The sequence below is a fragment of the Sphingomonas sp. 1F27F7B genome (assembly GCF_005503355.1).
Lineage (GTDB): Bacteria > Pseudomonadota > Alphaproteobacteria > Sphingomonadales > Sphingomonadaceae > Sphingomonas.
In genome coordinates, this window is record NZ_SCMK01000014.1 from 1 (window position 1) to 55,595 (window position 55,595).

Here is a 55,595-nt window from a genome sequence, read left to right on the forward strand (position 1 = left end):
GCGCGAGCCGCGCCATTTGCTCGTCCGTCAGCCAGTACAGGTTGCTCACAGTCAGTCTCCTTGCGGAGCCTGAATCAGATCGCACCTCTCACATCAATGGGTCCTGACCCTAGGCGCTCGCCGGTGAGACGATGCAGTGCGTCGCGAATGGGGGTGATGCTCGAAGCGATCTGCTCGCCGATCCGTGCGGGCTCGATCGGGCTACCGGGCGGCAGTTCGTCTTCGGCCAGCATACGCTTGAGCTCGTGGTAGACCCGCTCGAAGGTGGCGCCGGGCGAAGTCGACAGTCACCACCTTGCTGTCTCCCGTCGGCTTGGCGCCATCGTCGCCCAGGCGAAGCTGGTCGAGATAGTCTGACCAATGCTGCATCATGCGCACGCGCTCCTCCCAATACTGGCCGCGCGCATAGGCGCGTCGCACGCCGTTGTTCTCCATGTGGGCGAGCTGCCGTTCGATCGCGTCGGGGTTCCATAGTCCCATCTCGTTGAGCAGCGTCGCCGCCATCGCCCGGAAGCCATGCGCGGTCATCTCGCTGCCGCTGTAACCCATCCGCCGGAGCGCGAAGGTGACGGTGTTCTCTGACATGGGGCGCTTCCAGGTATGAGAGGCCGGGAAGACATAGGGGCTGTGCCCGGTCAGCGGCCGAATCTCGTCGAGCAGGTCGAGCACCTGCCGCGACAGCGGCACCTGATGCGGCCAGCGCATCTTCATCTTCTCTGCCGGGATCGACCACACCGCGCGCTCTAGGTCGAATTCGCTCCATTCGGCCCGGCGCAACTCCCCGGGGCGCACGAAGACGTGCGGCGTCATCCGCAGCGCGAGCCTGGTGGTCGCGTATCCAGGGCAATCGTCGATGTCGCGAAGGAGCTTACCCACTTCCTTCGGCCGCGTGATCGCGGCGAAGTGCTTGGTCTTGGGAACGATGATCGCGCCGCGCAGGTCGCGGGCGACATCAACCTTCGCTCGCCCCGTGGCGATGCCGTAGCGAAACACACGGCTGATGACGCTGCGCATCCGTCGCGCGCTCTCATAGCGGCCGGTAGCCTCGATCTTGCGCAGCACAGCCAGCACTTCCTGCACCTCGATCTCGTGGAGCGGGAGATGGCCGAGAAACGGATAGACCTTCTCCAGCAGCCAGCGCACCTTGCTGAGCGTCACCTCGGCCCGCTCCTCGCGGGTGATCTTGACGAACCACTCCTCGGCGACGCCCTTGAAGGTGATGTTCTCGTCGATCTGAGCGCGGAGCTTCCTACGCTGCTTCTCGACAAAGGGATCGACGCCCTCGGCCACCATCTTTCGCGCGGAATCGCGCTTGTCGCGCGCCTCGGCGAGACTGACTTCCGGCCAGACGCCGAGGGCGAGCGCCCGTTGCTTGCCAAGGAATCGGTAGCTCAGGCGCCAGTATTTGGCGCCGTTGGGCATCACCAGGAGGTAGAGGGATCGACCGTCGCCGAGCTTGTAGGCCTTGGCCCGGGGCTGGGCGTTCCTGATCGCGAGTGCGGTAAGAGCCATGTTGGTATCTCCGTCCGAAAACGGGTGGATCCCGGGCCGAAATAGACCAACAAAAGCGTTGGTATCTCGGCGGACCCGCCCAAATCTCGTCGGAAAGATATTTGGAAAAAGGCTTTTAACCCAGCCACTTACGCGACGCTGATGGACGTCAATGGACCGGGAAAATGGTGCCCAGAAGAGGACTCGAACCTCCACGCCCTTGCGAGCGCCAGCACCTGAAGCTGGTGCGTCTACCAATTCCGCCATCTGGGCACGGGGTAGGCGAGCGCCTCTACGGGCGAGCCCCCCGGCTGTCAACCGCCCCGAATGCCATTTTGATCGCCAGGATCGATTTTTCGTCCAGTTGCACCGCCGGCCGCCCATCGCCGCGATCCACAGCCCCCTCCAGCCGGGCGAAACCCCGGGCGCGAAAGGGAAAATATCTCCACGCCATGCGCTCGAAGCACGCAGACGATGCCCGGGGCACTCCCCGCCAGCACCTGCCCGTTCGCAAGATCCGCCGATTTTCCGGAGAAGGATGGTGCCGCCTACAGGACTCGAACCTGTGACCCCCGCATTACGAATGCGATGCTCTACCAGCTGAGCTAAGGCGGCCAACCAAGGGGCGCGGAGCCCCGAAGGAGCGGCGCGCTTACCAGCATGTTTCCTAGCTGACAAGCGTTGCGAAAGCCTTGCCGCGCACAAGCGAGGAAAAGCGCCGCCTTTACGCGTCGTTTACCACACAGCGTGCACAAGCCATTCTACGAATACAAAGGGGCGTACCCGCCCGAGTGGAGCATTTGGCATGGACATGGCGCGCGGCATCAACCACCCGCTCGACTCGAACCCGCAGGGCGAGGCGGACGAGGCCGTAAACGATCGCGAACTGGTGATCGGCACCGATGAGCGCCGCATGCACGTGCGCGCCTATAACCACTGGGTCTCGCTGCTCCGCGGCCGCGCCTATCCGTCGATCGAGGATCTCGATCCGGACAACATCATGGATTTCGGCGCGCACAGCGTGCTGCTCGATTTCTCCAAGGGCGTCGACGATCCCGCGATTCGCTTCCTCGGCCGCGCGCTGCGCGAGGAAACCGGGCTCGACACTTCGATCACCCATGTCGCCCAGGTGCCCAGCCGCTCGCTGCTGTCGCGCCTGACCGATCACTATCTCCAGATCATCGCGAATCGGGCGCCGATCGGCTTCGAGGCCGAGTTCGTCGGCACGCGCGGCCACAACACGCTCTATCGCGGCATCCTGATGCCCTTCTCGTCCGGCGCCGATTCGGAAGAGGACACGATCGATTTCATCTACGGCGTGATCAACTGGAAGGAACTGGTCGACGCCGAGACTCAGGCCAAGCTCGAAGCCGAGGTGGAGGAATCGCGCCGCACCGCGCCGCGCAGCCTCGCCGCCGCGCCGGTCTGGGCCGATGGTCCGAGCGCCGGCTTCGACGCGCCGGCCGCCCCGGCCGAGCCCGCCGCGGAAGCCCCGGCCGTCGAATCGCCCCTCGCCGTCGATGCCAGCCTTGCCGACAAGCTGCTCCGCGCCCGCGAATCGGCCGCCGCCGCCCGCGCCTCGGACACGCGCAGCCGCTCGGCGCTCTATCGCGCGCTTGCCCGCGCCTATGATTTCGCCCTCGCCGCCGATGACGACGCGCCTGGCTATGCCGCGCTGCTCGCCGATGCCGGGCTCACCGTGCAGGCCCGCGCGCCGATGACACCCGCCGTCAAGCTCGTCTTCGGCGCCGATTACGACAAGACCCGCATCACCGAATTCGCCGCCGTGCTCAGCCATGCCCGGCGCGTCGCGGTGCCGCAGGGCGGGCTCGACGCGTTCCTCGATGCGGCCGAGGGCGGCATCAAGGGCGTGGTGAAGGCCGAGCGTGCCCATCGCCGCCCGGCGCCCAGGCCGGATCTGTTCGCCCAGATCGCCGCCGAGCTGCGCAGCCGCCCGCCGCTCGCCCATGTCGACATCGCGCTCGACATCCCCGCGGACAACGAGTTCGTGGTGCTGCTCGCCCGCGCCGGCAAGCAGGGCCTCGACATCGTCGCCAGGGTCGAGGACAGCCCGCTCACCGAACGCGCCGTCCGCAAGGCCGCGGCCTGAACCCTCTCGCCGCGGCGGGATATCGGCATCCAATAGTCCGAGCTTTGCGACGCGCGAAGGCGCACTTTCGCGCGCCTTGCGACCTTTCTCGGCAAATGCGTAATTTTCTTGCGTGAGAGTCTTGAGCCGGTCACCGCGGAAGCGTAGGCGGTACTGCCATGAAAAGCATGATGACGTCGCTGACGCAGGCGTTCGAGGCGCGGTTGCTCGAAGGGGCGCTGCCGGGAGAGTTGGAAGATTTCGGAGAGGCCGAGCGGGCCGAGGCGGCGAATTTCGTCGCGGAAGCCGCTGCCGTCCGCCCCCCCGATACCGCGAAGGTCGCGCTGGAGACCTTCCAGGGCGAGGAGAGCCGCCGGATGCGGCTCGCCGTCGTCAATGACGACATGCCCTTCCTCGTCGATTCGATCTCGGGCGCGATCGCGACCTACAACATTGCCGTTTTCCGCATCATCCACCCCGTCATCGCCGTGAAGCGGGACAAGGCCGGCAAGCTCGAATCGATCGGCGCCGGCAAGCGCGAATCGATGATCTACATCGAAATGGAGCGCGCCGACGCGCGCACCCGGCGCAGCCTGGTCGCCGAGCTTGAGCGCACTCTCGCCCAGGTCCGCGACGCCGTGAACGACTGGCGCGCGCTGCAGAGCGCGGTCGGCTCGGACGCCGCCACCGTGGGCTCGCGCGAAGGCGCCAAGCTGCTCCGCTGGTTCCAGGAAGGCGCGATGACGCTGCTGGGCCACGAGACCTGGCGCACCGACGGCAGCGTCTCCGACAAGCTCGGCCTCACCCGCTACGAGCTCGACACCCCGATCCTCGCCGAAGCCTCGCGCAAGGCAGCGGTCGACTATTTCCGCAAGGGCGGCGAGGCGCCGCTGCTGCTGAAGTCCAACTCGATCTCGCCGGTCCATCGCCGCGTGCCGCTCGACATCGTGGCGGTGCCGATCTTCACCGGCAGCGAAGTGACCGGCCTGTCGATTCACGCGGGCCTGTGGACCAGCGCCGCGCTGTTCGCCAATCCGGACGAAGTGCCGGTGCTCCGCGCGCGGCTGGAGGGGCTGGAGCGCAAGTTCGGCTTCGATCCCAAAGGCCATACCGGCAAGGCGATGCAGCATGCGCTCACGGCGCTGCCGCACGACCTGACCACTGCCTTCGATGCCGATTCGCTCGAGCATCTCGTGCTCACCACGATGTCCGTCGCCGATCGGCCGCGCTCCAAGCTGGTGCTGGTGAAGAGCCTTCTCGGCCGGCATCTGTTCGCATTCGTCTGGCTGCCGCGCGACGAAGTCACCACCACGCGCCGCGAGGCAGTGGGCGAGCTGCTCGCCGAAGCGGCCAACGCCAAGATCATCAACTGGTCGATCGCGCTCGAGGACGGCGAAGTCGCGCTGCTGCGCTACACGCTCGATCTGCGCGCGGGCGGCACGATGCCGGATGCCGAGGCGCTCGACAACCAGCTCGAGCGGATGATGCGCGGCTGGGTGCCGGCGGTGGAAGCGGCGCTGATGGAGGATACCGGGCCGACGGGCGCTACCCGCCTGGCGCTGCGCTATGCCCATGCCTTTCCGCCGGCCTATCGCACCACCTCGACGCCCGAGGAAGCGGCCCGCGACATCCTGCACCTGGCCCGGCTCGACAATCCGGGCGATCGCTCGGTGCGGATCACGCCGATCGACGGCAAGGCCGGCGAATATCGGGTGAAGCTCTATGCCCAGGGCGGCGCGCTGGCGCTGTCCGACGCGGTGCCCGCCTTCGAGAATTTCGGCTTCCGCGTGATCGAGGAAGTGCCGACCGCGCTGACCGGCGGCGCCTTCGTCCATGATTTCGCCGTCTCGGCCACGGGGCTGAAGGGCGATGCCGCGGTTATCGAGGAAGCGCTCGCCGCCGTGCTCGAGGGCAATGCCGAGAATGACAGCTTCAACCGGCTGATCGTCGAGAGCGGCATGAAGCCGGCATCGGTGGTGCTGTTCCGCGCCTGGTTCCGCTATCTCCGCCAGACCGGCATGAACTATGGCATGGCCACGGTTGTCGACGCGCTGCGCCGCGCGCCGGGCGTCGCCAATGCGCTGATCGAGCGCTTCGATGCCGCGCACAACCCGGCCCGCACCGGCGACGATGCCGCGATCGACGCTGCCGCCGCCGCGATCGAGGCCGGCCTGGCCCAGGTCCAGGCGATCGACGACGACCGCATCCTGCGCACCATCCGCGGCGTCGTGCTCGCGACGCTGCGCACCAACGCCTATGCGCCCGCCGCCAGGGAGGCGCTGGCGTTCAAGCTCGATTCGGCCAAGGTGCCGGGCTTGCCCCAACCGCTCCCCTGGCGCGAGATCTGGGTCTACAGCCCGCGCGTCGAGGGCATCCATCTGCGCGCCGGCCCGGTCGCGCGCGGCGGCCTGCGCTGGTCCGACCGGCGCGACGATTTCCGCACCGAGATCCTGGGCCTGATGAAGGCGCAGCGCGTGAAGAACGCCGTGATCGTGCCGACGGGCGCCAAGGGCGGCTTCTATCCCAAGCAGCTCCCCTCCCCCGCCACCGATCGCGACGCCTGGTTCGCCGAAGGCACCGAGAGCTACCGCATCTTCATCCGCACGCTGCTGTCGATCACCGACAACATCGTGTCGGGCGCGGTCGTCCATCCGGAGGGCGTGCGCATCCTGGACGGCGAGGACCCCTATTTCGTCGTCGCCGCCGACAAGGGCACCGCGACTTTCTCCGACGTCGCCAACGCGATCGCGACCGAGCGCAACTTCTGGCTGGGCGACGCCTTCGCGTCCGGCGGTTCGCACGGCTATGACCACAAGGCGATGGGCATCACCGCCAAGGGCGCCTGGGTCTCGGTCCGCCGCCACTTCCTGGAAATGGGCACCGACATCCAGTCCGAGCCGGTCACCGTGGCGGGCTGCGGCGACATGTCGGGCGACGTGTTCGGCAACGGCATGCTGCTGTCGAAGGCGATCAAGCTGGTCGCCGCGTTCGACCATCGCCACATCTTCCTCGATCCCGATCCCGATCCCGCCAGGAGCTGGGACGAGCGCGCCCGCATGTTCGCGCTGCCGCGCTCCAGCTGGGCGGACTATAATCCGGCACTGATCTCCAAGGGCGGCGGCGTGTTCCCGCGCACCGAGAAGTCGATCCCGCTCAGCCCGGAAATCCAGGCGCTGCTCGGCCTCGACGTGAAGGAGATCGACCCGGTCTCGCTGATCTCGGCGATCCTCAGGGCCCAGGTCGGGCTGCTCTGGTTCGGCGGCATCGGCACCTACATCAAGGCCGCGTCCGAAAGTAACGGCGAAGTCGGCGACCCGGCGAACGACCGGCTGCGCGTCAATGCCGAGCAGCTGCGCTGCAAGGCAGTGGGCGAAGGCGCGAACCTGGGCGTCACCCAGGCGGCGCGCATCGCCTTCGCGTCGCTGGGCGGCCGCATCAACACCGACTTCATCGACAATTCGGCCGGCGTCGACTGCTCGGACAATGAGGTCAACATCAAGATCGCGCTCAACCGCGAGATGATCGAAGGGCGCCTCGCCTTCGAAGACCGCAACACGCTGCTCGCCGCGATGACCGACGACGTTGCGCATCTGGTGCTCGAGGACAACCGACTCCAGACGCTCGCGCTCTCCTTCATGGAGAATGACGGCTATGTCGCGCTGCCCAGCTATGTCCGGGTGATCGAGATCCTCGAAGGCTCGGGCCGGCTCGACCGCGCGGTCGAAGGCCTTGGCAGCAACGAGGAACTGCTCCGCCGCGCGCAGGACAAGAATGGCCTCACCCGGCCGGAACTCGCCGTGCTGCTCGCCTCGACCAAGCTCGCGCTGCAGGATGCGATCGAACATACCGGGCTCGGCCAGGATCCGGCGCTGGAAGGCGATCTGCACCATGCGTTCCCCAAGGCGATGCAGGCGAAGTTCGGCAAGGCGATCGACGAGCATCGCCTGCGCGGCGAGATCGTCGCCACCAAGCTGGCCAACCGCGTGATCAACCGGCTGGGCGTGCTCCACCCCTTCGAGCTCGCCGAGGAGGAAGGGTCGGCGATGGCCGATATCGCCGCGATGTTCGTCGTCGCCGAGCGGCTCTTCTGCCTGCCCGCGCTGTGGGAAGCGGTGGAAACCGCCGCGATCTCCGAAGGCGCGCGCATCGCGCTGCTCGACGAGATGGCGGTGGCGGTGCGCGGCCAGGTCGCCGACCTGCTGCGCGTCTCGCCGCCGGGCGCCAGCCCCGCCGAAGTGATCGAGCGCCTCAAGCCCGGCATCGACGCGCTCGACAAGGCCGCCAAGGGCCTGCTGCTCGACGAGGTCAAGGCCCAGTCGAACCGCATCTCCACTCGCCTCGAGGCCGCCGGCGCGCCGAGCGAGCTGGTCGCCAGGGTGGTCAAGCTGTTCGAGCTGGACGGCGCCGTCGGCCTCGCCGATCTCGGCGTTCGCCTGGGCATCGAAGTGACGCCGCTCACGCGCGCCTTCACTTCGCTCGGCCAGGCGCTCGGGCTCGACTGGGCCCAGTCGACCGCCGCGCGCATCACCACCGGCGATGTGTGGGAGCGCCTGCTGATCGCCGGCCTCGCCCGCGACTTCCAGCAGATCCGCCTAGACTTCCTGAGCCGTGGCCAGGCCGCGGACCCCCAGGGTGCGGTGGATGCGTGGCTTGGCGTCAATGCCGCCCGGGTCGAGCAGTTCACGGCCCTGGTTCGCCGCGCTCGCCAGGCTGCGGTGCCCAATGCCGCGATGCTCGCGCAGATCGCCGGCCAGGCGCGCGTGCTTCTCGCCCGCTAAAGGAAAGCCCGGCCGGTCCGCCCTGGACCGGCCGGGCTCCCATGCCCCCGGGGTCAAGCCGTCATCAGGCTTCGGAGTCGGCCCGTGCCGCCGGTGGCGTACTCCGCAGGATGAGGTACATGCCGCCCAGGCAGGCCGAAACCCCGACTACGCACACCACCGCCAGACCGATATAAAGTGCCGACATCCAGTCCTCCCAAGTCTTATCCGGAAGGAAGCTGCGTAATTTCCTGGAAGTCGGCAAGAAACATTCGTCGCTGCACTGCGGCGCATCTTTGCTGCGCATGCGAGAGAATGGATGAGGATCGGCGAGGAAAGGACGCAAATCGTCATGCTGAACTTGTCTGACGACTATTCCACCCCTCTCATCCCCCTGCCATCCCACTCTCGTCATCCCCGCGCAGGCGGGGGTCCAGAGTCAGGGGCGATACAGCAGAGAGACACTGGGTCCCCGCCTGCGCGGGGATGACTAGGTGGATACTTGTTTCGAAGGGATAGGTGTGCGTGACGCCGGATTGGCGCATTCGGCAGCGATCCCCGTCCCGTTGCATAACCGGAACCAACCGCCCGACATCCCGCATCAGGTTTGCAATTGCGAATCGTTCGCGTTACGGACCGGCATCGAATCGCCCTGGAATCACGCACCCGAAATGCACGCCCCCACTGCCCAGGCACAGGCCAAAGCGAAGCGCAGCCGCAAGAGCTTCTGGCTCAAGCAGCTGCACACCTGGCATTGGATGAGCTCGGCGATCAGCCTGATCGGGCTGCTGCTCTTCGCGATCACCGGCTTCACGCTCAACCATGCGGCGGATATCGAAGCCGCACCGAAATCGATCGATCGCGCCGCGCAACTGCCCCCGGCCTTGCTCGCCAGGGTGAAAGCCGACGACCGGCCCGACAGCAAGAAGCCGATCCCCGCCGACGTGGCCAAATGGGTGCAGGACCAGGTGAAGATCGACGCGAGCGGAACTGCCGAATGGTCGGCCGGCGAGATCTATCTTGCCAAGCCGCGGCCCGGCGGCGACGCCTGGATCTCGATCGATCGCGACACCGGCGCAGTGACCAGCGAAATCAGCTCGCGCGGCTGGATCGCCTATCTCAACGACCTCCACAAGGGCCGCAACGCCGGCACCGCGTGGAAATGGTTCATCGACATCTTCGTGCTCGCCTGCATCGTCTTCACGCTCACCGGCCTGGTGCTGCTGTGGATGCATTCCAGGCATCGGCGGAGCACCTGGCCGCTCGTCGCCGCCGGCCTCGTCATTCCCGCGCTCGTCGCGATTTTCCTGATCCACTAGGGAGCCATGTCCATGCACTATCGCATCACCGGCCTCACGCTCGCCGCGATCGGCGGGGCCGGCCTTCCCGCCGCCGCCGGCGCGCAGACGCTCGACCTGTCGATCGCCATTCCGCAGTTGAAGGTCGCCGAATATCACCGTCCCTATGTGGCGATCTGGCTGGAGAAGGAGGGCGCCGCCCCGCGCACGCTCCAAGTCTGGTATGATTTCGACGGCAACAGCAAGGAAGGCGCCGGCACCAAATGGCTGCGCGACATGCGCCAATGGTGGCGAGTGGCCGGGCGCGGCATGACCTTCCCGGCCGACGGCGTCACCGGCGCCACCCGCCCGGCGGGCAGCCACAAGGTCACGCTCGTCGCCGGGCGCGGCGGCATGCCGGCGCTCACGCCGGGCAATTACAAGCTGATGGTCGAAGCCGCACGCGAAGTCGGCGGCCGTGAAGTCGTCACCGTGCCCTTCACCTGGAACGGCACCGCCGCGCGCGGCGCCGCCAGGGGCACGAGCGAGCTCGGCGCCGTCACCGTTTCGATCAAGCGCTGATTTCAGGGGGAATGGAGCCATGAACTTCCGCAAGCCGCTTCTCGCCGCCGCCGCGATCGCCGCGATCGCTGCCCCGGCCGCCATCGCCCACCGCATGTGGATGGTGCCGTCGTCGACCACCGTCTCGGGCACCGACAATTGGGTGACGGTCGACGCCGCCGTGTCGAACGACCTGTTCTTCTTCGATCATCAGCCGCTGCGCGCGGTGCCCATCGTCACCCAGCCCGACGGCACCGAGGGCAAGGTCGAGAACCACAATCTCGGCAAGTTCCGCGCGACCTTCGACCTGCACCTGACGCAGCAGGGCACCTACAAGGTCGCGGTGGTCAATGAGGGCGTGTTCGGCAGCTACATGCTGAACGGAGAACGCAAGACGCTGCCGCGCGGCACCACCGCCGCGACGCTCGCCGCCGCGATCCCGGCCGGCGCCACCGACGTGCAGACCGCGGAAAATCTCAGCCGCAACGAGATCTTCATCACCCAGGGCGCGCCGACCGCCACGGTGTTCAAGGCCAGCGGCAAGGGCATCGAACTGGCGCCCATCACCCATCCGAACGATCTCGTCACCAATGAGCCGGCGAACTTCCAGTTCCTGAAGAACGGCAAGCCCGGCGCCGGCCTCACCGTCACCGTCATTCCGGGCGGCATCCGCTATCGCAACGATCTGAAGGAACAGGTCCTCAAGACCGATGCCGTGGGCAAGGTCTCGATCAAATGGGGCGATCCCGGCATGTACTGGGTGATGGTCAACGAAGGCGGCGAGCGGCCCGAAGGTCCGGCTGCCGGCGCCCAGCGCCCCGCGGGTGCGGCTCCGAGCGGCCCCGCCGGCCCGCCGCGCGCCCGCGTGAGCTACGTCACCACGCTCGAAGTGCTGGCGCCATAGTTTCCGGGCCGTCTTCGCCGGGATGACGATCAGACGATGACCGTCAGAATAGCCATCCCCCCGGCCCTCTCGCCCGCGGCGTTCCATCGCCGCCGGGCGGGCACCCCTGTCGTTTCCTGCACAGGCGAGACGATGGGCACCAGCTGGTCGGCCCGCATCGTCGCCGCGCCGGAAGGCATTGCGGTCGCGATCCAGGCGGAACTCGACCGCGTCGTCGCCGAGATGAGCCATTGGGCGCCGGACTCCACCCTTTCCCGCTTCAATCGCAGCGAGCCCGGCCGCTGGCAGCCGCTGCCCCCCGGCTTCGCTTGCGTCCTCGCCGCTGCGCTCGCGGTGGCGCAGAAGAGCGGCGGCGCCTTCGACCCGGCAATGGGGGCGCTGGTCGACCTGTGGGGCTTCGGCCCGCCCGGCCCGCGCACGGGCCTGCCCAGCGACGCGGAGATCGCCGAGGCCCGGGCCATTTCCGGCCGCGCCCGGATCGAGCAGGGCGAGCGCCGCGCCCGCCGCACTACCCCCGCCACGCTCGACTTCTCCGGCATCGCCAAGGGGCACGGCGTCGACCGCGTCGCCGAGATGCTGCGCAGCATGGCGCTGCCCGATTTCCTGGTCGAGATCGGCGGCGAGTTGCGCGGCGAGGGTATCAGGCCCGACGGCCAGCCCTGGTGGGTCGATCTGGAGCCCGTGCCGGGCAGCGGCTTCGCTCCGCTCCGCGCCGCGCTCCACGGCCTGTCGGTCGCCACCTCGGGCGACTATCGCCGCAGCTTCGCCCATGGCGGCCGCAACTATGCCCACACGCTCGACCCGCGCACCGGCCGGCCGCTGGACAATGGCGTCGCCTCGGTAAGCGTCTTTCACGCTTCCTGCATGCTGGCGGATGCCTGGGCGACCGCGCTCGCCGTGCTGGGTCCGGCGGGCATGGCGCTGGCCGAAAGCGAAGGGCTCGCGGCGCATATGGTGGTGCGCGAAGGCGCCGGCTTCAGCGAGCACGTCTCCCCGGCGCTACACGCGATGCTGAGCTAGCTCGCCACAATATGAATTTAACCTATTTGGTTCATATCTTCGCACATACGAACCAATACCGACAATCCTGCCGCCCTGTTGGTTGCCAAGACAGACCGCCGCTGCGGTTCAACGAAGGTCGGGAGGGGAAAACGTGGACCCATCAAGCTTCCGGAACTCCCGGCTCAGGCATCCGCCCAGCGGCGCAGGAGATTGTGATAGACGCCGGTCAGCTCGATCACCGAGCGATCATCATTGCCCAGCGTCGCCACCAGCCGCTGCACGGCCTGGTCCATCTCGAACAGGATGCGTCGCGCGCCGTCGTCGCGGACCATCGACTGGAGCCAGAAGAAGCTCGCCACCCGCGTGCCGCGAGTCACCGGCTCGACGCGGTGCAGACTCGACGAGGGATAGAGGATCGCATGCCCCGCCGGCAGCTTGACCGCCTGCTCGCCGAACTGCCCCTCGATCACCAGCGCGCCGCCGTCATATTTGCCGGGATCCTCCAGGAAGACTGTCATCGAGAGATCGGAGCGGATGCGGAAATCGGTGCCGCGCTGGATGCGCACGGCATTGTCGACATGGGTGCCGAAGTGCTGCCCGCCGCCATAGCGGTTGAACAGCGGGGGGAAGACCTTGAGCGGCAGCGCCGCCGCCACGAACAGGGGCGAGCGGCCCAGCGCGTCAAGAAGGATCGCGCCCGCGCGGCGATGCGCCTCGCCGCCTTCGGGCAGCTGCTCGTTCCGCTTGGCCAGCGCCGATTGCGCGCCGGAGGTGACATTGCCGTCCACCCATTCCGCCGGGTTGATCACATCGCGGATCTCGGCCACCTCCTCCGGCGAAAGCAGTTCGGGAATGGCGATCAGCACAGCAGCTCCTCCAGTTCGGGCCAGCGCGAGGCCCTCAGCCAGCCTCGCGCCTTCTGCACAAAGGCCGGCGTGGCGGTCTCGCGGCACCGGGCGAGCCAGGTCCGCGCCGCGTCCACGCCCCCCGCATCCAGCAGCATCCGGGCATGATTGAACGCACCCCGGAAATCGCCGCCCTCGGCCGCCTGGGCGTAGAAGCCGGCGGCCCTGGCCATGTCGCGTTCCACTACCCAACCATCCTCGTGGAAGCTGCCGACATAATTCATCGCCTTGGCATTGCCCATCGCCGCGGCTTTTTCGAACCAGCCGAGCGCGGCGGCCTTGTCCTCGGCCAGCCCCTCGCCCAGCGCCAGCGCGGTCGCGTAATTATACATGCCCCAGTCCAGCCCGCGCGCGGCGGCGATGCGGAAGCACTCGGCCGCCCGCACCTTGTCGATCGGCGTGCCCCAGCCGAGGTCATAGCAGCGCCCGACCATGTTCAGCGCCATCAGATGGCCCTGCGCCGCCGCCTTGTTGAACCAGGCGAAGCCCTCGCCCGGCTTGCCGGCATCGAGCAGCATCTGGCCCAGCACGGCCTGCGCCTCGGCCACGCCCTGCTCGGCGCCCGCCCGAACGAGCGCCGCCCGCGCCTCCGGCGAACCGGAGAGGCGGGCGGCTATTTCTTCCGCGGAAAGGCTGTCCAGCGCTTCGCTCAGAACTTCACTCCCAGCGTGGCAAAGGCCGAGCGACCCGGCGCGATCGACGCATAATGCGCCGTATAGGCCTGGGGGAAATAGACCTTGTCGGTCAGGTTCTGCACGTTGACGCTCACATCGAAATGCTCGTTGATCGTATAGCCGATGCGCGCGTCGAAGCGCCAATATTCGGGAACCGTGACGATGCGGACCTTGGTCGCCGGGGTAAAGGTGGTCACGCCGGCCGCATTCTGGGTGTAGCTGCGATTGTCGGAATAGCCGCCGAACACCCGGCTCATGTAGAAGGCGCCACCGCCGATGCTGAGGCCCTTGATCGGCGTGGCGTTCGCCCACAGCGTGAAGCTGTCCCGGGCGGTCTGGGGCGCCTGGCGGCCGGTGTTGACCGAGGGCACGAGCAGGGTCTTGGGCTGCTGGACGGTGACGCCGCCGACCACGACCGCCGCGGCGGTGAGCACGGTATAGCCGCCATCGACGATCTTGGGATCGAGATGGGTGTAGCCGCCGAACACGTTCAGCCACTTGGTCAGGTTGCCGTTGAAGCTGAACTCGATGCCGCGGATACGGCGCTTGCCGATGAACTGCACCGTGTTGTCCGCGCCGGTCACGCGGGCATTGTCGGTGTCGGTCTGGAAGGCGGCGAGAGTGAGCGAAAGCTGGTTGTCGAACAGCCCGGCCTTGGCGCCGACTTCGTAGCTCTTGCTCTTCTCGACCTTGAGGCTGTCGAGCAGCGCCAGGTTGGCGGCGGTGTTGGTGGTCGGCAGCGCGTTCGGCTCCTGCCCTTCGCCGAGCAGGCTGTTCGGCGGCGTCGCAGCAGTCGCGTAGCTCGCATAGAGGCTGGTGTTCGCCGTCGGCTTGAAGACCAGGCCCGCCTGCCAGTTGAAGAGCGTGTCGGTGCGCTCCAGCGGGGTCGTCTGGGTGGCGCCGGCTGCCAGTGCCGGGGTGATCTTCGACGTGAAGCGATCGATGCGGGCGCCCAGGTTGAGGATGAGCGACGGGACGAGCGTGATCGAATCGAAGGCATAGGCCGAGAGGGTGTGCGCGTCGTTCTGCGTCTCCGCGCTCGGCGCGCCCTTCACGATCGGCGTGGTCGCCGTGGTGGCGTCGCCGGTATAGTTCACCCAGGCGTCGTTCGGGTTCGGGTTGAACAGGCTGGCGCAATAGAAACGGCCGATCGCGGCCGGCGTGCAGCGCGGGCTGATGGTCGAGCCGGTGGCGAGCACATAGGTGCCGCGGCGCGCCTTCTCCCAGCTCGCCTCGAAGCCTGCCGCGAAGCTGTGCTTGATCGCGCCGGTCTCGAACGTGCCGAACAGATCGGTCTGGTTGGTCAGCGACTCGGCATAGCCATAGCGGGTGTTCGCCCGCCGCCAGACCAGGCCGCCCGCCGTCGCCGCCGCAGCGGCGTTGGTGCCATAGACATTGCCCTGCTGATCGTCGGGCTGGGTGTAGATGTAGTTCTGCTCGTTGTAATTGTAGCGCGAGGTGTTGCGCAGCGTCACCGTGCCGAAATCATGCTCGACGCGCATCGTCGCCTGGTGCGTGTAGGCGTCGCGGAAGTCGCGGCTCTTGAGACCGTAGAAGGTGCTGCGGTCGACCTTGCCGGTCACGCCGGCGATCGTCCGCACGTTGCCGATTGCCGGCTCCGAATAGATCTCGCCGGTGCCCGGCGCATTCGCCAGCGTGTAGAGATAGGGGATGCCGCTGTCCGGCAGCTCATGGCTCTCGAGATAATAATAGGAAGCGGTCAGCCGCGTCGGCGTGCCGAGGCCGATGGTCACCGACGGCGCGACACCCCAGCGGCGCTGCCAGATCGCGTCGCGGCCGGCGACGTCCTGGTCGTGCCACATCGCCGCGACGCGCACGCCGATATTGCCGCCCAGATACTGATTCACGTCGAGCGCGGCATGCTTGTAGTCCGCCGTGCCGACGCTGGCGGTCGCGCGGATGAAGCTGGTCTGTTGCGGCACCTTGGTGATGATGTTGATCGAGCCGCCGGCGCTGCCGCGGCCGCCCAGCGTCGAATCCGAACCGCGGATCACCTGGACCTGTTCGATCGCGAAAGTGTCGCGCGCCTGTGCGGCAGTGTCGCGCACGCCGTCGACAAAGGTCGAGCCCTGGCTGTCGAAGCCGCGGATGAAGGGACGATCGCCGATCGGGTTGCCGCCTTCCGCGGCGCCGAAGGTAATGCCCGGCACGGTGCGCAGCGCATCGGCCAGCGTGGTCGAGCCGGTCTGCTCGATCACGTCCTTCGGCAGGATCACCACCGAACGCGGCGTGTTCTGGACGGAGGCGGTCGCCTTCGGCCCCTGCAGCTCGGCACGGCCGCCGGTGACGACGATCTGCTCGCGATCCTCCGCGCTGCGATCCTGGCCGTCCTTGTCCGCATCGGCGGGCGTCGACACGTCATTGTCGGCGGCATGCGCGGTCGGAGCGGTGGCGATGAAGCCGACACAGGCAAGCGCAAGGAACGATGCGCCCGAACGCGCGGTGGAAACACGACTCACGAATTGATCCCCCTGAACAGGTTATTTCGGGGCGAGCTATTGCGAGGCGTTCTCAGAGTCAATGCTAATGCGAGCTGTTCGCAGCTTTGTCGCAATATTGTTGCAAATCAGCTGGGCGGCTGGGCCAGCAGCCAGGTGCGGATCGCGCTGGCGAGGTTGGGCGGCTCCTCGCCGCCGATCCGGGCATGGTCGATCGCCGCGACCAGTGCATTGAGCGGCAAGGCTCGTTCGGCCGCGGCCCGTTCCAGCGCGTCCCAGAACAGCGGCTCGAGGCTGATCGAGGTCTGGTGCCCCGCAATGGTGACCGAGCGCTTGACCGGCCCCTGAAAGCCGCCCGGGGGCGGGTCGACGTTCATTCCGTGTCGAACAGCGCCGCCAGCTGCTCGACCATCGTGCCGGCCAGCTGCTCGGCGTCCATGATCGTCACTGCGCGGCTATAATAGCGGGTCACGTCATGGCCGATGCCGATCGCGACCAGCTCGACCGGCGAGCGCGCTTCGATCCAGCCGATCACCTGGCGCAGATGGCGCTCCAGATAGGAGCCCGAATTCACCGAGAGCGTCGAATCGTCGACCGGCGCACCGTCGGAGATCACCATCAGGATCTTGCGATCCTCGCTGCGGCCGATCAGCCGCTGGTGCGCCCAGAGCAGCGCCTCGCCGTCGATATTCTCCTTGAGCAGCCCCTCGCGCATCATCAGCCCGAGCGACTTCTTCGCGCGGCGCCAGGGTTCGTCGGCCTGCTTGTAGACGATGTGGCGCACGTCGTTGAGGCGGCCGGGCTGGGCCGGGCGGCCATCGGTCAGCCACTTCTCGCGGCTCTGCCCGCCCTTCCAGGCGCGCGTGGTGAAGCCGAGGATCTCGGTCTTCACGCCGACACGCTCCAGCGTGCGCGCCAGGATGTCGGCGCTGATCGCCGCGATCGAGATCGGCCGTCCGCGCATCGAGCCCGAATTGTCGATCAGCAGCGTCACCACCGTGTCCTTGAACTCGGTGTCCTTCTCGCTCTTGTAGGAGAGCGACTGCATCGGGTTGATCACCACGCGCGCCAGCCGCGCCGCGTCGAGCAGCCCCTCTTCCTGGTCGAAGTCCCAGCTGCGGTTCTGCTGCGCCATCAGCCGGCGCTGGAGCCGGTTGGCGAGCTTGGTCACTGCGCCCTGGAGATGGACCAGCTGCTGGTCGAGATAGGAGCGGAGACGATCCAGCTCCTCGATGTCGCACAGCTCGGCGGCGGCGACCACTTCGTCGAACTGGGTGGTGTAGGCGCGATATTCGAACTGGGGCGGCAAGTCGCTCCACGGACGATTGGGACGAACCGGCAGCATGCCCTCATCGCCTTCGTCGCCGGGATCGCCGTCGCCATCCTCCATCGCGTCGGACTGTTGCTGCTCGCCTTCCTCGCCCTGGTCGGAATCCCGCTGCTCGCCGCGCGCCTCGGCCTGGCCCTCGCTCTGGCTCGATTCGCTCTCGCCATCCTCGTCGCCGGGCTGCTCCTCTTCCTCGGTGCCCTCGTCCTCGCCGCCGCCCTCGTCCGCCTCGTCGGGGATCAGGTCGCCCTCGGTGAGCTCGAGATCCTGGAGCAGCTTCGAGGTGAGCGAGGCGAAGGCGCGCTGATCGTCGATCGCCAGCGCCAGCGCATCGAGATCGGCGCCGGCGCGCTCCTCGATCCAATCGCGGATCAGCGCCATGCCGAGCGCCGCCGTGCCGGGCGATTCGCGCCCGGTCAGCCGCTCGCGGACCACCAGCCCGAGCGCCGTGGAGAGCGGCACTTCCTCGCGGTTGCGCGCGCGGGTGATCGGATCCGCGCGCAGCTTGAGATCCAGCGCATGCTCGAGATTGGCGGCGATGCCGGCATAGCCGCGCGAGCCCAGCGCCTCGACCCGCGCCGTCTCGACCGCGTCGAACACCGCACGGGCCACCGGCTCCTTCGGCGCCCCCTTCACGTGCAGCGCATTGTCATGGTGGCGCAGCCGCAGCGCGAAGCTGTCGGCGAAGCCGCGCGCCTCGGCCACTTCCTCGGCGGGCAGGCTGCGCGACGGCGTCGGCACCTTGAGCTGGCGCCCGTCCTGGCGCGGCGCTTCGCCGGTGAAGCTCAGCTCGACCTCGTGCTCGCCCGAAAGCGCGCGCGCGGCACCGCCAAGGACATTGCGGAACCGGTCGAGGGGAGAGTCGGCAGCCATGTCAGTCCAGCATCACAGGCTTGTCGGAGGTCGCTGCCGCCATCGCGCGCGCCGAGACGACAAGGACCACGTCGCGAGGTGCGACGGCCAGCCGGACTTCCCGGGCCTTGCCGCCCGCCATCACGCGAATGGTCGCCGTCTTCCCCACCGTCATCTCCTTGTCGAAGCACAGGCCGACCGTATCATCGCGCTTGACCGCCGGGGTGAGGCGGAGGCGCTGCCCATCCAGGCTGACCTCGGCATCGGGCATCGAAGTGTAGCAATCGGCGACCTCGACCCCGATCGTGCGGCCCGCGCCCGCGCCCGCATCCTGCGGCAGCAGCGCCGGCAGGATCAGGGCGACGGGCGCGAGCGCCGCCACGGTCACGCCTTGCCCACCACGCTCTCGGGCAGGTCCTTGCCGAACACGCGCTGATAATATTCGGCCACCTGTGCGCGCTCCGCCTCGTCGCACTTGTTCAGGAACGACAGGCGGAAGGCGAAGCCGACATCCTTGAAGATCTCGGCATTCTGCGCCCAGGTGATCACGGTGCGCGGGCTCATCACGGTCGAGATGTCGCCGTTGACGAAGCCCCTGCGAGTCAGGTCCGCCACGCGGACCATGTTCTCGACCAGCTCCTTGCCGCCCGGCTTGTCGAAATCGCCCGACTTGGCCAGCACGATCTGCGCCTCGACCGCGGCGGGCAGATAGTTGAGCGTCACCACGATGTTCCAGCGGTCCATCTGGCCCTGGTTGATCTGCTGGGTCCCGTGATAGAGGCCGCTGGTGTCGCCCAGACCCACCGTGTTCGCGGTTGCAAACAGGCGGAAATAGGGGTTGGGGCGGATCACGCGGTTCTGATCGAGCAGCGTCAGCTTGCCCTCGGTCTCGAGCACGCGCTGGATCACGAACATCACGTCCGGGCGGCCGGCGTCATATTCGTCGAAGACGAGCGCGGTCGGGGTCTGCAGCGCCCAGGGGAGCAGACCCTCGCGGAACTCGGTAACCTGCTGGCCGTCCTTGAGCACGATCGCATCGCGGCCGATCAGGTCGATGCGGCTGATATGCGCGTCGAGGTTGATGCGGATGCACGGCCAGTTGAGGCGCGCCGCCACCTGCTCGATATGGGTCGACTTGCCGGTGCCGTGATAGCCCTGGACCATCACGCGGCGATTGTGCGCGAAGCCCGCCAGGATCGCGAGCGTCGTATCCGGATCGAAGACATAGGCGGGATCGAGATCGGGCACGCGCTCGTCCGCTTCGCTGAAGGCGGGCACTTCGAGGTCGCTGTCGATCCCGAACAGGTCGCGCGCCTTCACCATCTTGTCGGGCGCGTCGAGGATCGTGATGCTCCGGCTGTCGGGCTGGGTGTTGGGGATATCCGCCATGTCTTCGGTCCTTCCGTCGCCAGAGCGACTAGAAGCTCCCGTGCCGCACTGCAACGGGCATCACGCAAAACGCGCGCACGTCCGCTTCCGCCGCAAGCCCTTTCCTCGAATCGGCTTTCATGGGATCATGACGCCATAGTAACGGGCGCGCGCATCCACCGATTCTTAGCTCTCTGGGGAAGACGATGAACGGGAAGCTGTTGTTCCTGGCGCTGCTCGCGCCGCTCGCCGGTTGCGATTGGGGCCAGCAGCCTCCCCCACCCCCGCGGCGCCCGCTGCCGCCGGTGGTGCGCCCGGTCGATCGCGGACCCAGCTGGCTCGATCCCGTCCCCTATTGCGAGGGCGCGCTGCGGCGCGGCGAATGGCTGGTCTGCGACAACAAGAACCTCAACTGGCTGCACCGCACGCTGGCAGGCCAATGGGCGGAGGAACGTCAGGGCGCCGACCGCCAGCGGCTCTGGGTCCAGCGCCAGCAGTTCCAGGCGTTGATCAGCGAGCGCGACGCCTGCCAGACGGTGGAATGCGTGGCGACTGCCTATCGCCGCTATCTCCGCGACGGCCGGCGCTGGACGCCGGGGCCGGAAGCCCGCCCCGTGCCGCAGCGGCCGCGCCCGGCGCATTATCGCCCGCGTGAAAAGCGCTGGAACTGGCGCGACAACGGCCCGAGCTGCGCCTCGAAGATCGGCTGGCAGAAGGCGGCGCTGCTGGCGCGCCAATGCTCCGTGGTCAATCCGGACGGCCAGTGCGGTCCGCAGCGCGGCTGCGAGACGCTCAAGTCGATGATCCTGGACGGCTGCTGGGATGCGGGCGATCGCAAGCCGGGGTTCTGCAACCGCGTCTAGGCCCAGGTGCGGCGCCCGGAAGTTCAGGAAGCCTAGGCTACGGGACCCGGCTTTCCCCGCCCATGCGGGTGCCGGCGGCGGACGGGATCGGCACAAGAGAGGGAGCCGGGTTGCATCCGCCAGCTTGAAGCAGGCGGAATCCTACGTTGCAATCGCGCCGGGCGCAGGCGGCCCCGGGGAGCTCCCTTCCAGGGAAGGGGCGGCGGCTTAGGTCGAGGAGTCATATTCCTTCAATCGTCATCCCTGCCTGCGCGGGCGTGACGAAAGGAAATCGGCTACCCGGCTACCTTCCCAAGCTAGTCGTTCTCGAACTTCGGGAGCCGGAACAGGTCGACGAAGCGCTGGCCCAGCATGAGATCGCCCGTAACAGCCACCCGACCCTCGCGGATCGACTCGGCAAGCGGGAGCGGGCCGTAGAAAGTGGCCGCGAGCAGCGTCGGCACGCCTTCGAAGATCACATCGGCGCCGGCGGGATCGCGGCGCTCGATCGCCAGCCCGCCATCGTCGATCGTCGCGCGGAACGGCTCGCCCCCCACCCGGAAGCCCAGGTCGATCGCGAAGCCGCGCGCCGGCTCGCGCGCCATCATCGTCTTCAGCGAAAGCATGAAGGCGCCGTTGCTGAGCGGCAGGGTGACGTCATGGGCGGGCGAGCCTGCCGCCCAGCGGCTGAGCGCGAAGATCGGCTCCTCGAGCGCCGCCCCCCAGCGCGTGAGTTCATAGACCCGGGCATTGGCCGGCGAAGGCAACTGCCGGCGGCGCAGGATGCCTGCCTTCTCCAGCCCTTCCAGCCTCTGGGTGAGGATATTGGCGCTCAACCCTTCCAGCGCACCGCGAATCTCGCCGAAGCGCCGCGCGCCCAGCAGCAGCTCGCGAACAATCAGCAGCGACCAACGTTCTCCGATCAGGTCCATCGCGAGCGCCGTGCCGCACGCGTCCTGATACCAACGGCGAGCCTTTGCGAAATCCGAGTTAGTTATTTTTTGTGACTCCATAGTTGCTTTTAATAACCTAGTCGGGCATCAGGATCAAGAAAGCGATTCGCCGGCCACCCGAAGTGGAGGTTTATTCCGATGACACTGGTTCCCGCCGCAGAGCTGGCCGCGCGTGAGACGACGCGCTGGCCCAACGAGACTCAAGACTATCGCCGGGCGCGCACCGCGCTGCTGGCCGCGGAGATCGAGCTGCGCCGCTACATCGAGTCGGTCGCCGAGCAGCGCCGCGCGCTGCCGCACGGCCCGGAAGTGACCGGCGACTATGTGTTCGAGGGCGAGGACGGCCCGGTCCGCTTCGCCGATCTGTTCGGCACGCACGATACGCTGGTCGTCTACACCTATATGTTCGGCCCGCAGCGCGAGCGGCCCTGCCCGATGTGCACCTCGCTGCTCTCGGCCTGGGACGGCGAGGCGCCCGATCTGCTCCAGCGCGCCGGCCTGGCGGTGATCGCCCGCTCGCCGATCGCGAAGCTGGCCGCCTTCAAGCAGGAGCGCGGCTGGCAGCACCTGCCGCTCTATTCGGACACGCGGCAGGATTTCAGCCGCGACTATGGCGCGATCGCCCCCGACGGCTCGGACATCCCGCAATTCATGGTCTTCACTCGGCGGGACGGCACGATCCGCCTGTTCTGGGGCGGCGAGATGGGTGCGGAAAGCGCCGATCCCGGCCAGGACCCGCGCGGCGCGCCCGACCTGATGCCGCTCTGGACGATCCTCGATTCCACGCCCGAGGGCCGGGGGGCCGGCTGGTACCCCTCCCTCACCTACTGAACCAAATCCCCAGGAGAGAAAACATGCCTCAGATGATCTTCGTCAACCTGCCCGTGGCCGATGTCGCCAAGTCGACTGCCTTTTACGAAGCGATCGGCTGCACCAAGGATGCGCGCTTCAGCAACGAGCAGGCATCGGCGATGCAGCTCAGCGACACGATCGTGTTCATGATCCTGTCGCAGGATTTCTTCAGAACCTTCACGCCGAAGCCGATCGCCGACGCGCGTGCCGTGACCGAGGCGCTGATCTGCATCTCGCGCGACAGCCGCGAGGCAGTGGACGCGATCGTCGAGGCGGCGGCCAGGGCGGGCGGCAAGGCGGACATCCGCGAGAAGCAGGACATGGGCTTCATGTACGGCCGCAGCTTCGAGGATCCGGACGGCCATATCTTCGAGCCGATGTTCATGGACCTCGAAGCCGCGATGGCCGCCTTCCCCGACGGCCCCGCCCATGAGCCGGCCTGAGCGGATGCGAGCGCAGGGAGACGCGGCATGAAGCGTGACCAGATCATCGGATGGGTGCTGAGCGGCCTCGTCCTCCTGTTCCTGGCGATGGATGCCGGCGGCAAGCTGATCGCCCCGGCGGCGATGATCGCCTACAGCCCGCCGCTCGGCATTCCCGCCGATGTGGGACTCTATCGCGAGCTCGGGCTGATCCTGGCGATCTGCACGCTGCTCTATGCGGTGCCGCGCACCGCGGTGCTCGGCGCGATCCTGCTCACCGGCTATCTCGGCGGCGCGGTCGCGATGCACTTCCGAGTGGGCAGCCCGCTGCTCAGCCACACGCTGTTCGGCGTCTATCTGGGCGTGATCGCCTGGGGCGGACTGTGGTTCCGCGATCCGCGCGTGCGTGCCCTGATCCCGATCGCCGGCTGAGAATTCCCAAGAGTCCAGAGGAGAGGACCGATGGCAGACAAGATCACGACCGTGCTGTGGTTCGACCATGTGGCCGAGGAAGCCGCCAACTTCTACGTCTCGCTGCTGCCCGACAGCCATGTCGGCAGGATCTTCCGGGCGCCGGGCGACAATCCGAGCGGCAAGGAAGGCGCGGCCCTGGTCGTCGAGTTCACTCTGGCCGGGCGCAGCTATGCCGGCCTGAACGGCGGCCCCAATTTCAAGCCGAACGAGAGCGTCTCGTTCCAGATTCTCACCGAGGATCAGGAAGCAACCGATCGGCTGTGGAACGCCATTGTCGGCAATGGCGGCCAGGAGAGCATGTGCGGCTGGTGCAAGGACAAATGGGGCTTCAACTGGCAGATCACCCCGCGCCGGCTGATCGAGCTCAACTTCAGCGACGATCCCGCCAGTTCCAGGCGTGCCTTCGAAGCGATGATGACGATGAAGAAGATCGACATCGCCGCGATCGAAGCCGCGGCCAGGGGTTGAGGAGGCAGCCATGGCCATCGAGATCACCGGCTTCAACTGGGTGCCGGATTTCGCCCGCGGCTATGTCCGCGACCTGAGGCCGCGCTGGGCGTGCGAGGAGATCGGCCTGCCCTATGACATGCGGCTGATCAGTCCGGTCCCGCCCAAGCCGGCCGCCTATTTCGATGAACAGCCCTGGGGCCAGGTGCCGGTGCTGCACGACGGCGCGGTGCGCCTGTTCGAGAGCGGGGCGATCCTGCTCCATCTGGCGGAGAAGGACACGCGGCTGCTGTCGCGCGATCCGCAGCAGCAGGCGACGACGCTCGCCTGGCTGTTCGCCGCGCTCAACAGCGTCGAGCCCGGGCTGTTCGAACTGGGCAACGTCACCCTGTTCTCGAAGGACGAGGAATGGGCGAAGCTGCGCCGGCCGAGCCTGATGGAGGATATCGGCAAGCGGCTCGATCGCCTCGCTGATGCGTTGGGCGAGCGGGAATGGCTGGCCGGCGATTTCAGCGTCGCCGACGTCGCGATGGTGACGGTGCTGCGCAACGCCGACGGCAGCCCGCTGATCACCGAGCGCCCCGTGCTGGCCGCCTATGTCGAACGCGGCATGGCGCGGCCCGCCTTCCAGCGCGCGATCGCCGCGCAGCTGGCCGATTTCCAGCCCGCGCCGGTCGCGGCCTGACACTGTCGAGAGGAGAACCAAAATGGCTTATATGGACGGTTACGTGCTCGCGATCCCCGAGGGGAACAAGGAAGCCTATCGCAAGATGGCGGAGAAGGTCGCGCCGATCTTCCGGGAATTCGGCGCCACCCGCGTGCTGGAAGGCTGGGGCAACGACGTGCCGCATGGCAAGCTCACCGACTTCTACATGGCGACCAAGGCCGAGGAAGGCGAGACCATCGTCTTCTCCTGGGTGATGTGGCCCGACAAGGCGACGCGCGATGCCGGCTGGGCGAAGCTGATGCAGGACGAGCGGATGCAGCCCGACGGCGAGTCGCCCTTTGACGGCAAGCGCATGTTCTGGGGCGGCTTCGAGCCGATCCTCGACACGGGAGAAGCGAAATGAACGCGCATGGAAGCTTCATCTGGTACGAGCTGCTGACCAGGGACGCAGCCAAGGCCAAGGCTTTCTACGACTCGGTGTGCGGCTGGAACATCGATGCCCAGCCCGCCCCGGGCGGCATGGACTATCGCATGATCAACGCCGACGACGGCCAGGCCGGCGGCGTGATGCAGCTCAATGCCGATATGATCGCGGGCGGCGCCCAGCCGGTCTGGCTCGGCTATCTCGGCGTGGACGATGTCGACGCCTCGGTCGCCGCGGTGGTCGCGGCGGGCGGACAGGTCCACCTTCCGGCCTTCGACATCCCGGACGTCGGCCGGCTGGCGATGGTCAGCGATCCGCAGGGCGTGCCCTTCTACGTGATGCGCGGCGCCTCGCCCGAAAGCAGCACCGCCTATCAGCGCATGGGCTTCGGCCATGTCAGCTGGAACGAGCTGCGCACCACCGACGATGCCGCAGCGCTCGATTTCTACGGCAAGCTGTTCAACATCGAGAAGGTCGGCACCATGCCGATGGGCGAGATGGGCGACTACAGCTTCATCGCCAATGGCGACAGCAAGGGCGAAGCCGTGGGTGCGATCATGCGCGGCGAGCCGGGCAGCCGGCCGGGCTGGGGCTTCTACTTCCGCGTGCCGGACATCACCGAGGCGCAGGCCAAGGCGGAAGCCGGAGGCGGCAAGCTCGTCTGGGGACCGCACGAGGTGCCCGGCGGCGAATGGGTGATCAACATCACCGATCCCGAGGGCGTCAGCGTCGGCCTCGTCTCGCCGAACAAGAGCTGAGCTCCGCCGTGACGATCACCATCACCGCCTTCGATCGCTCCCCCGACGGCGGCAAGGGGCTGGCCCGCGACACCCGCGTCCGCTGGGCGCTCGAGGAAGTGGGCCAGCCCTATGACGTGCGATTGGTCACCTTCGCCGCGATGAAGGCGCCGGCGCATCTCGCGCTGCACCCCTTCGGCCAGATCCCTACCTATGAGGAGGGCGGCCTCGCCCTGTTCGAGACCGGGGCGATCGTCCTCCACCTCGCCGAGCGCCATCCGGGCCTGCTGCCCGACGACGCCGATGCGCGGGCGCGGGCAATCGCCTGGATGTTCGCCGCGGTGAACACGGTGGAACCGGTGATCCTCGACCTGGTCACCGCCCGGATCGTCGAGGGCGACAGGCCCTGGGCGGCCGAGCGCCTGCCGCTGGTCGTCGAGCGCATCCATGGCCGGCTGCGCCAGCTCGCCGACCGGCTCGGCGATGCGGAATGGCTCGACGGCGCGTTCAGCGCGGGCGACCTGATGATGATCTCGGTGCTGCTCCGGACCCGGCCGTCGGGCATTCTCGACCGGCATCCGGGCCTGGCCGCCTATGTGGCGCGCGGCGAGGCGCGCCCCGCCTATCGGCGCGCCTTTGCCGACCAGCTCGCAGTGAACACCCGCCCGGCCGACTAAGCAAAGGCCGGCGAGCCCTTGAGCGTCTGGTACGCCTCGATCACCCGCTGGAGCCGGCCTTCATGGCTGCGATCGCCGCCGTTGCGATCGGGATGGAACTTGCGGACCAGCTCCGAATAGCGCTTGCGCAGCGCGGTGCGGTCGGCATCGATCCCGAGGTCGAGGACCTTGAGCGCCTCGCGGTCCTTGCCCGAGAGCGGCTTTCCGTCCTTGCGCTCGCCCCGGTCCTTCATCCGGTCGCGGAACCGCGCGCCGATCGCATCGAGCGGATCGGCGAAATCGGCCCAGCGCGGTGGCCGGTCGGCCCCGGCGGTGCCCGAAAAGGCGCGGGTCTCGCGTTCCCAGCCGGCATAGGGGCGCTGGGCATCGTGAATCTCGTCGGGCGTCATGCCCTGGAAGAAATTATAGCCCGAGTTGAACGCGCGGACATGATCCAGGCACAGCCAGCGATATTCGCCCGGGCCGTCATAACCGCCCCGCGCATGCCCCATCGGCGCACGGAACTCGCCCGGCTGGGTGCAGCCGGGCTCGGCGCACAGCCGTCCCTGCGCTTCCACGCGACCATGGAAACGGGCATTCGGCCTGTCCTTCCTGTGCTGGCCCTCGGCCACGCTACCTCCCTCGAGCAAACCGCCTATATAGGCGCGATGACCGACACTGCCACCGGCGGACTCGCCGACATCATCGCCGCCCGTCTCACCGTCGCGCTCGCCCCGGCGCATCTCGAGGTGATCAACGACAGCCACCACCATGCCGGCCATCTCGGCGATGACGGCACCGGCGAATCGCACTGGACCGTAGTGATCGAGAGCGGGGCCTTTCAGGGCCTGTCGCGCGTTCAACGCCAGCGCCTGATCAACAATGCGCTCGCCGACCTGCTCGTCTCGCGCATCCATGCGCTGGCGATCAAGGCTCGCGCCCCGGGAGAATGAACATGCCGTACAAGCTCTGGTACTGGGCGGAAATCCAGGGCCGGGGCGAGTTCGTCCGGCTGCCGATGGAAGCCGCCGGAATCGCCTATGCCGATGTCGCCCGTGAGCTGGGCAGCGCGGCGCTGATTGCCGACATGAAGGCGCGGGCGCATCGCCCGCCCTTCGCCCCGCCCTATCTCGACACGGGCGACCGCGTGATCGCCCAGGTCGCCAACATCCTGCTCTGGCTGGGCGACCGTCATGGCCTGGCGCCCGAAGATACCGCGACCCGCCATTGGCTCCACGAGATCCAGCTTACCGTCACGGACTTCGTGGCCGAAGTGCACCAGGTGCATCACCCCGTCGGCACCGGCCGCTATTACGAGGACCAGAAGCCGGAAGCCGCGCGCTTCGCCCAGGAATTCCGGGCGGAGCGCATGCCCAAGTTCCTCGGCTGGTTCGAACGGTCGGTGGAGGGCGGATGGCTGGCAGGCAATCGCTGGTCCTATGGCGACACCTCGATCTTCCAGCTGATCGAGGGGCTGCGCTACATGTTCCCCCGGCGGATGGCGGCGATCGAGGGCGACTATCCCAGGCTCGTCGCGATCCGCGACCGCGTCGCCGCGCTGCCGGGGATCAGGGCCTATCTCGACGGCCCGCGCCGCATCGCATTCAACACCCGGGGCATCTTCCGCCACTATCCCGAGCTCGACGCCGCCTGAGCGCACCGCGTCGCGGCCCGAAAGGCTGGGTTTCCAAACTGTGGCTGTCCGCCCGAGGCGCCACAGGCTATGCATCCGGTGACGAGAGGACATCATGACCGACGAACTCTTCACGCAGATCATCGCCCCCACCACCCATGATCTGGGCGGCTTCAAGGTCCACCGCACGCTGCCTTCCAGGCCGCGGACTATGGTGGGGCCCTTCATCTTCTTCGACCAGATGGGTCCGGCCCGGCTGGACGCCGGCACCGGCATCGACGTGCGCCCGCATCCGCACATCAACCTCGCCACCGTGACCTATCTCTATGCCGGCGCGATCGACCATCGCGACTCGCTCGGCACCTTCGCGACGATCGAGCCCGGCGCGGTGAACCTGATGACCGCCGGCCACGGCATCGTCCATTCCGAGCGCTCGCCCAGCGCCGAGCGCGCCAGGGGCCCCGAGCTCTCGGGCATCCAGACCTGGCTCGCGCTGCCCGAGGCGAACGAGGAAATGGCCCCCGCCTTCGAGCATGTCGGCGCGGCCGACCTGCCGATCGTCGAGGAACCGGGCGCCCGCTGCCGCGTGATCATGGGCGAGCTGTGGGGGGCCAGGGCACCGACCACCACCTATGCCCAGACCATCTATGCCGATATCGAGCTTGCCGAAGGCGGCGCGGTGCCGATCGACCCCGCCGCGACCGAGCGGGCGGTGTATCTCGCCTATGGCGACGCCAGCATCGACGGGATCGAGATGGAAGTCTCCACCCTCTACATCCTGCGCCCGGGCATCACTGCGATCCTGCGCTCGGCCGGCGGCGGCCGCATCGCCCTGTGCGGCGGCGAGGACTTCGCCACGCCTCGCCATGTCTGGTGGAACTTCGTCTCCTCCAGCCGCGACCGGATCAACCAGGCCAAGGAAGACTGGAAGGCAGGCAATTTCCCCAAGGTGCCGGGCGACGACAAGGAATTCATCCCGATCCCCGAAGTGCCCAAGACGGTGAGCTATCCCTAGCACGCGGCTCAGCATCTGCCGGCGCAAGCGGCGCTACCCGACCATGCCGGAAGCGCTGGAGGCGATCCGCGCATCCGGGCTGGCGCTGCGCCCCTATCGCTGCGACCGTTGCTTCCACTATCACCTGACCAGCCGCACCAAGGGCAAGCGGGCGGTTCGAATTCCTGCCTGATACCCCGCCAGGGCGGGGATGACGGTTGAGCATTGCTCCACCGCCCATTAGCCTCCGCCGAAACAGGAGAGGCGAGATGGCCGATTTCGAACTCCAGCGGATCGCACTGCCCACCGGCGTGGAACTGAACGTGGCGATTGCGGGCGACCCCGCCAATCCGCCGATCATGCTGCTCCACGGCTTTCCCGAATCGCACCGCACCTGGCGTCACCAGATCCCTGCGCTCGCCCGCGATCACTATGTCATCGCCCCCGACCAGCGCGGCTTCGGCCATTCCGCGCGGCCCGAGGGCGTCGCGAACTACACGCCCGACAAGCCGGTGGCGGACCTGCTCGCGCTTGCCGAGCAGCTCGGCATCGGGCCGTTCACGCTGGCGGGGCACGACTGGGGCGGCGCAATCGCCTGGATGGCCGCGCTGCAGAACCCGCAGCGCATCGCGCGCCTGATCATCGTCAACGCGCCGCACCCGCTGGTCTTCCAGCGCAGCCTGTTCGACGATCCCGCCCAGCGCGAGGCGAGCCAGTACATCACGGCCTTCCGCAACCCGGATTTCGAGCAGTTCCTCGACCGCATCGGGCTCGAGGCGTTCTTCGACACCAGCTTCGCCAGACATGCCGATGCCGCGCTGCTCGCGCCCGAGAAGCCGGCCTATCTCGCCGAATGGGGCCAGCCCGGCGCGATGACCGCCATGCTGAACTGGTACCGCGCCAGCGCCATATCGGTACCCGCACCGGGCGAGACGCCCGAACGGCCGGCCTGGCTGGGCGGCCCCTTCCCGCCGGTCACCCAGCCGACCCTGGTGATCTGGGGAATGCAGGACGGCGCGCTGCTTCCCTGCCAACTCGACGGGCTCGACGCCCTGGTGCCGGACCTGCGCGTGGTGGAAATCGCGGATGCCGGCCATTTCGTGCCCTGGCAGAAGCCCGCGGCGGTGACCGAGGCAATCCGGGCATGGCTGGCGGAGCGCGGCGGCTGAGGGCCGGAAATTCGGGAAGTTTAGACTAGGGCCAAGACTCGTTCAGCAAACCTTGTCATCCCCGCGCAGGCGGGGATCCAGGGTTTCGCTGCTGTATCGCCCGTGACTCTGGATCCCCGCCTGCGCGGGGATGACGAAAACGGGGATACTTGTCTCAAGGGGATACGCGCCACTTGTTCCGGAATCCCGCTTCTTCTTCCGCGGCAAGGCAGCGGGGCCCCGGAACAAGTCCGGGGTGACGAAGGGCGCCGTCAGCGCGCGCGCCGCATGCCCGGCACCTTCGCCACCGCGGGATCCTCGAGCAGCCGGCGATATTCGTCGCTCTCCATGCCGAGCAGCGCGATGCGCTCTTCCGCATCGTGATGCACGCCCCAGCCATATTGCTTCACCAGCGGCGAAGCGCGCAGACAAGCCTGGGGCTTGGCGAAGAAATCCCCGCGGCTCTTGTCGCCGCCCCGCGCGCGATGCGCGGCGTGGAGCAAGTCGTCGCTGGTCATCGCATAGGGCCGGGCGAGCAGCGCGTGCTGCACCGCCGCCACCGTGCCGGGCTTGTCGGGGACGGTCCCTCGCGCCACCGGGCTGTCCGGCGACGCAGTGATCAGCGTGTCGCGATAATTGGTCGACTTCATCAAAGACGCACTTCGGCGGCGGCATCCAGCACGATGCCCTGCTCGCTGCTCCGTTCCGCGCCGGGACGGACCCAGGCGGCATGGGCATGCGCGGTGGCGACCACCACGCGCGGACCGCCATCGGGCCAGCTGCGCACGCTCACCACTTGCTCGCCCAGCGCACGGTCGGGCTCCATCGCCACCCAGGCGAGCGGCCGCTCGAGCGTGGCTGCGGCGCCGGCCGCCTCCATCGCGGCGCGGATGCGCGCGGTGCTCGCATCGGGGACATATTGCCAGACCACCGAGTGCATCAGCACGCGCGTGACGTCCTCCGCCTGCGGTTCGGCCAGGCGCGCCTCGACCCAGTCGGCGGCATCGGCATGGTCGAGGCGCACGCCGCCCGCGCGGACCATGCCGATCGCCTTGCGCAATCGCTCCAGCCGCATCGGCGTCTCGGCCCAGACATAGGCGGAGAGCCGCGCCTCCACCGCCGGATCGGTGACGTCGAGCGGCGCGACGTCGCAGCCCCGGGTCGAGACGATCTCCAGCGGCGGCAGCGCGGGCGGATCGCCCAGCCAGGCCGGCGCGATGGTGACCGGCGATTCGGCCGGCCCGAGCAGCGCCCCGCCCAGATCGAAGCGATAGCGATCGATCAGCAGGTTGAGCCCGCCGCTCGATCCGATCTCCAATATCTCCAGCTTCGGGCCGAAGCGCCGCGCGACTTCGATCAGCCCGACGATCAGCGCGCCCGAACGGCCGGGCTCGTTGGTCTGGGGCGGGCCGTCGAGCCAGGGGAGCAGGGCGGCATCGTTGCGCGCCAGCACACGGTTGAGCGCCGCCTGCAGCGCCTCGCCCTCCAGCCGGCCCGCGAACGCCTCGGCCAGCTCGGCGTCGCTCCCCGCCAGCACCAGCGCGTGCAGCCCGCCGACCAGCCGCAACGGCAGCGCGTCGCGAGTCGGCTCGCCCGGCCAGTCGAGCACCCGGCGCCCGGTCTCGCTGCCGCGCGTCAGCCCGTCGGCGATCGCGGTGCAGATGGCCGCATAGATGGGCGCGTCCATCTTGCGGCAATAGAATTCCTGGATCCGGAACGCGCCGCGGTTATTCTCTTCGCTCGCCATAAGAAATACCTCCGCGGCCCGTCTGTTGCGCCCATGGGGTGCCCCTAGTAAAGCCCCGCCTTCGATGACCGAACCGTTGATCCTTGCCGTCCCCAAGGGGCGCATCCTCGATGAGGCGCTGCCGCTGCTTGCCCGCGTCGGCATCGTGCCCGAGCCGGACTTCGCCGATGAAGGTTCGCGCGCGCTCCGCTTCCGGACCAACACGCCGGCGATCGACCTGATCCGCGTGCGGGCGTTCGACGTCGCCACCTTCGTCGCGCACGGCGCCGCGCAACTCGGCATCGTCGGGTCGGACGTGCTGGCCGAATTCGACTATTCGGAACTCTATGCGCCGGTGGACCTGGGCATCGGCCATTGCCGCATCTCGGTCGCCGAGCCGGCCGACCTGGCGGAGCGGGACGATCCGCGCGGCTGGAGCCATGTCCGCGTCGCCACCAAATATCCGCACATCACTCGCGCCCATTTCGAGGCGCGCGGCGTGCAGGCGGAGTGCGTCAAGCTCAACGGCGCGATGGAGCTGGCGCCCGTGCTGGGCCTGGCGCCGCGCATCGTCGACCTCGTCTCCTCGGGCCGTACGCTCAAGGAGAACGGGTTGGTCGAAGTGGAAGTGATCGCCGAAGTGAGCAGCCGGCTGATCGTCAACCGCGCCGCCTTCAAGACGCGCGCGACCGAAGTGGTGCCGCTGGTCGACAGGTTCCGCCGGGCGGTGGCCGAATGATCCGCCTGGATGCCGACGACGCGGGCTTCGCCCAGGCGTTCGCCGACCTGGTCGATGCGCGGCGCGAGGCGGACGCGGACGTCGCGCGCGACGTGGCCGCGATCGTCGCGCGGGTCCGCGGCGAAGGCGATGCGGCGCTCAGGGACCTCACCCGGCGCTTCGACCGGTTCGACCTCGATGCCCATGGCTGGAAGCTCGACCGCGCCGATTGCCTCGCGGCCTGGGAAGGGCTCGAGCCCGGGCTGCGCGACGCGCTGGAGCTCGCCGCCGAACGGATCGCCGCCTATCACGCCAAGCAGAAGCCCGAGGATCGCGACGAGATAGACGCGGCGGGCATCCGGCTGGGCGCGCGCTGGCGGGCGGTGGACGCGGCGGGCGTCTATGTGCCGGGCGGGCGGGCCGCCTATCCCAGCTCGGTGCTAATGAACGCGCTGCCGGCGCGCGCCGCCGGGGTCGGCCGGCTGGTGATGGTGACGCCGACGCCCGATGGCGAAGTCAATCCGCTGGTGCTGGCCGCCGCGCATCTGGCTGGCGTCGACGAGATCTGGCGCATCGGCGGGGCGCAGGCGATCGCCGCGCTGGCCCATGGCACCGAGCGGATCGCGCCGGTCGACGTGATCACCGGCCCCGGCAATGCCTGGGTGGCCGAGGCCAAGCGCCAGCTCTACGGCGTGGTCGGCATCGACATGGTCGCGGGCCCGAGCGAGATCGTGGTGGTGGCGGACGGCAGGAACGACGCCGACTGGATCGCCGCCGACCTGCTCAGCCAGGCCGAGCACGATCCCACCAGCCAGTCGATCCTGTTCACCGACGATGCCGGTTTCGCCGATCAGGTGGCGGCGGCAGTGGAGCGCGCCCTGGCCCGGCTCGCGACCGAAGCGACCGCGCGCGCCAGCTGGGATGCCAATGGCGCGATCATCGTGGTGCCTGATCTCGCCAGCGCCATGCCGCTGGTCGATCGACTGGCACCCGAGCACCTGGAGCTCGCCTGCGACCAGGCCGAAGGGCTGTTCGACATGGTGCGCCATGCCGGCTCGGTCTTCATCGGCCGCTACACCCCCGAAGCGGTGGGCGATTATGTCGCGGGCCCGAACCACGTCCTTCCCACCGGCCGCCGGGCGCGCTTCGCCTCGGGCCTGTCGGTGCTCGACTTCATGAAGCGCACCAGCTTCCTGTCGCTCGACGCAGACGGGCTGGCGGCGATCGGCCCGGCGGCGGTGGCGCTGGCGCAGGCGGAAGGCCTGCCGGCGCATGCCGAGTCCGTTGCCATTCGACTGAGGAACCCCTGATGCGGACGCCCGATCTCGACGAAGATGGCTGGTGCCTCGAAAGCGGGATCGAGCGCCATCTGCTCCATCCCGAAAGCTTCGAAATCCCCGATGAGAAGATCCGGCACAACCTTGCCGTGGGCGACTTCGCCAAACTGATCTTCATCATCGCAGTCGAAGACGACGAGGAGCCGGTCGTCGACCGGATGTGGGTGGTCGTGCGCGAAGCGGCGGACGGCACCTATTTCGGCCTGCTCGATAACGAGCCCGAGATCGACGAGAATGACGAGTTCTGGCTCGGCACCGAAGTGCCGTTCGGGCCCGAGCATGTGATCGAGGTGCAGACCGGGAATGCGGAGAGCCGCGACTATGCGGCACGGGAACCGCTGAAGGTGTGGCCGCGGGGCTGATCGCCGCGCCGGGGTTCCAAATCCCGAGATACGTCCGTCATCCCCGCGACGGCGGGGATCCAGAGCCAAAGGCGCGACGCGCGCGGCAATCCCCAGCGAACGCCGCCCGCACCTCGCCCAATTGCATAAGCCGGTCCTTCACTACCCTGGGTCCCCGCCTTCGCGGGGATGACGATCGAGGTGCGGAGATATCGGTCAAGGGCTCTGCGGCGGCGAACCGGCGCCTCGCCCCGAAGCGAGGCGGATGCGAGAATTCGCATCTTCTTTGCCATATCGAACGAATATACCTATGGGGCGCAGCATGCCTAGCCACACCGCAAAGTCCCGCTCCAAGGCGCGCGCCGCCGCGCGCCTCGCCGCCGTGCAGGCGCTCTATCAGCACGAGATGGAAGCGACCTCGATCCCCGCGCTGCTCCACGAATTCCACAATCACCGCCTGGGCGCGGTGATCGAGGATGTCGAATATGCCGAGGCGGACATCGCCTTTTTCGACGACATCGTCACCGGGGTGAGCGAACGCCGCGACGAGATCGACCGGATGATCGCCGCCAAGCTCAGCGCCGACTGGAGCCTTGATCGGCTCGACAAGCCGATGCGCCAGATCCTGCGCGCCGGCACCTATGAGTTGATGGCGCGCAGGGACGTGCCCGTCGGCGCCGCGATCAGCGAATATCTCGACGTGACCGACGCCTTTTACGACCGCCGCGAAAAGGGCTTCGTCAACGGCATCCTCGACGCCGTGGCGAAGGAAGTCCGGGGTTGACCCAATTCCTCCCCGAGCTCCGCTCGGGGAGGGGGACCGCGACGCGCAAGCGTCGTGGTGGAGGGGCCGTCGCGCCAGCGACGGCTCGGACCAACCGCAAACGATTTCCGCGCCGTTGGCGCGGCCCCTCCACCATCCTTCGGATGGTCCCCCTCCTCGAGACAAGCTCGGGGAGGAATTGAGCCGTGAACGAAGCCGAATTCATCGCCGCGCTGCGCACCCTGCCGCTCCATCCCGGAGCGGAGGGGTTGCTCGACGACACCGCGATGCTCGCGATCGGCGGCGAGCGGTTGATCCTGACCCATGACGCGATCGCCGAGGGCGTGCATTATCGTCCCGGCACCGATCCGTTCGATATCGCCTGGAAGCTGGTCGCGGTGAACCTGTCGGACCTGGCCGCCAAGGGCGCCGAGCCGCTCGGTGTGCTGATCGGCGCGGTGCTGGTGGAAGGGGCGGAGCGCTTCGTCGAGGGGCTGCGCGCGATCCTCATCGAATATGACGTACCCCTGCTCGGCGGCGACACCATCTCGGTCAGCCCCGCCACGTTCGGCTGCACTGCGATCGGCCGCGCCGGCGCCGCCGTCCCGCGCCGCGACGGCGGGCGGCCCGGCGACGCCCTGTGGGTGACCGGCACGATCGGTGCGGCGATGCTCGGCTTCGAGGCCGGCGACGGCGCCGCCTATCTGCGCCCGCGGCCCCGGCTGGCCGAGGGCCGCGCCCTGGCGCCGCTGGTCCATGCGATGATGGACGTCTCGGACGGGCTCCTCCTCGACGCCGCGCGGCTTGCGGAGGCCAGCGGCTGCACCGCCGAACTCACGCTCGCCGCGGTGCCCGTCGCGCCGGGCGCCGATCCGATGCGCGCGGCCACCTGGGGCGACGATTACGAGCTGCTCTTCGCCGCGCCCGCCGATTTCATGCCGCCCATACCCGCCACGCGGATCGGCATGCTGGCGGAGCAGCTGGCCACGCCGTTGCTGCTCGACGGCCAAGTCCCCGAAATCCCCCTCGGCTACCAGCATCGCTGAGCGGCTTGCGCTGAGCCGATACGCTCGATAGCCTCCCCATACCGGGCCTTTTAAACCGGCACACAGACCGGCGCGGCTCGATATCCAATAGGGGAAGGGCTTGAACGCATGACGATTGTGTACATCGCCATAGCCTGCGGCGTGCTCGCAGTGCTCTATGGCTTGTTGACCAGCCAGCAGGTGCTGAAGGCGCCGGCGGGCAACGAGAAGATGCAAAGCATCGCCGCTGCCATCCAGGAAGGCGCCAAGGCCTATCTCGGCCGGCAATATATGACGATCGCCATCGTGGGCGTGATCGTCGCCATCGTCCTGTTCTTCACGCTGGGGACACTCTCGACGATCGGCTTCCTGGTCGGCGCCGTGCTTTCGGGCGTGGCAGGCTTCGTGGGCATGAACATCTCGGTGCGCGCGAACGTCCGCACCGCGGAGGCGGCGCGTGGCAGCCTGCAGGGCGGCCTGACCCTCGCCTTCCGCTCCGGCGCGATCACCGGCATGCTGGTGGCGGGCCTGGGCCTGCTCGCGATCGCGCTGATCTTCTGGTATCTGGTCGGCCCGTCCGGCCTCGAGCCCAACAGCCGCAAGGTGATCGAGGCGCTGACCGCCCTCGCCTTCGGCGCCTCGCTGATCTCGATCTTCGCGCGCCTGGGCGGCGGCATCTTCACCAAGGCCGCCGATGTGGGCGCCGACCTGGTCGGCAAGGTCGAGGCCGGCATTCCCGAGGACGATCCCCGCAACCCCGCCGTGATCGCGGACAATGTCGGCGACAATGTCGGCGACTGCGCCGGCATGGCGGCCGACCTGTTCGAGACCTATGTCGTGACGCTCGGCCTCACCATGGTCTCGATCGCGCTGCTGGTGAAGAACCTGCCGGCCGATCTGCTGCTCAAGCTCATGGCGCTGCCGCTGGTCGTGGGCGGCGTGTGCATCATCACGTCGATCATCGGCACCTACATGGTTCGCCTGGGCAAGAGCCAGTCGATCATGGGCGCGCTGTACAAGGGCTTCTGGACCACGGTACTGCTTTCGATCCCGGCAATCTGGTTCGTCACCCAATATACGCTGGGCGACATGAACGCAGTGATCGGCGGCCTGTCGGTCGATCCGAGCAGCTTCCTCGAGCCGAGCGACCATGTCACCGCCGAGGCGGCGCAGGGCCTGATCTCCGGCCCGCAATTCACCGGCTGGAGCCTGTTCATCTGCATGATGATCGGCCTCGCCGTCACCGGCCTGCTGGTGTGGATCACCGAATATTACACCGGCACCAACTATCGCCCGGTCAAGTCGATCGCCAAGGCTTCGGTGACGGGCCACGGCACCAACGTGATCCAGGGTCTCGCCATCAGCCTCGAATCTACCGCGCTGCCGACGCTCGTCATCGTCGTCGCGGTGATCGCGGCCTATCAGATCGCGGGGATCATCGGCGTGGCCTTCGCCGCGACGTCGCTGCTCGCGCTGGCGGGCATGGTCGTCGCGCTCGACGCCTATGGCCCGGTGACCGACAATGCCGGCGGCATCGCCGAGATGGCCGGCCTGGAGGATGAAGTCCGCCACAAGACCGACGCGCTCGACGCGGTGGGCAACACCACCAAGGCCGTGACCAAGGGCTATGCGATCGGATCGGCCGCGCTTGCCGCGCTGGTGCTGTTCGGCGCCTATACCACCGACCTCAAGGAGTTCTTCCCGGATGTGCCCGTGGATTTCTCCCTGAGCAATCCTTACGTGATCGTCGGCCTGCTGCTCGGCGCGCTGCTGCCCTATCTGTTCGGCGCCTTCGGCATGACTGCCGTGGGCCGCGCCGCCGGATCGGTGGTCGAGGACGTCCGCAACCAGTTCAAGAGCAACCCGGGCATCATGGAAGGCACCAGCCGTCCGGACTATGCCCGCACCGTCGACATCGTCACCAAGGCGGCGATCAAGGAAATGATCGTGCCGTCGCTGCTGCCGGTGCTCAGCCCGATCGCGATCTACTTCATCATCACCGCGGTCGCCGACCGGTCCCAGGGCTTCGCGGCCGTGGGCGCGATGCTGCTCGGCGTGATCGTCTCCGGCCTGTTCGTCGCCATTTCGATGACGTCGGGCGGCGGCGCCTGGGACAATGCCAAGAAGTATATCGAGGACGGCAATTACGGCGGCAAGGGATCGGAAGCCCATAAGGCGGCCGTGACCGGCGACACCGTGGGCGATCCGTACAAGGATACCGCGGGCCCGGCCGTGAATCCGATGATCAAGATCACCAACATCGTGGCGCTGCTGCTGCTCGCTGCGCTGGCCGGCCACGCTGCCGGCTGATCGACAACTCCGCTTCGCGTGAAGGGGCCGCCGGAGCGATCCGGCGGCCCTCTTCGTTGTGATGCAGCCATGCCGCGCCGGACGCGCCGCGCCCTCGCTTGCCACCGCGCCGGGGGCAGCTCCGCTGGACAAAGCTTCAGAAAGCTGATGGAATTTCGGCTTCAGGGGGCATTCTGCCTTCCTCTACGGGGGAGGAATATCTTGTCACGTTTCATTGCGCCGCTTCTCGCCGCGGCGGCCGTCGTCGCGTCGATCGCGCCCGCCCGGGCGCAGATCAAACCCAGCACCGAATGGGACAAAAAGACCGTCCCGCTTGAGGTCTTCGGCCAGTTTCCCGTGGTCGACCGCCCGAGCCTTTCACCCAATGGCGAGATGATCGCCGCCAAGATGCGCGCAGGGGGCGTCCAGGCGCTGGCGATCCTGCCGATCGGCCAGCCGAATGCGAAGCCGTTCATCGTCGCGCGCGATTCGGACTTCTCCAAGGAAAATATCGGCGACCGCGAAATCTACAGTTGGGACTGGATCGACGACCAGAACCTGCTGATCTGGATCCGCAGCCGCGACCATGAGTTCGGCCAGTGGATCGATACGACGCGCATCGCCGCCTACAACGTCAAGACGCGCAAGGCGACACCGCTCGGCTGGGAAGGCGCTGCGGCCTGGGCCGGCGACGTATTGTGGAAATCCCCGCCGGGCACGGCCAAGCCGCACCTGCTGCTCCAGCGCGTCACCAACAAATATGGCACCGAGATGTGGGACAATCCCGAAGTTCTCGACATCGACGTGGAAAGCGGCAGGACCACCCAGGTCGCGCGCCCCAATCCGGTGGTGAGCAACTGGGTGGCCGACGCGTCCGGCGTGGTCCGCATGGGCAGCCAGCGGGATCGCGATTCCGGCAAGATGCGCGTCCTCTATCGCGCCGATGCCAAGGAGAATTTCCGGACGATCCTGCACGAGACGCCGGACCGGTACCAGGACACCGAGCTTCCCGACTATATCCTGCCCGGCCCGAACAAGGCCTATGCGCTGAGCAACCGGGAGGGGTATCGCGCGCTCTACGAATATGACCTCGACAAGATGGCGCTCGGCAAGAAGGTGTTCGGGGTCGCCGGCTACGACATCTCCGGCGCGACGCTCACGCCCGACGGCGCTGCGCTGCAGAGCGTCCGCTATACCGATCAGCGGACGCACCACGTCTTCTACGATCCGCGGCTCCGCGAGATCGCCCAGGTGCTCGACGCGCAATTCGGCGCCGGCAATGTCGCGATCGCCTCGGCCGACGCGAAGCGCGAGAAGATCCTGTTCGCGATCTCGGGGCAGGGCCAGGTGCCGGCCTATTACCTGTTCGATACCGTGAGCGGCGACGTCTCGCTGATTACCTGGAGCAGCGAGACGCTCAAGAACGCCCAGCTCAATCCGGTGAAGACCTTCCGCTACACCGCCTCCGACGGCAAGTCGATCGAGGCGATCCTGACGCTGCCGCGCCATCATATGGGCGAGAAGAACCGGCCGCTCATCGTGATGCCGCACGGCGGCCCCTGGGCCCGCGACGACGCCGATTGGGACAATTACCAATGGGCCCAGGCGCTGGCGGAATATGGCTATGTCGTCGTCCAGCCCAATTATCGCGGCTCGACCGGCTACGGCAAGGAATTCGGCAAGGCGGTGGACGGCAATTGGGGCCTGCGCATGCAGGACGATCTCAACGACGTGATCCCCTGGCTCGCCAAGGACGGGACAATCGATCCCAAGCGCGTCTGCATGGTCGGCTGGTCCTATGGCGGCTATGCCGCCAGCCGCGCGGCGCAGCGCGACGGCGACAAATATCGCTGCACGGTGAGCGGTGCGGGCGTCCACGACCTTCCTGCGATGGTCAATTACGACAAGAACTATCTGGGCGGCTATGGTGCGAAGGTCGGGCTGGGCGCGGCGGGCGATCTCAAGCCGATCTCCCCGGCCTATCATGCCGAGATGTTCTCGACGCCGATCCTGATCGTCCATGGCGCCAAGGATCAGCGTGTTCCCGTCGCCCAGTCTCGCGGGCTGGTGAGCAAGCTGAAGGCCGCGGGCAAGAAGGAAGGCGTCGACTTCCGCTATGTCGAGCAGCCGCTCAACACGCACAATCTGCTGCGCGAGGAAGACCGGACCCAGTTCCTGCAGGAAGTGAAGAAGTTCCTCGACAAATACAATCCGGCCTGAGTGTGCGGGGCGGCATGGCGACATGCCGCCCCGGCCATCGGCGGGCCCGGATCGCTTTCGGCACAAGGGCCGCGGACGGAAGGGCTGCTATTTCGGCTTGCCCGAACCCCGCCCCTGGCCGGCCGGCTTGGACCGTGCCTGGGGTGCCGGCGGATCGTCTTCCCCCTTCTCCGGCAGTTTGTACTTCTCGTGGATTTCGTCTTCCTCGCGCTGCGACTGCTCCTTGAGCGGCGCTTCCATCTGCGAGCAGGCTTTCCCGGCGTCCTCGACCGCAGTCGTCTTCTTTCCCGTGAGCACAGCCTCGGCGAGCTTCCCGAACGCCGCCTGCCGCAGCTTCTCGCATTGTATCTCGATCTGCTCGAACCTGGGCTTGTAGCGCGCCTCCAGCACCCGCATCGCGCCGAGATAGCCGGGCGCGAAGCCCTCCTCCAGATTGCGCTCGATCCATTCGTTCAGGCGCTTCGTCACGTCGCGCAAGTTGCTGCGGGCCGCGTCAAGACGCTTGCGGATGGCCTCCGGAACCGGGGCGAGCGGCGCCAGCAAGTCGCCGGGGTTCAGATAATTATATTGGGCGCGCTGCGCCGCCTCCAGCTCGGCAAAGGCATCCTGCAACTGCGCGTGCAGCACATCGCCGTCCTGGTTGATCTGAATCATCACTTCCTGCGTCGCCTCGGCAGCGGCGACCACGTCGTCGGTGACCGCCACTACCCGAGCCGCGGCCGGGTTCGAAGTGTCATTGGCGCTGTATACGGCGAAGCCCCAGGCCCTGCTGGCGTCGATATATTCCTGGAGCGCCCGGACATCGGCACGGGTCTGACCGCCCGTCGAGGCGCGCATCCGCACCAGCCGCTGGCCGAGCGGCGTCGGCGGGAAGAGCTCGTCGAGCGTCTTCGGCCGCGCTGCCACGCCCCCTGCGGCCGGCACTCCCGATGCCTCGACGATCGACTTGCCGTGGCGGCGCATCAGCGCTTCCATCTGCGTCACGGCCCGCAGGCATTCGGCGGGATTGCTGTCCTTCGTCTCCTCGGCGAGCAGCGACTGGTCGGACAGTTCGTCATGCACCTGGGAGGGTGTGTTCTCCGGCATCTGGCGCGCATTGTGGTTGGCACGCTCCAGCCGCGCCGCGCATTGCGCGCGCGCATCGGCGGCGGCGAGGAAGGCCAGCATGCACGCCGCCGAACCCAGCAGAAACGAAGCACGCATTTCACTGACTCCCGAATAGCCGGCGGCGGAAGATACAGGCCGGCCCCGCACGGCAAATCGGGGTGCGACGAAGCAGGCACATCCGTCGATCAAACCGGCCGGAAACGGCGCGCCGGATGGCAAAGGGGAACGCAATCCCCATATCGGACTAGGGCGGCAGGCTTTGTCGGGTTCTCCGCCTTCCCTTTTCTCCTTTCGCGCTGTAAAGGCACCGCCACTTTTAGCGCGCGCACCCATGAGGTAATTTTTGGCCAAAGAAGAACTGCTTGAAATGCGGGGCCAGGTCGTTGAGCTTTTGCCCAACGCCATGTTCCGCGTCCGGCTCGAAAATGATCACGAGATCCTGGGCCATACCGCCGGCAAGATGCGCAAGAATCGCATCCGCGTGCTCGTGGGCGACGAAGTGCTCGTCGAGCTCACGCCCTACGACCTGACCAAGGGCCGTATCACCTATCGCTTCAAGTAAGCGGGCGGTGCCCTTGCGGCTCGTCCTCGCTTCCACCTCGCCGCGACGGCTCGATCTGCTCAGGCGGATCGGGGCCGAACCTGCGCGCATCGCCGCGCCCGATGTCGACGAGGATGTCCACGCCGGCGAGACGCCCCGCGCCTATGTGCTGCGCGTCGCGATCGACAAGGCGCGGGCAGTGGCGCGTGCCGCGGACGAGATCGTGCTCGCGGGCGACACCACCATCGCGGTCGGCCGCCGCATCCTCGCCAAGCCCGCGGACGAGGCGGATCTGCGCCGCATGCTCGCGCTACTCTCCGGCCGGCGCCACCATTGCCTGTCCGCCGTCTGCGTGATCGGCGCCGACGGCAAGGCGCGCACGCGCATCTCGGACACGATCGTCGCCTTCAAGCGGCTGAGCCAGGCCGAGATCGACTGGTACGTCGCCTGCGGGGAAGGCATGGGCAAGGCGGGCGGCTATGCCATCCAGGGCAAGGCCGAGGCCTTTGTCCGCTACCTCGCCGGCAGCCATTCGGGCGTGGTCGGGCTGCCCGTCTTCGAGACGCGCGCGCTGCTGGAGAGCGCCGGGTACGGCCTTGGCTGAGTGGCTCTACGAAGCCGGGATCGGCGAGAACCGCGCCGCGCTGATCTCGCGCGGCGGCATCTGGAAGGCACGGATCGAGCTTGAGGGCGTGTGGCCGCGCGTCGATGCGGTGCTGGATGCCCGGCTGATCGACAAGGCCGCCAAGCTGATCGCGCTCGACGGCGGCGGCGAGGCGCTGTGCGACCATGTGCCGAAGACGATCACGCAAGGAGCGAAGCTGCGCGTCAGGATCACCCGCGAGGCCATCCCCGAGCCCGGCCGCGCCAAGCTGCCCAAGGCCGTGCCGAGCGACGAGGAACTGTCCGACGGGCCCACCCTGTTCGATCGCATCGCCGCCACCGGCCTGCCCGTCCGCACGCTGCGCGCCCACGAGCCGGACGCGCTGGAGGAAGCCGGCTGGTCCGAAGTGCTCGATGAAGCGATCACCGGCGAGATCGCCTTTCCGGGCGGCGCGCTGCGCCTCTCGCCTACCCCGGCGATGGCGCTGTTCGACGTGGACGGCTCCGGCCCAATCGAGCCGCTGGCGGTAGCCGCCGCGCATGCGGTGGCGCGGGCGATCGAGCGGCACGGGATCGCCGGCTCGATCGGCATCGACTTCCCCACGCTCAGCGGCAAGACCGCCCGCAACGCGGTGGCCGAGGCGATCGACGCCGCCCTGCCCCAGCCCTTCGAACGCACTGCGGTGAACGGCTTCGGCTTCCTCCAGATCGTGCGGCGGCGTACCCGGCCTTCCTTGCCCGAACTGCTGCGCGCCGATCCGATCGGTACGGAGACGCGGGCGGAACTGCGGCGCATCGAGCGGCTTCCGCCCCCGCCTCCGGCTACCCATATGGTAGCCAGGAGCGTCGCGCGCCGCCTCGCGCAGCAGCCGGGCTGGACGGCGGAGCTGGCGCGGCGGATCGGCGGCGTGACTGAGTTCACGCATGCAAGGGACTGAAATGACGAAGAGCAATAGCTGCCCCGTCTGCGGGCAGCCGACCGATATCGAGCACAAGCCCTTCTGCGGCCGCGGCTGCAGGGACCGCGACCTGCTGCAATGGCTGGGCGAGGGCTATCGCATTCCCGGCGAGCGCGTGGACCCCCATGTGCATTCGGGGGTGGACAGCGCCGATTCGCGCGACTAAGAGGCGCGCTCCCCGGCACTCGCCGGGCACGCCCGGGTAGCTCAGTTGGTAGAGCATGCGACTGAAAATCGCAGTGTCGGCGGTTCGACTCCGTCCCCGGGCACCACTGCTTTTATCGTGAACCATCGCCGGCGGCGCTGACCTGCGCGGCGCCTGCCCGGACCGGACATAGAGCGCCGGCGGTTCTGCACTGTCATGCCGAAACGAGTTCAGCATGACGGCGCAGATACAGGCGCCCGTGACGGCGAGCCCCGATCCGCTAATGCGCCGCGCCTGCCCCTATTGCCCGCTTCGGGCGCGGAGTCAGCCAGATGATCATCGCCGCGCCGACGAAGACGAAGGCCGAGAGCAGGAAGATGTGGCTGGTCGCCAATGCGAACGCCTCCTTGTCGACCAGCTGGGCGATCACGCCGCGCGCCTGATCGAGCGAGAAGCCCTGTGCGGCAAGTGCATCGACGGTGCCATCGCTGTTCAGCCGCGCGGCGATCTCGCTGCGCGCCACACGGGCGCTGTCGTCCCAGGCGGTGGTCGAGATCGAGGTGCCGATCGCACCCGCCATGGTCCGCAGGAACGCCATCACGCCCGCCGCCGACGCCGTCTCCTCGGGCCGCACCGAACCCAGCGCCAGCGTGGTCAGCGGAATGAAGAAGAAGGGCATGCCGATGCCCTGGAGCATCTGCGGGAAGGCGAGGCTCCAGAAATCCGCCTGGCTGTTCCAATGGACGCGCAGCAGCGAAGTGAAGCCGAGCCAGAGGATGCCGAAGCACACCAGCGCGCGCGGATCCACCTTGCTGGTCAGCTTGGCGACGATCGGCGACATGATCACCGCCGCCACGCCGGTGAAGGCGGTGGCATAGCCGGCATAGGTGGCGGTGTAGCCCATGCTGGTCTGCAGCCATTGCGGGATGATCACCGCGGACGAGAAGAAGGTGCCGAAGGCGAAGGCCAGCGACAGCACCGCCACGGTGAAGCCCCGGTGGCGGAACACGCGCAGATCGACGATCGGCTGGTCCTCGGTTCCCTCCCAGGCCAGGAAGACCAGGAAGCCGATCAGCGCGGTAACGCCCAGCATCACGATCGTTCGGTCATTGAACCAGTCATGCTCGCGGCCGAGATCGAGCATGATCTGCAGCGCGCCGATCCACAGCAGCATCAGCATCAGCCCGACCCGGTCGACCCGCAGCTTGCTCGTCGGCGTCTCGACCTTCGAGAGCAGCCGCATCCCTCCGAACGCGCAGACGGCGGCGACGGGAATGTTGATGAAGAAGATCCAGTGCCACGACCAGCTGTCCGAGATCGTGCCGCCCAGGATCGGACCGAGGATCGGCGCGACCACGGTGGTCATCGACCAGACGCCCATCGCCTGGGCGCGCTGCTCGGGCTTGAAGATGCGCATCAGCAGCGTCTGTGACAGCGGCATCAGCGGGCCGCCGCACAGGCCCTGGCCGATGCGGCAGGCGACGAGCATGCCGAGCGACGTCGACAGGCCGCACAGGACGGAGAAGACGCCGAAGCCGATCATCCCGAAGGTGAAGGTGCGCACCGTGCCGAAGCGACCGGCGAGCCAGCCGGTCAGCGGCACGCACACGGCCTCCGCCACGGCATAGGAAGTGATGATCCACGTCCCCTGGCTGCCCGAGATGCCGAGACTGCCCGAGATGTGCGGGACCGAGACGTTGGCGATGGTGGTGTCGAGCACCACCATGAAGTTGGTGAGCGCGAGCACCACGCCCGCAAGGATCAACGGCAGCCCGGTCAGCGGCGCCATTGTCTCGGCCTTGCCGTTCATCGCCTTGTCCTCAATTCTTCGAGACGTCGATCTCGGCATCCATCGAAAGGCCCACGCGCAGCGGGTGTGCCTGCAATTCCCTGGGGTCGAGCGCGACGCGCACCGGCAGGCGCTGGACCACCTTGATCCAGTTGCCGGTGGCGTTCTGCGCCGGGATCAGCGCGAACGAAGCGCCGGTGCCGCCCGACAGGCCGACGACCTTGCCGTGATAGGTGACGCCGCCGCCATAGAGATCGGACTTGAGCGTCACCGGCTGGCCGACCTTCACGCGCGTGAGCTGGCCTTCCTTAAAATTGGCGTCGACATAGAGCTGGCCCACGGGCACGACCAGCATCAGCTGCGCGCCCGGCGCGACGCGCTGGCCGACCTGGACGTTGCGGCGGGTGACCACGCCGTCGATCGGCGCGCGGATCACGGTGCGATCGAGATCGAGCCGGGCCTGCGCGACCCTGGCCTGGGCAGAGAGCACTTCCGGCGCCGAATTGGCGGTGGTGCCGCTGATCAGCGCATTGTTCGCGGCAAGCTCGCCGCTGGCGGCGCCGCGCGTGGAGTTCGCCTGGGCAACGCCGGCGCGCGCCAGCTCCAGATTGGCCTTGGCCGAGGAGAAGGCGTTGGTCGCCGACGTGAGCTCCTCGCCCGACACCGCACCATTGGGGGCGAGGCGCTGGCGCCGGGCGAGGTCCACCCGCGCCTTCTCGTAATCCGCCTCGGCGGCGACGAGCTGGGCACGGGCTCGGGAAATGTCGGCGCCGCGGGCCTGGACCTGCGCCGCGAGCGCGGCGCTGGTGGCCGAGGTCTGGCCGTATTGGCGGCGAGCCTTGGCGAGATCCGCCTCGGCCTGGGCGAGCGCAATCCGCGCATCGCTGTCGTCGAGCTGGACGAGGATGTCGCCCTTCTTCACCGCCTGCGTATCGGATACCGCGACGCCGGCCACCTGCGCGGCGACCATCGGCGTCACGCTGGCGGTGTCGGCGCCGACATAGGCGTTGTCGGTGCTGATATAGTGGCTGCCGACCAGCACGTACCAGCCGCCATAGCCCAGGCCCGCGATCAGCACCGCACCAGCAATGCCGGTGAGCAGGCGCCGGCGCAGGCTGGGCCGGGCGGGCGCGGCTTCGGCGTTCGCGACATGGATCTGGGGTTCGGCGTCAGCCATGGGTCGAATCCTTGGTTGCGGCGGCGGCCGCGATGTTGGTGGAGAAACCCCCGCCGAGCGCGCGGACCAGCTGGACATCGAGCGTGAACGCCCGCGCCTCGAGATCGGCGACGATCTGGCGGTTCTGCAGCACGCCCTGCTCGGCGGTCAGCACATCGAGGAAGGTCGACAGGCCGCCTTCATAGCGCTGCCGGGCGATCGAATAGGCCGCTTCGGAATCGGCGAGCGCCTGGCGGCTCTCGGCCAGGCGGGTGACCAGCGCGCTCTTGCTGGTCACTGCGTCGGCGACTTCGCGATAGGCGGTGGTCACCGTCGAATCATAGGTCGCGACTGCTTCGTCATAGCCGGCGCGCGCGCCCTTGTACTGGCCGGCCAGCGCACCGCCGCGAAAGATCGGCAGGCTGATCGCCGGGCCGACCGAGCCATAGGTCGATCCGCTCTTGAACAGATTGTCGAGCCCGAAGGCCTGGAAGCCGATCAGCGCACTGAGATTGATCGAGGGATAGAAATCGGCACGCGCCACCTTGATCCGGCTCGCCGCGGCCTCGACCCGGGCGCGAGCGGCGGCGATGTCCGGACGGCGGCCGATCAGGTCGGTGGTGACGCCGGCGGGCAGGCCGTGCGTCTCGGCCGGGCCGACGGGCAGCGTGATGGCCAGGCCGCGGTCCGGCCCCTTGCCGAGCAGCGCCGCGATGCGGTTGCGCGTGAGGCCGATCGCTTCGTCGGTCGCGGCAAGATCGGCGCGGGCGGCGGGGACGGCAGCATCGGCCTGTTTCAGCTCCGCACGCGTATCGAGGCCGTTGGCGACGCGGTCACTCACCAGCTTCTGCGTCTGGGTGCGCAGCTCCAGCGCCTTGGCCTGGACGGCGCGCTGCGAAGCGAGGCGGGCGAGATCCGCATAGGCGCCGGCGATGTTGGTCGAAAGGACCAGGCGCGACTGCTCCAGCTCGATCCGCGCCGCCTCGGCATCCGAAGTGGCGGCGGCGAGCGAGGCGCGGTTCTTGCCCCACAGATCGAGATCGAAGCTGAGGTTCGCGGCAACCTGACCGCTGTCGTTCCAGCCCTTGGGCACGAAGGCGGCGGGGATGCCGTTATTGTAGCTCTGCTTGCCCTCGGTCGCGCCCGCCTGGACGCCCATCGACGGCAGCAGCGCCGCGCCGGCCTGCTGGGCATAGCCCTGGGCCGAGCGGAGGCGCGCGGCGGCGGCGGCGAGATCGGGCGAGCCGGCCAGCCCTTCGGCGATCAGCCCGCTCAGCTGGGAGTCGCCATAGGCGCTCCACCAGTCGCTGGCCGGCCAGTTCGCCGCATTCGCCTGGGCACCGAGCGACTGCTCGGCGGCATAGCTGGTCGCCGCGCGTACCTCGGGACGGGCGCCGAGCTGCGGCACCGGCGCGCAGGCGGAAAGCAACGCCGTCCCGGCAGTCGCGATGAGCAGCAGCGGGCGAAGGGAGAATCGGATCATGATTTAAATACCGTACTGTCGGGTACGGCGCGGCAGATGGGCTCGACCCACCATCTTGTCAACCCAAAATCGTACCCTATAGTACGGTAATGGAAAAAATAGTGGAGAAGGCGCCCGGCAAGCGTGAAGCGCGCAAGGAGGAACGGCGCGAGGCGATCCTGGCGATCGCCAAGCGCGTGTTCCTCGACCAAGGCTATTCGGGCGCGTCGATGTCGGCGATCTCGGCGGAGCTTGGCGGCTCCAAGGGAACGCTGTGGAGCTATTTCCCGTCCAAGGAAGAGCTGTTCGCCGCCGTGCTCGACGATGCGACCAAGGAATATCGCGGCCAGCTCGCCGACGTGCTCAAACCCGGCGAGGATCTGCGCGCCGCCGTGCTGCAATTCTGCCGGGGCTTCATCGCCAAGGTCTCGTCGCCCGACGGGCTGCGGCTGCATCGGCTGATCGCCTCGGAAGTCAGCCGCTTCCCCGAGATCGGCGACATCTTCTATCGCCGCGCCCCCTTGCCCACCCAACAGATGCTCGCCGGTTTCCTCGAGCGCGCGATGGACGCGGGGACGCTTCGCCGCGCCGACCCGCTGTTCGCTGCGCGGGTACTGGCCTCGCTCTGCCTCGGCGTGCAGCAGCGCATGATCTGGGGGCAGGAATTGTCGGCGGCCGAGCGCGACCATGAAGCCGCGCAGATGGCCGAGGTCTTCCTGCGCGCCTTCGCGCCCGACTAGGTTGGGGACTCATTCAGCGAACCCCGTCATCCCCGCGCAGGCGGGGATCCAGGGTAACACGGGATATCGGCGCCACCACGCGAACGTCGTCCGGAAAGGGCAGAACCTGCCACCCTCGCTCCGCGCTTGGCCCTGGATCCCCGCGTGCGCGGGGATGACGAAGGAAAATCAGATACTTGCTTTGGTTTTCACCCTAGAGCGCCGCCCCGTCGAGCGCCACCGCCTCGACGCCGATGCAGCGAAGCATCTTCTCCGCCACGATCCTGCCGGGCGGCCCGTCCAGGCCGTCCAGCTCGAGCCGTACGACCATGCGCTCGGACGTCACGCGCACCTCCATGTCCGGCGCGGCGAGATCATGCTGCGCGGCAAGGCCGACCAGACGACACAGCAAGGCGGCATTCGCCTCGCCCACGATATCGAACCGCATGGCCGGGCTCAGGCAGCCTCGCGCACCGGCGCCGCCGATGGCGCCGCGATCCGCGCCCGGGCGAGCGCGTCGGCGGCGCGGTGCGGCGCCACTCCCTCGCGCACGGCGTGGGCAAGCACGGCCCCCAGCCGCAGCCCGGTCGCGTGGACGCGCTTCGCCACTTCATCGGCGCTCCAGCCGAGATACTCGCCGGCCACGCTGATGATCCCGCCGGCGTTCACCACATAGTCGGGCGCATAGAGGATGCCGCTGTCGGCGAGCCGGTCGCCGTCCTCGGGCGTGGCCAGCACGTTGTTGGCGGCGCCGCAGACGATCCGGGCGCGCAGCCGGCGGACCGCCGCTTCGTCGATCACGCCGCCCAGCGCACAGGGCGCGAAGATGGCGCAGCGGGCATCGAGGATGCTGTCGCGCCCCATGATCTCCGCATCGTAGCGGCAGGCGATATCGGCGGCGACGCCTGGCCGCGGCTCGGCGACGACCAGCCGGGCGCCCGCTTCGTGCAGCATGCCGCACAGCGCCGAACCGACATGGCCAAGCCCCTGCACCGCGACGCGCAGCCCGCGCAATTCGCTGCCCAGCTGGCGCCGCGCCGCCTCTTCCATCGCCAGGAACACGCCGCGCGCGGTCCAGGGCGAGGGATCGCCGCCCGGCCGGCCATCGCGCGCGGGCAAGCCGGCGACGTGGCGAGTCTGGCCGCGCACCGCTTCCATGTCCGCGACGCTGGTGCCGACATCCTCGGCCGTGACATAGTCGCCATCGAGCCGCGCCACTGCCCGCCCGAACGCAGCGAACAGCCTGTGCCGGTCGAATTCGCCCTCGGGCAGGTTGAGTACCGCCTTGCCGCCGCCCAGCGGCAGGTCGGCCATCGCATTCTTGTAGGTCATGCCCTCGGCCAGCCGCATCGCGTCGCCGACCAGCGCGGCATGATCGCCATAGCGCCACAGCCGGCACCCGCCCGCCGCCGGCCCGCGCCGGCTCGAATGGAGGACGATGACGCCGTTCAACCCACTCTCCTCGTCGCGCAGCACGTGCACATTCTCGGGCGGGGTGGCGGTAACTTGCGGGGCGTCGACCATGAAAGGGCTCCTGAAATCCGAAGGTGACTCTTCCATGGCTTCGCGGGGCAATGTTGCCTTCTTTGCTACTCATGCAGCATAATCAGCAAGATTTCACCCGCATACGCCGATTTGGAGAACAAACTTGCCCACCGAGCTCGATCCGTTCGAACGCAGGATTCTGCAAGTGCTCCAGGAAGACGCGTCGATGCCGACGGCGAAGCTCGGCGAAATGGTCGGCCTGTCGAGCTCGCCCTGCTGGCGCCGGGTGGACCGGCTGGAGAAGGAAGGCGTCATCACCCGGCGCGTCGCGCTGGTCGACCGGCAGAAGATCGGGCTCAACGCGCACATCTTCGCGCAAATCAAGCTGAACGCGCATGGCCGCGCCAATCTCGACGAATTCGCCGCGGCGATCCGTTCCTTTCCCGAAGTGCTGGAAGCCTATGTGCTGATGGGCGTGTTCGACTTCATGCTGCGCATCGTCGCCGCCGACATCGAAGCCTATGAGCGCTTCTTCTTCACCAAGCTCTCCAAGCTGCCCGGGGTGCAGGAAATCAACTCGACCGTCGCGCTCTCGCAAGTGAAGGCGACGACGGCATTGCCTATTCCATAAGCGGCGGGCGCGCATTTTGGGTTGCCGCTCCGCCAGCGCCTGTGCCACCCATTCGCTTCGAGAATGTCATCGCTTTCCAAATCGCCGCCGATTCCCGGCGCCAATGGCACGGAAACCGGCCGGAGCGGCCGGCCGCCGACGATCGACGACGTCGCGGCGCTCGCCGGTGTCGGCCGGGCCACCGTCTCGCGCGCGCTCAACGACCAGGCACATGTGAGCGACAAGATGCGCGACCGGGTGATGCGCGCGGTCGAGGCGCTCGACTACCGAGTCAATCCGCAGGCGCGCAACCTTGCCAGCCGGGCGAGCAACACGCTCACGCTGATCCATTGCAACGCGCGCGACGCGCCGCCCAATTCCTATTATTTCGCCGCGATCGAGCTGGGCGCGTTGCGCGCCGCGGCAGCGGCGGGCTTCGAGCTGTCGACCTTCAGCCTCCATATCGAGGACGAGGATCGCGACGACCGGCTGCTCGAGCTGTTCGCTTCGGGCCGCAGCACCGGACTGATCCTGTCGCCGCCGCTTTCGGCCGATGTCGATCTGGTCCAGCGGCTGATCGCGCAGGGCTGCCCCGCGGCCTGCATCTCGCCCAGCGACGAAGTGCGCGCGCTGTTGCCCGGCGTGGGGTTCGACGAGGCGGCCGCCGGCTACGAAATCGCGCATCACGTCGTCGCGGCCGGCCATCGCCGCTTCGGCTACATGCTCGGGATCGAAGGCCATCTCGCCGCCGAGACGCGCTTCGCCGGCTTCCTGCGCGCGCTCGCCGAAGCGGGGCTCGACGAAAGCGCGGTGACGGCGCTGCGCGGCGATTTCAGCTTCCGTTCGGGCGTGGAGCTGGCCGAGGCGCTGCTCGCCGGACCGGAGCGCCCCACGGCGATCGTCTGCGCCAATGACGACATGGCTGTCGGCGCGATGTTCGCCGCGCATCGCATGCACCTGGTCATGCCCGGAGACCTTTCGGTGGTCGGCTTCGACGATGCGCCGGTCGCTGCCTATATCTGGCCGCCGCTCACCACCATCCACCAGCCGATTCGCCGAATCGCGGCGCGCGCAGTGGAGCGCCTGGTCGAGACCCTGCTGCGCGGCCAGGGCACCGGCACGCCGGGCTTCGACACCATCGACCACCACCTCGTCCTGCGCGAATCCGTCGCTCCGCCGCGCGGCTGAACGCGCCGCAACAAGCCGGTTCGTAAGCGTTTTCTGTAACGCGTTGACAATTTCGCGCGACGCGATGATACCAATTGGAAGCGCTTCCAATTTTTCCGGAGCGCCCAATGGGGACAGAGACGGTCGATAACGGCCGCTTGCTATGAGAGGGGAAAAGGCAATGGGGGAGCGTCCGCATGCGCGCGCCATGAAGCGCGCTAAGAGCAATCTCGGGCTCACGATTTCGACTCTGGCTCTGGCGACAACGTTGCCAGCCCATGCCTGGGCGCAGGACGGCGCCGTTCGGGCCAGGGACGGCCAGACGCCGGCCGTGCAGGGCCAGGTGCCGGCCGAGGAGAGCACGATCGTCGTGACCGGTCTGCGCGCCAGCCTGCAGAATTCGATCAACATCAAGCGTGACCAGACTTCGATCGTCGAGGCGGTGTCTGCCGAGGACATCGGCAAGCTGCCGGACGTCTCGATCGCCGAATCGATCGCCCGCCTGCCCGGCCTCGCCGCCCAGCGCGTCAACGGCCGCGCCCAGGTGATCTCGATCCGCGGCCTGGCGCCGGACTTCACCACTACTCTGCTCAACGGGCGGCAGCAGGCCAGTTCGGGCGACAACCGCGCCGTCGAGTTCGACCAGTATCCCGCGGAGCTGTTGTCGAGCGTCGTGGTGTACAAGACGCCGGACGCCAGCATCGCCGGCATGGGCCTGTCGGGCAGCGCCGACCTGCGCACCGTGCGTCCGCTCGCCTTTGGCAAGCGCGCGATCGCGCTCAACCTGCGCGGCGAGCTCGACGCCGATGGCGGCCGCAACGCCGACATCTCCAAATGGGGCTGGCGCGGCACGGCCAGCTATATCGACCAGAATGCCGCCGGCACGCTCGGCTGGTCGATCGGCTATGCGCATCTCGATTCGCCGAGCCATGTCGATCACTACAAGGCCTATGGGTACGAAGCCTTTGGCAACATCTGCCAGCCGACGCCTGCCAACCCGTGCAGCCCCAATACCGTCACGCCCGATTCGGCCGACAACGCGCTGCAGCTGAATGGCCAGGAAGCCTGGGCGACCAGCCGCCGCAACCAGCGTGACGGCGTGATGGGCACGCTCGAATGGAAGCCGAGCGACAGCGTGCACAGCGTCCTCGACGTCTATTATTCCCGCTTCAAGCAGAAGGAAGTGATCCGCGGCGCGCAATGGTTCTCGAACGGCTGGGCGGACAATGCGACGTTCAGCAATGTCGGCACCACCCAGCTGGGCGGCTCGGCGATCGGGACTTCGGGGCGCGTCAGCAACGCCGTTCCCATCCTGCGCAACGACTATAACTCGCGCAAGGACGAGCTGTTCTCGGCCGGGCTCAACAACGAGTTCCAGCTCGACGAGCACACCCGCTTCGTCGCCGATCTGAGCTACTCGACCAACAAGCGCGACGAGACCTATATCGAGACTTATGGCGGCTATGGCGCGGGCCCGTTCCAGACCCGCACCATGGACAATTACGACTTCTCGTTCCCGATCGACGGCGCATTCCCGCATTATGCCTTCGGCCTGGACTATGCGAACGCCAGCCGGGTCTCGCTCGGCGACCGCGCGCCCTGGGGCGGCTGGGGCCATGATGGCCTGATCAAATCGCCGCACGTCAAGGAAGAGCTGGGCGCCGTCGATTTCACGCTGCGCCGGGAAATCGGCGGGTTCCTGCAGAGCATCGAGCTCGGCGTGAACTACACGCAGCGCAACAAGCGCAAGACCGTCGACGAGCTCGACCTCAACTTGAAGAACGGGCGCGCCCAGGTGCCGGTCGGCTCGCAATATCTGCTCGATCCGACGTCGCTCGACTTTGTCGGCTTCGGCAACGTGATCGCCTGGAACGTGCCCGCGGCGCTCGACACCTATTACAACAAGACGCCGCTGGAGGACGCCAACCACTTCGACAAGGCGTGGAAGATCAAGGAAGACGTCATCAGCTGGAAGGCGAAGGCGAACATCGAATGGGGCCGCCTGCGCGGCAATGTCGGCGTGCAGGTGGTGGAGCAGTTCCAGTCCTCGTCGGGCCTGCGCATCAACCAGACGCTGACGCCGATCGCGCTGTCGCAGGTGTTCGAGACGGCGCATTATACCGACGTGCTGCCCAGCGCGAACCTGATCTACGATCTGGGCGGCGGCCACCGCATCCGCCTGGCGGCGTCCAAGGTGCTGGCGCGGCCGCGCATGGACGACATGCGCGCCAACTTCACGCCGAGCTTCAACGTCAATCCGTGCGGCGGCAATCCGCCCTGCGCGCCAGGCGCGACGGTGAACCCCTGGTCTGCGACCGGCGGCAATCCGAACCTCCAGCCGTGGCGCGCCAAGGCGCTGGACGTCGCCTATGAATGGTACATCGGCAAGGCGACCTACATCAGCGTCGCCGGCTTCTACAAATGGCTCGACAACTACATCTACAATCGCAACTTCGCGATCGACTTCCAGGGCCTGCCGATCCCGACCAACCAGATCCCGTCCAACGTCAACATCAGCTCGATCGGGCAGGTGACGATGCCGGCCAACGGGCCGGGCGGCAATCTGAAGGGCATCGAAGTCAGCGGCGCGATCGAGATCGGGCGCATCATCCCGGCGCTGGACGGCTTCGGCTTCACCGGCAGCTATTCCTACACCGAATCCGATCTCAACCCGACGGACAACAACGACGTGGTGCGCATCCCGGGCCTGTCCGGCACCGTGTACAACGTCACCGGCTATTTCGAGAAATGGGGCTTCCAGGCACGGGCGAGCTATCGCTTCCGCTCGGCCTTCAAGGGCGAGACGGTGCAGCTGTTCACCAACCGCGGCTATACCGAGATCCTCGCGGACAGGCAGCTCGACGCCCAGATCGGCTATACCTTCCCGGACAGTTCGGCGCTCAAGGGCCTCGGCGTGCTGCTCCAGGTCAGCAACCTGACCGACTCGCCCTATCGCACGCGGCTGGGGCTGGACACGGGCGGCACGCACACCACCGACGGCACGCCGCTGCCCGAGACCTATGAGAAATACGGCCGGCAGTTCCTGCTGGGGTTCAACTACCGCTTCTGATTTCCTCCCCCCGGGTCGACCCGCCGGGTGTTCGAGGGGAGGTGCACGGTCATGGCCGGCGCCTCCCCTTTTCTTTCCCCGCGGCCCGCGCACGGCCCCAAGTGAACGAGTAACGCGATGAAAGCTCTGCGATCCGGGCTCTGGCTGATCCTTCCCCTGCTGGCAGGCTGCGCCGGCACCGCGCCGGGCGGCGACCTGCTCTGGCACGGCCAGGACTGGCCGGCACTCCGCTCCCCCACCGCGCCCGATGCCGCGATGGAAGCGCGGATCGCGGGCATCGTGCGCGGCATGACGCTCGAGCAGAAGATCGGCCAGATGACTCAGGCGGACATCCGCTCGATCACGCCGGACGAAGTGCGCCGCCACTACATCGGATCGGTCCTCAACGGCGGCGGCGCCTGGCCGGGGATGCGGAAGGACGCGGCCGTCACCGACTGGACCGCGCTGT

Annotated in this window: 55 protein-coding genes and 3 tRNA genes (1 of these 58 running past the window's edge); 37 read left to right on the forward strand and 21 right to left on the reverse strand. The window is 67.8% G+C overall.

Annotation, left to right across the window (positions count from 1 at the left end):
* Window positions 1–74: 74 nt before the first annotated feature.
* From FFS08_RS24320 to FFS08_RS13800, 4 genes are all read right to left on the reverse strand, one after another.
* On the reverse strand, window positions 75–233 hold the full coding sequence (locus FFS08_RS24320) for a hypothetical protein (RefSeq protein ID WP_137862569.1): 159 nt from the start codon (window positions 231–233) through the stop codon (window positions 75–77).
* Complete coding sequence (locus FFS08_RS13790; RefSeq protein ID WP_137862568.1) at window positions 202–1,512, reverse strand: tyrosine-type recombinase/integrase; 1,311 nt, start codon at window positions 1,510–1,512, stop codon at window positions 202–204. The genes FFS08_RS24320 and FFS08_RS13790 overlap by 32 nt, the downstream gene beginning before the upstream one ends.
* Before the next feature lie 165 nt (window positions 1,513–1,677).
* A tRNA-Leu gene (locus FFS08_RS13795) sits at window positions 1,678–1,764 on the reverse strand.
* Between the two features lie 266 nt (window positions 1,765–2,030).
* A tRNA-Thr gene (locus tag FFS08_RS13800) sits at window positions 2,031–2,106 on the reverse strand.
* Window positions 2,107–2,296: 190 nt separating this feature from the next.
* On the opposite strand from FFS08_RS13800, the gene FFS08_RS13805 reads away from it, so the two are divergent.
* The 6 genes from FFS08_RS13805 to FFS08_RS13835 all read left to right on the forward strand — a co-directional run bounded on the left by FFS08_RS13805 (window position 2,297) and on the right by FFS08_RS13835 (window position 12,099).
* Window positions 2,297–3,601 carry a PAS domain-containing protein gene (locus FFS08_RS13805; RefSeq protein WP_137862567.1) on the forward strand — a complete coding sequence of 435 codons (1,305 nt, stop codon included), beginning with the start codon at window positions 2,297–2,299 and terminating at the stop codon, window positions 3,599–3,601.
* A 158-nt stretch (window positions 3,602–3,759) separates the two neighbouring features.
* Window positions 3,760–8,358: an NAD-glutamate dehydrogenase gene (locus FFS08_RS13810; RefSeq protein WP_137862566.1), complete on the forward strand. Its 4,599-nt coding sequence runs from the start codon at window positions 3,760–3,762 to the stop codon at window positions 8,356–8,358.
* A gap of 650 nt (window positions 8,359–9,008) precedes the next feature.
* Window positions 9,009–9,656, forward strand: a complete 648-nt coding sequence (locus FFS08_RS13820; RefSeq protein WP_137862565.1) for a PepSY-associated TM helix domain-containing protein — start codon at window positions 9,009–9,011, stop codon at window positions 9,654–9,656.
* 6 nt (window positions 9,657–9,662) lie between these two features.
* Complete coding sequence (locus tag FFS08_RS13825) at window positions 9,663–10,196, forward strand: DUF2271 domain-containing protein (protein ID WP_137862564.1); 534 nt, start codon at window positions 9,663–9,665, stop codon at window positions 10,194–10,196.
* Between the two features lie 19 nt (window positions 10,197–10,215).
* Window positions 10,216–11,079: a DUF4198 domain-containing protein gene (locus tag FFS08_RS13830; protein WP_137862563.1), complete on the forward strand. Its 864-nt coding sequence runs from the start codon at window positions 10,216–10,218 to the stop codon at window positions 11,077–11,079.
* A gap of 36 nt (window positions 11,080–11,115) precedes the next feature.
* Complete coding sequence (locus FFS08_RS13835; protein ID WP_249341069.1) at window positions 11,116–12,099, forward strand: FAD:protein FMN transferase; 984 nt, start codon at window positions 11,116–11,118, stop codon at window positions 12,097–12,099.
* A gap of 164 nt (window positions 12,100–12,263) precedes the next feature.
* On the opposite strand, the gene FFS08_RS13840 is transcribed toward FFS08_RS13835, so the two are convergent.
* From FFS08_RS13840 to cobS, 7 genes are all read right to left on the reverse strand, one after another.
* Complete coding sequence (locus tag FFS08_RS13840; RefSeq protein ID WP_137862562.1) at window positions 12,264–12,947, reverse strand: Fe2+-dependent dioxygenase; 684 nt, start codon at window positions 12,945–12,947, stop codon at window positions 12,264–12,266.
* Window positions 12,941–13,534: a tetratricopeptide repeat protein gene (locus FFS08_RS13845; RefSeq protein WP_249341068.1), complete on the reverse strand. Its 594-nt coding sequence runs from the start codon at window positions 13,532–13,534 to the stop codon at window positions 12,941–12,943. The genes FFS08_RS13840 and FFS08_RS13845 overlap by 7 nt, the downstream gene beginning before the upstream one ends.
* 101 nt (window positions 13,535–13,635) lie before the next feature.
* Window positions 13,636–16,140 (reverse strand): TonB-dependent receptor, encoded by a 2,505-nt coding sequence (locus FFS08_RS13850; protein WP_137862561.1) that lies wholly within the window; start codon window positions 16,138–16,140, stop codon window positions 13,636–13,638.
* Window positions 16,141–16,247: 107 nt separating this feature from the next.
* Complete coding sequence (locus FFS08_RS13855; protein WP_137862560.1) at window positions 16,248–16,496, reverse strand: ribbon-helix-helix domain-containing protein; 249 nt, start codon at window positions 16,494–16,496, stop codon at window positions 16,248–16,250.
* Window positions 16,493–18,319, reverse strand: a complete 1,827-nt coding sequence (gene cobT / locus FFS08_RS13860) for a cobaltochelatase subunit CobT (protein WP_137862559.1) — start codon at window positions 18,317–18,319, stop codon at window positions 16,493–16,495. Before cobT ends, FFS08_RS13855 begins: the two co-directional genes overlap by 4 nt.
* Before the next feature lies 1 nt (window position 18,320).
* Window positions 18,321–18,680 carry a hypothetical protein gene (locus FFS08_RS13865; RefSeq protein ID WP_137862558.1) on the reverse strand — a complete coding sequence of 120 codons (360 nt, stop codon included), beginning with the start codon at window positions 18,678–18,680 and terminating at the stop codon, window positions 18,321–18,323.
* A 2-nt stretch (window positions 18,681–18,682) separates the two neighbouring features.
* Window positions 18,683–19,687: a cobaltochelatase subunit CobS gene (gene cobS / locus FFS08_RS13870; RefSeq protein WP_137862557.1), complete on the reverse strand. Its 1,005-nt coding sequence runs from the start codon at window positions 19,685–19,687 to the stop codon at window positions 18,683–18,685.
* Window positions 19,688–19,872: 185 nt separating this feature from the next.
* Here cobS and FFS08_RS13875 point away from each other — a divergent pair, with 185 nt between their 5' ends.
* Window positions 19,873–20,529 carry a hypothetical protein gene (locus FFS08_RS13875; protein ID WP_137862556.1) on the forward strand — a complete coding sequence of 219 codons (657 nt, stop codon included), beginning with the start codon at window positions 19,873–19,875 and terminating at the stop codon, window positions 20,527–20,529.
* A 296-nt stretch (window positions 20,530–20,825) separates the two neighbouring features.
* Here the strand turns inward: FFS08_RS13875 and FFS08_RS13880 are convergent, their stop codons facing one another.
* Window positions 20,826–21,440 (reverse strand): winged helix-turn-helix transcriptional regulator, encoded by a 615-nt coding sequence (locus tag FFS08_RS13880; protein ID WP_249341067.1) that lies wholly within the window; start codon window positions 21,438–21,440, stop codon window positions 20,826–20,828.
* Between the two features lie 159 nt (window positions 21,441–21,599).
* Here FFS08_RS13880 and FFS08_RS13885 point away from each other — a divergent pair, with 159 nt between their 5' ends.
* The 8 genes from FFS08_RS13885 to FFS08_RS13920 are packed head-to-tail and all read left to right on the forward strand — an operon-like array spanning window position 21,600 to window position 26,161.
* Complete coding sequence (locus FFS08_RS13885) at window positions 21,600–22,292, forward strand: DUF899 family protein (RefSeq protein ID WP_137862554.1); 693 nt, start codon at window positions 21,600–21,602, stop codon at window positions 22,290–22,292.
* Window positions 22,293–22,315: 23 nt separating this feature from the next.
* Entirely contained in the window at window positions 22,316–22,756 is a 441-nt protein-coding gene (locus tag FFS08_RS13890) for a VOC family protein (RefSeq protein ID WP_137862553.1), read from the forward strand.
* Window positions 22,757–22,783: 27 nt separating this feature from the next.
* On the forward strand, window positions 22,784–23,167 hold the full coding sequence (locus FFS08_RS13895; protein ID WP_137862552.1) for a DoxX family protein: 384 nt from the start codon (window positions 22,784–22,786) through the stop codon (window positions 23,165–23,167).
* A 30-nt stretch (window positions 23,168–23,197) separates the two neighbouring features.
* Entirely contained in the window at window positions 23,198–23,677 is a 480-nt protein-coding gene (locus FFS08_RS13900) for a VOC family protein (protein ID WP_137862551.1), read from the forward strand.
* 10 nt (window positions 23,678–23,687) lie between these two features.
* Window positions 23,688–24,341 (forward strand): glutathione S-transferase family protein, encoded by a 654-nt coding sequence (locus tag FFS08_RS13905; RefSeq protein WP_137862550.1) that lies wholly within the window; start codon window positions 23,688–23,690, stop codon window positions 24,339–24,341.
* A 22-nt stretch (window positions 24,342–24,363) separates the two neighbouring features.
* Window positions 24,364–24,726 (forward strand): DUF1428 domain-containing protein, encoded by a 363-nt coding sequence (locus FFS08_RS13910; RefSeq protein ID WP_137862549.1) that lies wholly within the window; start codon window positions 24,364–24,366, stop codon window positions 24,724–24,726.
* Complete coding sequence (locus FFS08_RS13915) at window positions 24,723–25,505, forward strand: VOC family protein (protein WP_137862548.1); 783 nt, start codon at window positions 24,723–24,725, stop codon at window positions 25,503–25,505. Before FFS08_RS13910 ends, FFS08_RS13915 begins: the two co-directional genes overlap by 4 nt.
* Window positions 25,506–25,513: 8 nt before the next feature.
* The gene (locus tag FFS08_RS13920; protein WP_137862547.1) at window positions 25,514–26,161 is read left to right on the forward strand and encodes a glutathione S-transferase family protein; all 648 of its coding nucleotides are present in this window, start codon (window positions 25,514–25,516) and stop codon (window positions 26,159–26,161) included.
* Here the strand turns inward: FFS08_RS13920 and FFS08_RS13925 are convergent.
* Window positions 26,158–26,718, reverse strand: a complete 561-nt coding sequence (locus FFS08_RS13925) for a J domain-containing protein (RefSeq protein WP_249341071.1) — start codon at window positions 26,716–26,718, stop codon at window positions 26,158–26,160. The two genes, FFS08_RS13920 and FFS08_RS13925, sit on opposite strands and share 4 nt — an antisense overlap.
* A gap of 90 nt (window positions 26,719–26,808) precedes the next feature.
* Between FFS08_RS13925 and FFS08_RS13930 the strand changes: the two genes are divergently transcribed.
* The 5 genes from FFS08_RS13930 to FFS08_RS13950 all read left to right on the forward strand — a co-directional run bounded on the left by FFS08_RS13930 (window position 26,809) and on the right by FFS08_RS13950 (window position 29,936).
* Window positions 26,809–27,093: a BolA family protein gene (locus tag FFS08_RS13930; RefSeq protein ID WP_137862545.1), complete on the forward strand. Its 285-nt coding sequence runs from the start codon at window positions 26,809–26,811 to the stop codon at window positions 27,091–27,093.
* A 2-nt stretch (window positions 27,094–27,095) separates the two neighbouring features.
* Window positions 27,096–27,794: a glutathione S-transferase gene (locus FFS08_RS13935; RefSeq protein ID WP_137862544.1), complete on the forward strand. Its 699-nt coding sequence runs from the start codon at window positions 27,096–27,098 to the stop codon at window positions 27,792–27,794.
* Between the two features lie 94 nt (window positions 27,795–27,888).
* Complete coding sequence (locus FFS08_RS13940) at window positions 27,889–28,788, forward strand: pirin family protein (protein WP_137862543.1); 900 nt, start codon at window positions 27,889–27,891, stop codon at window positions 28,786–28,788.
* Between the two features lie 43 nt (window positions 28,789–28,831).
* Window positions 28,832–28,960, forward strand: coding sequence for a hypothetical protein (locus FFS08_RS24235; RefSeq protein WP_283214626.1), 129 nt, complete (start codon window positions 28,832–28,834; stop codon window positions 28,958–28,960).
* Between the two features lie 76 nt (window positions 28,961–29,036).
* Window positions 29,037–29,936, forward strand: a complete 900-nt coding sequence (locus FFS08_RS13950) for an alpha/beta fold hydrolase (protein WP_137862541.1) — start codon at window positions 29,037–29,039, stop codon at window positions 29,934–29,936.
* Between the two features lie 251 nt (window positions 29,937–30,187).
* Here FFS08_RS13950 and FFS08_RS13955 read toward each other — a convergent pair whose 3' ends face one another.
* Window positions 30,188–30,565 carry a DUF6157 family protein gene (locus FFS08_RS13955; RefSeq protein ID WP_137862540.1) on the reverse strand — a complete coding sequence of 126 codons (378 nt, stop codon included), beginning with the start codon at window positions 30,563–30,565 and terminating at the stop codon, window positions 30,188–30,190.
* Complete coding sequence (locus tag FFS08_RS13960; RefSeq protein ID WP_137862539.1) at window positions 30,565–31,662, reverse strand: DUF2332 domain-containing protein; 1,098 nt, start codon at window positions 31,660–31,662, stop codon at window positions 30,565–30,567. The genes FFS08_RS13955 and FFS08_RS13960 overlap by 1 nt, the downstream gene beginning before the upstream one ends.
* A 64-nt stretch (window positions 31,663–31,726) precedes the next feature.
* On the opposite strand from FFS08_RS13960, the gene hisG reads away from it, so the two are divergent.
* The 7 genes from hisG (at window position 31,727) to FFS08_RS13995 (ending at window position 40,334) form a co-directional block, all read left to right on the forward strand.
* Window positions 31,727–32,380, forward strand: a complete 654-nt coding sequence (gene hisG, locus FFS08_RS13965; protein ID WP_137862538.1) for an ATP phosphoribosyltransferase — start codon at window positions 31,727–31,729, stop codon at window positions 32,378–32,380.
* On the forward strand, window positions 32,377–33,669 hold the full coding sequence (gene hisD, locus FFS08_RS13970) for a histidinol dehydrogenase (protein ID WP_137862537.1): 1,293 nt from the start codon (window positions 32,377–32,379) through the stop codon (window positions 33,667–33,669). Before hisG ends, hisD begins: the two co-directional genes overlap by 4 nt.
* A complete protein-coding gene (locus tag FFS08_RS13975; RefSeq protein WP_137862536.1) occupies window positions 33,669–34,058 on the forward strand; it encodes a hypothetical protein in 390 nt (129 codons plus the stop codon). The genes hisD and FFS08_RS13975 overlap by 1 nt, the downstream gene beginning before the upstream one ends.
* Window positions 34,059–34,359: 301 nt before the next feature.
* Window positions 34,360–34,821, forward strand: a complete 462-nt coding sequence (gene nusB, locus FFS08_RS13980; protein WP_137862535.1) for a transcription antitermination factor NusB — start codon at window positions 34,360–34,362, stop codon at window positions 34,819–34,821.
* A gap of 185 nt (window positions 34,822–35,006) precedes the next feature.
* The gene (thiL, locus tag FFS08_RS13985; protein WP_137862534.1) at window positions 35,007–35,846 is read left to right on the forward strand and encodes a thiamine-phosphate kinase; all 840 of its coding nucleotides are present in this window, start codon (window positions 35,007–35,009) and stop codon (window positions 35,844–35,846) included.
* Between the two features lie 108 nt (window positions 35,847–35,954).
* Window positions 35,955–38,135, forward strand: coding sequence for a sodium-translocating pyrophosphatase (locus tag FFS08_RS13990; protein ID WP_137862533.1), 2,181 nt, complete (start codon window positions 35,955–35,957; stop codon window positions 38,133–38,135).
* Window positions 38,136–38,336: 201 nt separating this feature from the next.
* The gene (locus tag FFS08_RS13995) at window positions 38,337–40,334 is read left to right on the forward strand and encodes a S9 family peptidase (RefSeq protein ID WP_171012611.1); all 1,998 of its coding nucleotides are present in this window, start codon (window positions 38,337–38,339) and stop codon (window positions 40,332–40,334) included.
* A gap of 87 nt (window positions 40,335–40,421) precedes the next feature.
* On the opposite strand, the gene FFS08_RS14000 is transcribed toward FFS08_RS13995, so the two are convergent.
* Window positions 40,422–41,537: a hypothetical protein gene (locus FFS08_RS14000; protein WP_137862531.1), complete on the reverse strand. Its 1,116-nt coding sequence runs from the start codon at window positions 41,535–41,537 to the stop codon at window positions 40,422–40,424.
* A 247-nt stretch (window positions 41,538–41,784) separates the two neighbouring features.
* Here FFS08_RS14000 and infA point away from each other — a divergent pair, with 247 nt between their 5' ends.
* The 5 genes from infA to FFS08_RS14025 all read left to right on the forward strand — a co-directional run bounded on the left by infA (window position 41,785) and on the right by FFS08_RS14025 (window position 43,816).
* Window positions 41,785–42,003 carry a translation initiation factor IF-1 gene (gene infA / locus FFS08_RS14005; RefSeq protein WP_003049127.1) on the forward strand — a complete coding sequence of 73 codons (219 nt, stop codon included), beginning with the start codon at window positions 41,785–41,787 and terminating at the stop codon, window positions 42,001–42,003.
* A gap of 13 nt (window positions 42,004–42,016) precedes the next feature.
* Window positions 42,017–42,586 carry a Maf family protein gene (locus FFS08_RS14010; RefSeq protein ID WP_137862530.1) on the forward strand — a complete coding sequence of 190 codons (570 nt, stop codon included), beginning with the start codon at window positions 42,017–42,019 and terminating at the stop codon, window positions 42,584–42,586.
* On the forward strand, window positions 42,579–43,523 hold the full coding sequence (locus FFS08_RS14015) for a ribonuclease (RefSeq protein WP_137862529.1): 945 nt from the start codon (window positions 42,579–42,581) through the stop codon (window positions 43,521–43,523). The genes FFS08_RS14010 and FFS08_RS14015 overlap by 8 nt, the downstream gene beginning before the upstream one ends.
* 1 nt (window position 43,524) lies before the next feature.
* Window positions 43,525–43,710 carry a DNA gyrase inhibitor YacG gene (locus FFS08_RS14020; protein ID WP_137862528.1) on the forward strand — a complete coding sequence of 62 codons (186 nt, stop codon included), beginning with the start codon at window positions 43,525–43,527 and terminating at the stop codon, window positions 43,708–43,710.
* A gap of 30 nt (window positions 43,711–43,740) precedes the next feature.
* Window positions 43,741–43,816, forward strand: a tRNA-Phe gene (locus FFS08_RS14025).
* Between the two features lie 153 nt (window positions 43,817–43,969).
* Here the strand turns inward: FFS08_RS14025 and FFS08_RS14030 are convergent.
* From FFS08_RS14030 to FFS08_RS14040, 3 genes are read right to left on the reverse strand one after another with little or no spacing between them, the layout of a single operon-like run.
* Window positions 43,970–45,499: a DHA2 family efflux MFS transporter permease subunit gene (locus FFS08_RS14030; RefSeq protein WP_137862527.1), complete on the reverse strand. Its 1,530-nt coding sequence runs from the start codon at window positions 45,497–45,499 to the stop codon at window positions 43,970–43,972.
* Window positions 45,500–45,509: 10 nt separating this feature from the next.
* Window positions 45,510–46,655 (reverse strand): HlyD family secretion protein, encoded by a 1,146-nt coding sequence (locus FFS08_RS14035; RefSeq protein WP_137862526.1) that lies wholly within the window; start codon window positions 46,653–46,655, stop codon window positions 45,510–45,512.
* Entirely contained in the window at window positions 46,648–48,117 is a 1,470-nt protein-coding gene (locus tag FFS08_RS14040) for an efflux transporter outer membrane subunit (RefSeq protein WP_137862525.1), read from the reverse strand. The genes FFS08_RS14035 and FFS08_RS14040 overlap by 8 nt, the downstream gene beginning before the upstream one ends.
* Before the next feature lie 101 nt (window positions 48,118–48,218).
* Here FFS08_RS14040 and FFS08_RS14045 point away from each other — a divergent pair, with 101 nt between their 5' ends.
* On the forward strand, window positions 48,219–48,836 hold the full coding sequence (locus FFS08_RS14045; RefSeq protein WP_249341066.1) for a TetR/AcrR family transcriptional regulator: 618 nt from the start codon (window positions 48,219–48,221) through the stop codon (window positions 48,834–48,836).
* Between the two features lie 193 nt (window positions 48,837–49,029).
* Here the strand turns inward: FFS08_RS14045 and FFS08_RS14050 are convergent, their stop codons facing one another.
* Window positions 49,030–49,263, reverse strand: coding sequence for an ACT-like domain-containing protein (locus FFS08_RS14050; RefSeq protein WP_137862524.1), 234 nt, complete (start codon window positions 49,261–49,263; stop codon window positions 49,030–49,032).
* Between the two features lie 8 nt (window positions 49,264–49,271).
* Window positions 49,272–50,339, reverse strand: coding sequence for a Glu/Leu/Phe/Val family dehydrogenase (locus FFS08_RS14055; RefSeq protein WP_137862523.1), 1,068 nt, complete (start codon window positions 50,337–50,339; stop codon window positions 49,272–49,274).
* Window positions 50,340–50,463: 124 nt separating this feature from the next.
* Between FFS08_RS14055 and FFS08_RS14060 the strand changes: the two genes are divergently transcribed.
* From FFS08_RS14060 to FFS08_RS14075, 4 genes are all read left to right on the forward strand, one after another.
* The gene (locus FFS08_RS14060) at window positions 50,464–50,931 is read left to right on the forward strand and encodes an Lrp/AsnC family transcriptional regulator (protein WP_137862522.1); all 468 of its coding nucleotides are present in this window, start codon (window positions 50,464–50,466) and stop codon (window positions 50,929–50,931) included.
* Between the two features lie 63 nt (window positions 50,932–50,994).
* Window positions 50,995–52,098, forward strand: a complete 1,104-nt coding sequence (locus FFS08_RS14065) for a LacI family DNA-binding transcriptional regulator (RefSeq protein WP_137862521.1) — start codon at window positions 50,995–50,997, stop codon at window positions 52,096–52,098.
* A gap of 187 nt (window positions 52,099–52,285) precedes the next feature.
* Window positions 52,286–55,147: a TonB-dependent receptor gene (locus tag FFS08_RS14070; protein WP_212742018.1), complete on the forward strand. Its 2,862-nt coding sequence runs from the start codon at window positions 52,286–52,288 to the stop codon at window positions 55,145–55,147.
* 117 nt (window positions 55,148–55,264) lie between these two features.
* Window positions 55,265–55,595, forward strand: partial view of a glycoside hydrolase family 3 protein gene (locus tag FFS08_RS14075; RefSeq protein ID WP_137862519.1) — the 5' portion only. Its footprint extends 1,613 nt past the window's final position; the window shows 331 of its 1,944 coding nt (coding positions 1–331); its start codon is at window positions 55,265–55,267; its stop codon lies beyond the right edge, outside the window.

What these genes read in the sequence shown, in the direction of transcription:
- FFS08_RS24320 (WP_137862569.1), bottom strand. Translation starts at nt 233, where the DNA reads ATGCTGGCCGAAGACGAACTGCCGCCCGGTAGCCCGATCGAGCCCGCA.
- FFS08_RS13835 (WP_249341069.1), top strand. Translation starts at nt 11,116, where the DNA reads ATGACCGTCAGAATAGCCATCCCCCCGGCCCTCTCGCCCGCGGCGTTC.
- cobT (WP_137862559.1), bottom strand. Translation starts at nt 18,319, where the DNA reads ATGGCTGCCGACTCTCCCCTCGACCGGTTCCGCAATGTCCTTGGCGGT.
- FFS08_RS13895 (WP_137862552.1), top strand. Translation starts at nt 22,784, where the DNA reads ATGAAGCGTGACCAGATCATCGGATGGGTGCTGAGCGGCCTCGTCCTC.
- FFS08_RS14040 (WP_137862525.1), bottom strand. Translation starts at nt 48,117, where the DNA reads ATGATCCGATTCTCCCTTCGCCCGCTGCTGCTCATCGCGACTGCCGGG.
- FFS08_RS13820 (WP_137862565.1), top strand. Translation starts at nt 9,009, where the DNA reads ATGCACGCCCCCACTGCCCAGGCACAGGCCAAAGCGAAGCGCAGCCGC.
- FFS08_RS13885 (WP_137862554.1), top strand. Translation starts at nt 21,600, where the DNA reads ATGACACTGGTTCCCGCCGCAGAGCTGGCCGCGCGTGAGACGACGCGC.
- FFS08_RS13950 (WP_137862541.1), top strand. Translation starts at nt 29,037, where the DNA reads ATGGCCGATTTCGAACTCCAGCGGATCGCACTGCCCACCGGCGTGGAA.
- FFS08_RS14065 (WP_137862521.1), top strand. Translation starts at nt 50,995, where the DNA reads ATGTCATCGCTTTCCAAATCGCCGCCGATTCCCGGCGCCAATGGCACG.
- FFS08_RS13960 (WP_137862539.1), bottom strand. Translation starts at nt 31,662, where the DNA reads ATGGCGAGCGAAGAGAATAACCGCGGCGCGTTCCGGATCCAGGAATTC.
- FFS08_RS13900 (WP_137862551.1), top strand. Translation starts at nt 23,198, where the DNA reads ATGGCAGACAAGATCACGACCGTGCTGTGGTTCGACCATGTGGCCGAG.
- FFS08_RS14050 (WP_137862524.1), bottom strand. Translation starts at nt 49,263, where the DNA reads ATGCGGTTCGATATCGTGGGCGAGGCGAATGCCGCCTTGCTGTGTCGT.
- FFS08_RS14070 (WP_212742018.1), top strand. Translation starts at nt 52,286, where the DNA reads ATGAAGCGCGCTAAGAGCAATCTCGGGCTCACGATTTCGACTCTGGCT.
- hisD (WP_137862537.1), top strand. Translation starts at nt 32,377, where the DNA reads ATGATCCGCCTGGATGCCGACGACGCGGGCTTCGCCCAGGCGTTCGCC.
- hisG (WP_137862538.1), top strand. Translation starts at nt 31,727, where the DNA reads ATGACCGAACCGTTGATCCTTGCCGTCCCCAAGGGGCGCATCCTCGAT.
- FFS08_RS13905 (WP_137862550.1), top strand. Translation starts at nt 23,688, where the DNA reads ATGGCCATCGAGATCACCGGCTTCAACTGGGTGCCGGATTTCGCCCGC.
- FFS08_RS13975 (WP_137862536.1), top strand. Translation starts at nt 33,669, where the DNA reads ATGCGGACGCCCGATCTCGACGAAGATGGCTGGTGCCTCGAAAGCGGG.
- FFS08_RS13940 (WP_137862543.1), top strand. Translation starts at nt 27,889, where the DNA reads ATGACCGACGAACTCTTCACGCAGATCATCGCCCCCACCACCCATGAT.
- FFS08_RS13930 (WP_137862545.1), top strand. Translation starts at nt 26,809, where the DNA reads ATGACCGACACTGCCACCGGCGGACTCGCCGACATCATCGCCGCCCGT.
- FFS08_RS14020 (WP_137862528.1), top strand. Translation starts at nt 43,525, where the DNA reads ATGACGAAGAGCAATAGCTGCCCCGTCTGCGGGCAGCCGACCGATATC.
- FFS08_RS14000 (WP_137862531.1), bottom strand. Translation starts at nt 41,537, where the DNA reads ATGCGTGCTTCGTTTCTGCTGGGTTCGGCGGCGTGCATGCTGGCCTTC.
- cobS (WP_137862557.1), bottom strand. Translation starts at nt 19,687, where the DNA reads ATGGCGGATATCCCCAACACCCAGCCCGACAGCCGGAGCATCACGATC.
- FFS08_RS13790 (WP_137862568.1), bottom strand. Translation starts at nt 1,512, where the DNA reads ATGGCTCTTACCGCACTCGCGATCAGGAACGCCCAGCCCCGGGCCAAG.
- FFS08_RS13910 (WP_137862549.1), top strand. Translation starts at nt 24,364, where the DNA reads ATGGCTTATATGGACGGTTACGTGCTCGCGATCCCCGAGGGGAACAAG.
- FFS08_RS13805 (WP_137862567.1), top strand. Translation starts at nt 2,297, where the DNA reads ATGGACATGGCGCGCGGCATCAACCACCCGCTCGACTCGAACCCGCAG.
- FFS08_RS13810 (WP_137862566.1), top strand. Translation starts at nt 3,760, where the DNA reads ATGAAAAGCATGATGACGTCGCTGACGCAGGCGTTCGAGGCGCGGTTG.
- FFS08_RS13955 (WP_137862540.1), bottom strand. Translation starts at nt 30,565, where the DNA reads ATGAAGTCGACCAATTATCGCGACACGCTGATCACTGCGTCGCCGGAC.
- FFS08_RS13890 (WP_137862553.1), top strand. Translation starts at nt 22,316, where the DNA reads ATGCCTCAGATGATCTTCGTCAACCTGCCCGTGGCCGATGTCGCCAAG.
- FFS08_RS13915 (WP_137862548.1), top strand. Translation starts at nt 24,723, where the DNA reads ATGAACGCGCATGGAAGCTTCATCTGGTACGAGCTGCTGACCAGGGAC.
- FFS08_RS13875 (WP_137862556.1), top strand. Translation starts at nt 19,873, where the DNA reads ATGAACGGGAAGCTGTTGTTCCTGGCGCTGCTCGCGCCGCTCGCCGGT.
- FFS08_RS13990 (WP_137862533.1), top strand. Translation starts at nt 35,955, where the DNA reads ATGACGATTGTGTACATCGCCATAGCCTGCGGCGTGCTCGCAGTGCTC.
- FFS08_RS13935 (WP_137862544.1), top strand. Translation starts at nt 27,096, where the DNA reads ATGCCGTACAAGCTCTGGTACTGGGCGGAAATCCAGGGCCGGGGCGAG.
- FFS08_RS13855 (WP_137862560.1), bottom strand. Translation starts at nt 16,496, where the DNA reads ATGAACGTCGACCCGCCCCCGGGCGGCTTTCAGGGGCCGGTCAAGCGC.
- FFS08_RS13830 (WP_137862563.1), top strand. Translation starts at nt 10,216, where the DNA reads ATGAACTTCCGCAAGCCGCTTCTCGCCGCCGCCGCGATCGCCGCGATC.
- FFS08_RS13880 (WP_249341067.1), bottom strand. Translation starts at nt 21,440, where the DNA reads ATGGACCTGATCGGAGAACGTTGGTCGCTGCTGATTGTTCGCGAGCTG.
- FFS08_RS14035 (WP_137862526.1), bottom strand. Translation starts at nt 46,655, where the DNA reads ATGGCTGACGCCGAACCCCAGATCCATGTCGCGAACGCCGAAGCCGCG.
- FFS08_RS14055 (WP_137862523.1), bottom strand. Translation starts at nt 50,339, where the DNA reads ATGGTCGACGCCCCGCAAGTTACCGCCACCCCGCCCGAGAATGTGCAC.
- nusB (WP_137862535.1), top strand. Translation starts at nt 34,360, where the DNA reads ATGCCTAGCCACACCGCAAAGTCCCGCTCCAAGGCGCGCGCCGCCGCG.
- FFS08_RS24235 (WP_283214626.1), top strand. Translation starts at nt 28,832, where the DNA reads ATGCCGGAAGCGCTGGAGGCGATCCGCGCATCCGGGCTGGCGCTGCGC.
- FFS08_RS14030 (WP_137862527.1), bottom strand. Translation starts at nt 45,499, where the DNA reads ATGAACGGCAAGGCCGAGACAATGGCGCCGCTGACCGGGCTGCCGTTG.
- FFS08_RS13825 (WP_137862564.1), top strand. Translation starts at nt 9,663, where the DNA reads ATGTCCATGCACTATCGCATCACCGGCCTCACGCTCGCCGCGATCGGC.